Below are 41,798 nucleotides of genomic sequence, written 5' to 3'. Positions count from 1 at the left end.
GAAAAACGCCTTACTCAAAAGTCCTGTATTTACGCGTCAAGGAACTGCACGCGAAGTGGGCAGAGGGACATATCCAAAACTGGTCACTCGTCATGAACCAACTTCTTCTTTTGGATTCTCTTAAGAATCGTGTGTCGCATTACATTTCTATTTCTTAATTACACACTTTTCTTGACAAACCCCGCATCACAGAAAAAGATAATGATTCCTAACAAATTGTGGTTTTAAAACCAATAATATTTCTATTCTTTAAATAAACTTCTTTTATTCCTTCTAGAATTAGAAACAACAATATACTAAAGATAAGTAGGCAAGACCATGGCCATGGTCTTGCCTACTTATCTTTAGTATATCTTAAACTCGTTAGCATTGTTTAAAAATGATACCTGCAAGCAGATAGAAAAGTTCAAGGTAAAAAATCAACCCATGACATCTTTCTCTAGGAAAGATGTATAAACTAATCTATTCTATAATTACTGAAAAACAACAGCAGTCAATCTCGGCGAGTAGGTTAAATGCACATTGCTAGCTTGCCCTGTGACCCCAACTAATCCTACATAAGCTGATGTCCCTCCAAAGAACTGGTTTAAATCGTTAAGCCTATAACTAGATGTTACACCTCTATAAACATAACTCAATGTCTGCGTGGATGCAGTCCATCTAACGTGTAAATCAGAGTTTGTTCCAGTTCCTGGTGTGGTATTTACATAATTTTTGAAGTTACCATCATAAAAACTTACACTATTTCTAGGAGGAGAGTACCATGATTGATGTCTTAAACTAATGGCTAATGTTTGGCTCAAGCCAGATACCCCCAAACCATCGCCGGAACCACCGAATGAATTTGCTGATGGTGTGTTTTTTATAACAAAAGAAACACCATCCCCTTGGCCACTTCCTATTCCCAACGTTGTATCAAATACAAAATCATGTGTTAAATCTATTTTTTGAGAAGTCATAAGAGCACCTAAACTAAACTGCTGATTATTAGTTAATATGTTTGCTGTGGCTACTCCATAATTCTTATTCAATGATACATTAGTATATGCAGCTGCTTTTGTAATATTTATCTTTTTAGTATATTTTTGTGTCCCATCTTTGCTGTAAAAAACAATATCAGTGCTACCTACTCCATTAATTTTAAACCGAGCAATATTGTTATCGTAGTTCAAGTACTCAACAACATTCTTATTTTCTGAATGTACAGTCTCTGAGTTTACAAATTGTGCTCCATTTTTAAATTGAATATCAAACCAGGGAGAATTCCCACTGTTTCTATAATTAACGGGTAATGTTAGTGTTGAAATATCATCTAAATTGTTAATAGGGGAATAATCCGCTGGAAGCCAAGAGATATATCCGCCACTAAAATTCCCATATTCCGAAAAATTCCACCATTTCCCTAATTTGTCTAGGGCCTCTCCGCCCATCCTAGAAGCAATATTTTTATACTCAGCAGTGCCATCAGGATAAATAATGCCGATTCCACCTACATTTACTCCAACAATATAGTTTCTAGCATCATAAACTGGTGCTCCGCTTGACCCTCCCATGGTATCTAAGTCATCATAAACCAGTGTTTTCTCATTGTATTCTTTTATATGTCCGGTTTGAGTGCCCATTTTACCACCTAAATCCCCATGATAACCCGATATTGTAATTGGTAAATCGGTGAAAGAAGAAAAGCCAGCAATACCAGTTGCACCTACATTTAAGTTTCTATCTAACTTAACAATAGCATAATCATAATCAAAACTAGCTTCTTTTTGATATTCAGTAGGCAATACCATTGCTTTAGCTTTAGCTGAACCAAATGGCACAACTCCTGCATTAAAACCAGGATAAACAGTTATTGATGAAGCAAAACTTTTAGTCGCTGAATTATACACGACATGTGCCGCAGTTAGCACTGTATCAGGTGATATCAATACGCCGCTTCCAATCCCTCCTCCAGAAATCTCTATAAAGACCATACTGTTATAGGGGGCTTTTGTAGTATCACCAACGATAATTCTGTCATCAGATCCAATAATCCATCTAGGTGTCTTTTTCAACTCAGCCCCTTGAGTTGAAATTGGATAGCCTATACAGCTGCTTAATAAAGCAATCCCTAACAACAATTTTAACACATTTGATTTTTTCATTTTTCCCGTCTCCCTTTATGAATAATGATCTAGTACATATAACAGGTTTCCAATCTTAATTTATTACGATACTAAGGGCCCTAAAAACTATAAACACAGTGATTTCTCTCCATTCATTGGCATTTCTATGCCATAAGGTGCGCTCTAATAAATTGATTGAAGCATAAACTGTATGTCCTAGATACTATCTAGGTTACTATACAAAATAAAGAAGGGAAATCCGTTATTTTCAAAAAATACATATATATTGTGAACATTTCGCCACATTTTAATTATCTAAAGGAAATATAACCTTGATTGCATTGTATAATGCTTAGCATCCTCGATACTTTGCTATCAAATGATTTTCTTTCAAGTCATACGAAGGATACCTTCAGAAAAGGAAAATTGATGCCCAACGAAGCCTAGTTTGGAGAGAGTCAGTACGTTAATATTAAAAATATTTATACAGAAAATTCTGTTAACTTCCTATAATAAAGGTTATGTAAACTAGAAAAAATTTATGGTCTTCCCCTATTCTTGATAGCATGCTATAATTTAGACGAAGAATAAATTGGTGTGCTAGCCACCATAAAATGCTCTCAAGCTTGGAAATCGGTTTGGGGGCATTTTTTAGTCTTGCTTCTATTACTTGAAATGATCCATGTAAAGATAGTATGGAAAACTGAAGAAACAAAAAGGCCTTCCAAATCCCCGTTTAACTTAGCGAGAAGATTGGAAAGCTCTTTTTGTGATTAAGTTTGTCGTGCCGTGGCGTGGCACTGTGACAATATGTTTTTTCTATGTTTGGTTTAAATCCGGTCTTGCATGTGGCGTGCGGACTTGGTGTGATTTTGTTGAGTGGCGTAATCTTAGTTCTAGAGACTAAGGGACAAAATAAATCACGGTTGTTCAAGATGTTGAAATGGTTGAATTACGCTTTGACTATTGCAGTGTTTTTACTTGGATAATCTTCAGAGGGGGTGCTTAACGGCTCCCCTATTATTATACCCAAAATTAAGATATTTATTTGGATTTGGTATGCAGACTTAGACAATTTCGTATTACATATCGAGCAATAGTAGCTCAATCTCCCGGCTGCTATAGCGTTTGAGCTCGTACACCAGGTATTTGGTGGCTTTCCCTTTCGTATACTTATAAAAGGTCGGACGAGTGATATTATATTTGGCTGCGGCTTCTGTGCAGGAAATTAGCTCTTTTGGAAGCTTTCCTGCTGGTAGTAATGAGCCGTCATCAGTCTCGATAAAACTATGTTGTAGGAGATGCGTCTGCCAGGCTTTACGGTTAAAAATCTTCTTTTTGTATGTGTATAGGTGTTTGAAGTTTTTATCGCCGTATGTCGCTAGTGCGCGCCTTGCGACGCTGTTAATATATCGGTACTTAATCCCTTCATAAAGGTGTCGAGCAATCCAGCGATCAGTAACGCCTAAATAAGTAGCAATTTCTTCAGTGGATACGTCAAATCCATTTCTAAAGGCTTCATTGTAATCGCGTGCGATCTCTTCCAGGCTAGCAGAAGATGTGGCCTTTACGAATTCTGGACGTTCGTTTTGAATCATACGAACCCTCCTTTTCATTCTTCATAGTCATATTATACGCTATGACGTAATATATAACAATTAAAAATTACAACCATTGGTCAATAAGGAAAATCAATCTAACTCCCCTACTTAGCAATCAAGCAACTACATAGTTTCACCTTATAATTGAATTAATGTGTGTTTAAAAGGATAATTAAAGTAGCAGGCAATAATTTATAATTAAGGTAGTATCTATTAGATAGTGGTGAATCAAAAATATTAATTATGGTAGCAGATAAATATTCGAATCAATCAATAATTACCTACTACTTTAATTATTATCCTATTAGACATTAGAGTAGTAGGTAATTTCTTAATACAACAAGGTAGATATTATACTTTGGTGAAATTTTCAGATTCCATTTTATTTGTGCACTTCAACATAGTTATGTTGGCATCTTTTTTTTTCAAACTAGCATATAAAATTCCATGTAGCCAGTATTAATATGTTGATGTCGATACACGTAAATATGAACATATGGATCAACATGGACGTACATATAGCCATGAAAATTCTGCTCCCCTGCTCAGCAATCAGTCATATAATAAATTAATGATTACTCAATAATTAAAGTAGTAGGTAATCTATCAGTAATTACGGTAGTAACTAATAGATAGCTTTAACTAGTATGAGTTAGCATAAATAAAAATATTAATTAAGGTAACCTTTAATTATTGTCATTTTAACAATTAAGCTAGCTATTATGTTTATAATGATATTTATACACATCAACATATTCATGTACACCAACATATGGAGGCGCATGAATATGTTGTTTCCTTGGAATTCAATATGCTAGTTTGAAACCACATCGCTGCTAACATAGATATTAAGAGTCAATGGAAAAAAGCATGCTATGAATCTTTTAACGGAAGCAGAATGACTCCCCCATTCCAATCAGTCCTACTATGAATTTTCAAATTAAAAATTCCACTTAATTAAGGTAGTACATAATTATAAAATCATATAATTAAAGGATACCTTAATTATATTTCCTTTATTTAATTGAGGTAGTATGTTATAATATTAATTAAAGTAGTACATAAAAAGAAAAGGTGGGATTTTGATGAAAGCAAAAGTTTATGTAATTGGTAACTTCAAAGGCGGTGTAGGTAAAAGTACTGCAGCGCAAATGTTAGGTTTTGAATCAGCAGTAGCAAAAAATAGAAAGACACTAATTATAGACCTTGATATGCAAGGTAACACATCTGACGTTATGAATCTGACACAAATGAATTTTAGCAATGATGAAACACTTCTTGATTATGAGTACACGATTGCAGATGTTCTAATGGAAAATGTCCCTGCAAAAGACGCCGTATATCAAGTTGTAGAGAACCTTGATATTCTGCCAGCAGATATGTCCTTCGAAATGTATGATGATTGGGTAAAAAAAGAATATCCAGATTCAATAGATCAATTCAAATACATGGAATCACGCTTAGCCCCATTACTTGAGGAGTATGATATTATTTATTTAGATGTTCCCCCTTCCATATCTGTATACAGTAAGTCTGCTATGTATTTAGCAGACTGGGCAATAGTTATTCTACAAACTCAAATAAAATCAATGAGAAATGCCATGCAATATTTGGAATATATGGAGTTTTTCACAGAAGAATTTGGCACTAATTTAAGGATTGCTGGGGTAATACCATTTATGCTTGAAAGCGGCGATGCTGTAGACAAGGAAATGTATGAGTTAGCAAAAGAAACATATCAAGACCACCTGTTGAAAAATGTAGTTCTAAAAAATGCACGACTTAAACGCTACGACGGATCTGGCATAACCATGGAAAAAACTATGAAGGGCAAACTAAAACAATGGGATAAACGTTGCCACGAATTATTTATTTCCATCTTAGATGAGCTGGAAGAACACGAGACTTGGTATAACTAAAAGTGAGGAGGAGATTATTTTATGGCTGATATCAAGGATTTGAATATATTTGGCAACAGAAATAAAGGATTAGCACAAATAAAAAAGGCGGCACAACAAAAAAAGGCATCCGATAAGGAAAATGAAGTCAACTTGCCTGACACTGAAACAGTAGAAACAGAAACAAAGACTCAAGAAAACGAAGCCTCCTCCCCTACTCCAAGTCTCGAAAATATAGAAAGAGAAGAGACAAGTAAAGCTACAAAACGAATCTACAGATACCATTAGCAACACACAGCAAACAGTACAATCCGAAAACACCCCTGTGAATTCGAATGAAGAATCACCGAAGGTAGTACAAGTCAAACGTAAAAATAAAAAAAGGTGCAGGTGCACCAGTAAGAAATTTTGATCGTGTACATGTAGCATCGCAACCAGTAAAACTTTCAGCCATTCTGAATTCTACATCGAGAATACTCTCTGAAAAATATCTTGCGCAACATACTCGTGATGAGATTTTAAGAATTGCTTTAGATGATTATATTAAAGTCAACTTTACCAAAGAAGATAAGCGTGACCTTATTAACGATATCACGAAGGAATTAAGTCTATATAGAGAAAAAAATCCTACAATTCCTCAAACAGATGAGCACGGGAATATCATTCAATCTACAGAAGAAATAGAGGCCAAAACAATGAATGATCTAAGAACAAGCTGGGGATTACTCAATAATTAAAGTAGCAGATAATTAAAAGAAAACACTAATTAAGGTAGCTCTTAATTAGTGTTTTCTTTTAATTAAGGTAGTAGGTATTTTTAATTAATGTAGTAGATAATTATATAATTAAGGTAGTAACTAATAGCGAATTAATGTAGTAGATAATTATCTATTAATTACAGTAGTAGATAATATAGTATGTTAACTGGCACAACTTTAAGTAAATATGAATATTGATTAAGGTAGTAGATTAATCTATAAAACCTTTAATTATATGCTACTTTAATTGCTAACATTTTAATAATTAAGGTAGCTCTTAATTATTAATTAAAGTAGCGCATAATTATATAATTAGAGTAGTAACTAATATGGAATTAAGGTAGTCTATAATTATATTCTTTCAAATGTACTTAAAGAACAATCTCCTTATACACCCTGAAACACTACAGCAACAGCCTGTGTAATTATGAGTATTTATGGTAGTACTTAATTAAATAATACCCCCTTTTAGGGACTACCTTAATTAAATCTAGAGAGAAATAAGAGTAGTAGATAATTAATAATTAAGGTAGCTCTTAATTATTAATTAAAGTAGTATATAATTACAACTTAAAGATGATTAAGGTAGTACTTAATATCTGCGTGTAAAATAAACCTTTGCAAAAATATATTATCTCTGTTATCTTGGTGTTAAGTAAAAAAATAATCCGGTAATCGAATGTATTGGCGTACATTTGATACCGAATCATTAAAATATGTGATCCCAATCAGAATCCATTATGGCTTAATTTTTTGGCTTTTAAAAATTTCGTTTCGCAGCGGAATTTTATAAAAAAAATTATAGCACATTTCGGCTTATTTAGCAATGCTTTCTAACTGATTTCAAATGCTAATTCAGATCATTGGGACACATGGGTTTCTTTGATGTGAATTGCTATAGACAAACTATGAAAATAGTTGGCAATCTCACGTAGTTGCCAACTATTTTTTATTGTGATAAAAATTATTTTTTAGAAAGAAGGCTATTGAAATGGGTTTAGAAAGACTAAATAACTACCAAACATTCGAAACAGAGAAAGAGTTACGAGAAACAGTTGATACATATTTAGCTGACTATAGACTTAATACATCGACTCGCCTTGTATTAGAGTATATTACAGCATGTGCGATCCGTTATAACGGTGCATGCACGATATATCGCGAAACCATCGCAACTAAGATCAATATGACAGTGACAACAGTGTCCCGTGCACTCAGAACTTTGCGTGAGCTTGACATGATCGCTGTTATACCAAGTTACCGTAAATCCATCAATGGTGGGAGAGGTGCGTCTATTTTTCAAATTCTTGCTCCTGTCACACAACATGTTACTCAAGATGACACGCACCGACTTACTAAAAAAAGCATGGAAAAGCCTGTAGTGACAAGCGATGACACAACCGAAAAAAAAGACGTATCTTTATTCTCTAACTTATCCCTTACCAGTTCTAAACAGTTATCAAGGTTTTCAGATTCCCTAATTCATTCTGTGTTTATCGAATGCTCCAAAGAACCTGGCATGAATAAAGCGCTTTTCCAACGTGTTTTAGCTGAAGTTCAAGTTAAAGAAAGCTATACGTCCATTGCCAATCCATCCGCATACTTGCGTGCTGCTGTTACAAATGCGCTACATGCCGCACAAAAAGAAAAAAAGAACAAAACATTGCTGCAGTCCCTAAAGAAAAGTCGGCCCACCAAGCAGTCAAGATACCATTTGTTCGAAAAGAAGTCTTGCCAGATTGGTTTGACAAGTCTACTCCTGCCCCAGTGAACGCTGTACCGGAAAAAAGTAAAACGCAATTAAAGCTTGAAGTCGAAGCTATGCGACGTAAACTTCGAGGAGAATCTGTATGAAAAAAACGCAAACATTAGTCTGAGTAGGTATACCAAATATTAACTTTTTCTGACCAGAATCAAGCCTTTTGTCTATATTTCTATGAAATCATATCTGGATTGTTCAGTTACTTGACTTAATTCTCAGCAATTTAGAACAGAAATCTTATGATTTATCCTTGTAGGATCAAATTTTTAGTATTTGTTAGATAATTCACTTTGCTAGAAATAAGGAACATTTCTACTCCTACATGCATTGTAAAGTTATTATAATCTTAAGAGTATGGTCAGTGTGAATAGCTATTTTTACGTTCACGAACGAAATCGTTACGTTTACGAACAATATGGTTTATTAGATGCTTTTTATGATACGCTTGATTCATATAGATAATCTATGGATATTAAGTAAGGTGGGTATTTGCTGGCACACAATGATCCATTAGATTTCTATAATGGTGAGATAAAATGATCTCTGGAATTATTAGATTATTTTGTTTTATCATTTTATGACACAGCAGCAATAGATAGAATGCAAAAGGGGTGAAGGCGTATGTCGCCATGGGTGATTGGAGATTAATGTTGTACTAATTGGTTAATAAGCGAGATAAGGATACGAGGATGATTATGATAATCTTAAATTTGGACGAATGAAACCGCGATTTATGTGATTAACTGCGGCTTTCATTCGTTATTTTTTCCCAATCCTTTTTAAAATCTTGTAGTAATTTCCAACGTTCAAGAGCTTCTAAGGCAGCATACATTTTTTCTACAATCTCATTAGCTTCTTGTTTCTGATTTTTAGCCCAAAGTAACTCAGCATATTTCATTTTCGCTTGAATTAAATAGTCAGACTGCTTATACTTCCTTGCGTTTTCTAAGGCTCTCAATACATAGGGTTCAGTTTCTAATATTTTTCCACGTTTTGAAAGATAGAGACAATAGTTTAATAAAATTACAGTATCCAAATTCACGGAGTTTTTATAGCCTGCGTATTTTTTAATTTCTTTTAGCATTTTGGCGATGATAGTTACTACAGCATCTTCATCCAACACATAGTATATATTGGCCATAATCAGGATATCGTTGTAATACCAAACATCTTTTTTCTTCTAATTGCTTCCAAATAGGATCAGCGAGTTTCTTGGCATTGTCAAATTCTTGTTCTTTGTTGTAGAGTAAGAATGCTTCTAAAACGACCCGTAAATGACCTAAAAAAGATGTGTTATCTGTTGCGCCAGAAGCAATTAACTTATCTCTAAGATCAGTAATTCCTGTAGAATTTGTTGTGTCTTTTAAATTGACAAACTCATGTATGAACTTTTCCTTCTCAGACTCCTGATACCCGTTATGAATATAAATAAATTCATCAAAGGATAAATCGATTCTTTCCAGAACGATCGCCACTTTTTCAAAACTAGAATCTTGCTCTCCTTTTTCAAATCGTTGGGCATTCGATTTCGCCATTACACCTTCGTACACTTGGCTACGTGGCAAATTCAAGTTTTCTCGAATGAGTTTAAATGTTTTCCCGTATTTTTTTGCTTTCATGCAGCTCACTCCTTGAAATAATATTTTACAGAGGTACCTTTTTTCGGGTACTTTTAATTCAGCCCTATTTTTTGTGCTAGAATTGTTGTAGGAGGTGATTTTGAATGATTACATTGCTATTGGTAAATGCCGCAACAATCATAAGTGTGTTCAGTAATGGTGTTATTGGTGGATAGATACATATCCTACCGATAAATAAAAAAAGCAGCCTATCACAGCATAATAGGCTACCTTTAATCTAAACTAATATTAAGTTTAACATATTATTCTATTTTTTTATAGAAAAAAATTTCGATAGCAAAATCCATATGTAATCATGGTTTTAACCAAGTTTCTTGACAACGTTACCAAGCAAAAAATAACTTTTTCACAAAAAGTATTTGCAAAATTGTAAAGTTGATGCTACAGTTAAGGGGTTCAAGAAGCATGTTGCCGATTTAAATTAAACGAGAGGCCCAAAGATAACTTGACTTGGCGGAAAAGTTACCTAAGAGCCCGTGGCGAAAGCCACCAACCTACAGCACACACTGAAGGTCGTCTCAATAGAACATTCTATCAGATATAGATGCGTTTGGGAAGGAATGTCTGTTCTTAGTTATATACTTTATTTACTAGGGAGAGACTGTACTTTTTCAAATACGAATATCCACGGTATCTTTGTATACTTTTACGAGATACATCTATGTTTTGAATGATTCTAATGAAGCGCTCTATCACAAGCTGTGGTAGAGCGCTTTTTTTGTTTTAGTTTAATCGTCAGCATGCCGATTAGTTAGGTGAGGGGGAAATATATTTTGGATTTATTTACTTTGCAAGAAGAAAAAAAGGATCTACAAACTAAAATTAATTCCAATCCAGAGAATCCAGACGTGCCGGTTTTACGAGCTATGCTTGTCTCAACAAATATACAAATTGCTGCCACTAAAACCAGTGTTCGGAAGGAAATCATCACTAAGGGGAGCACAGTGAAAAAAACAACTTTCCCTTCCTATGCGAAGCTCGTTCATTCTAGTAACGGGAAACGTTATCGTCAACGTCGTATTGTCGCTCGAAAAAAAACGGACATAATCACCCCTCGTGATTTTCAGTTCGTCGATCGCGTATATGTAAAATTATTTAATCGTGAAGAGTGGATTGTTGATCTCGCATCGTTAGAACATCAATATGAAGATGTAATGGCAAGGCGTCTTGCGCCTTCTTGGAGTATTGTGCCTTTTGTTGATTTATATTACGAGGTTCGTAATATCCGGACCTTTAAAAATAAAGTTATTGCAAAACGCCAAAATCCGGGGCATGAACTCCGGTATCAGGAGGGCTTTTGCCCCGCAAGTCTTGGTTTATAAAAAGGTATCCACCGTGTATGTACGGAATCATCTCCTTGCACGAATAAGGAGCCAAAAGATTTCCGTAAATTATGTAAAATAGCTTGATTTATTGTTCATTGACAATTTTCCTAATAGGAATATAACAGTTGTAGCAGGGGACTTCGCCCCGATAGAAAGGGAATTAGAACCTGTTACCTAGCATGTCGATTGGTACTATATATGCTAGATAGAATCGTTTGGTGGGAGCTCGATAAACCACCGTACCCACAGGTTGACCGTAAAACGCCATAAACGGTAAAACAGTATCAGATGTTTCTAGCACGCTTTGCCATGATCCATCGTTGGATGGGGAGCAGGCTGCTATGATGGGGCATAGCTTGCTGATACAGGGTTAGAGCGTTCCGGTTGCCTTAAACGCTTTTGATTTAATGATTTTGTACATATGCGGTGGATACGCAAAACATGTGCTTTAAAAAATCAATTTTTATGCTGTTAACGAAGCAGGGTGTTTTTTCCGAGTTTACCCTTTTTCTCGTTTTTTTTCCCTGCTTCGTTAACAGCATAAATCAAATAAGGGGAGAGTATTGATGCGTAGGATTATTAATGATAATGGTAGCATAGACTATTATTTAGTTAAATTTGAAAATCTATCTTTTACTGAGAAAATAAAATACTATTATTGGAGCATAGAGAATGCTAATTTCACGCAGATATTTCTTTTGTTAGTCGTGATCGGTTTTCTGATTTGGGTTAGTGTTAAACTCATTAATCGCCTAGTAAATATATCAGATGAAAAAGCTAAGAATCAGGCCATACAAGCGAAATTTAACTGCAAGTCTAATGAATATACCATACTAGAACCAAAGGAAGAACGCCTACAAGATGAGTATGCTGTATTAGCATTAAGTTCTGGAGAGTATTATTTAATAGCATTCTCTGATTGGAAACCACGGAAGATTACAGTCAATGAGCCTTTGAAGTCATTTGATGAAAGATAGAAAAGTCAGTGATGTCTGTTATGTTGTTAGCGAAGCAGGAAACTTACAATGATTCCCCCTAAATCATTGTGGCTTATCCCATTCCTGTTTCGCTAACGGCATAACAAAATATATTTTTGAAAGGGTGATAGTATATGAATTTTGAATTTTTTTTAGGGAAGAAATTAACCACAGATGAAATCAATCGAAAGATTTACAAGAATAAACGTCTAATTACTATTTACTTTGCTCGGTATCACAAATAATACTTGGGTTTTACAGGATTATCCTGTAAAATGAAGATAGAAGGCGGGGAACAGATATGGTAGTAGCAGAAAAAGAATCAGGATCAACAAATCGAAAAAACAGAAAAATACGTGTTTGTTGAAAGTTTACACTTTTTACTGGGCATTGATCACCACGTATTAGAATGTTTACCGTATAATAAGCTAGAAAAATGGTATATTGATTTATTTGAAACACTACAAAAAGAGGGGATGATGGAAGATGCGGAAAAAGAAATTATGGATTGTTTTAACAAGCGTAGTGCTCGTCGTTGGAACGGGAACGGGGATTATTTACTCACAACAGGCTAAAGCACAAGAAGAATCTAGAATAGAAGCGCAAAAAGCTAAAAGAAGCAGCTGATATGCTCGAAAAGCAAACAGCTGAAAAAGGAACCAAAGCAAAAAATGCGGTAGCAGCGCTTTACTTTGATGACCAAAAAAGTATTACTAGCAGATGGTTATACACCAGCTAAGGCAACGGAAGCGAAACAGCTAGCTGAAGCATTGAAAAATAAAGAACTAAAAGAATCGCTCGTTAGTGAAATTACAAAAGCGAACGTTTTGTATGCTTCTATAGAAGGAACGCAAAAAGCGACGTTAGCATTGTTTAAGGATGCGAACCAGAAGGCGTTAGCTACTGGAGTGGATGCGGCCAAACTTGCAGCTGTAAAAAAAGCGATTGATAGTGTGCCACAAAATCTAGCCAAATCAAATTTGAATAAGAGTTGGACAGTTGCTACCAATTTGATGAAAGTAGAAGTGGCGGCGAAGCAAAAAGCAGAAGCGGATCGTGTAGCTAAAGAACAAGCGGTAGTTACTAGTAGTGAAAAAAGTAACGAAGTTGAGACGCAAGGTCCAACAGGCAGTTCTTCAAACACGCAAGGTAGTGGATCAAGCGCGAGTGCATCTGCGGGCGTATCAAATGATAATAACTCATCATATTCGTCATCTGGTTCAAAATCAAATAGTGATACTACCAGCAAGAATTATGCTAGCAATGAAAAACAACAATCAAGTGGTAGTGGTAATAGTGGAACGTCGAAGCAAACTCAATCTGAAAAAAATACTAGTGTCGAAAGTAAGCCTAAACCTAAACCCGATGGGAATGTAGCACCATCTACCCCGAAACCTAGCGCTGGTTCAAAAGAATGAAAATAAAAAAACAAATGAGCATGGTGAAACTTTATCTGACACAAAAGAAAATTCGAATGGTGGGGAAGATCATTATTGGGGATGGGATTAATCGAATAGAAGAGAATTAAGCATTCAAATTTGAATGCTTTTTCTTTTGCTTAAAAATAAGGAGGTCAAAATGGAAATACGTGCGCCAACATAACAAGTAAGAGGGAAATTAGATAAAAATATAAAATAATGGAGGAGTTTATAAATTGATTAATGTATTGAAACCGAATAAATTTGTCTTGTCACTACTAACTGTAGTGGCTCTTTTTTTACAAGTAATCTTATCACCCATTGCTTCAATAGTTGCGTCGGCAGCAGAAGCAGATAGCTTTGTAGTTGGTTCAACGGACAGCGGAAAAGTTATCACGAGTTCTGTTAATCCAAGAGGTGCAATGCTACGCTCCATAGGTAATTCTACAGGGAAAATGAGCGCTTGGTATGGTGGTTATGAAACGTCTACAGCTTATATCACTGTAGATGGAAAAGCGGCATTCTGTATAAATCCTGATTTGCCGTTTCCAATTAATAGGGAATACGCGGAAAGTATTTTTAATGATGAAGGTGTCTATAATATCATGTATTACGGATATCCCAACAATGGTACATCAGAAAAGAATTACGTTGATACGTATGTTGCGATAAATGTTTATTTAGGTTCATTTGACAGTCCTTCTATGAAGAGTGACGCTGGGGTTAAATACTTATTGGATAAGGCTGCGGCTAAAACTGCGCCGATGGGTAAATTTAGTATTGCCAATAAAGTACAGACAGCTAAATGGAATCCTGCTACTGGAAGACAAGAAACAGAATTTTACCCTGCCACATATCAAAGCGCAGGTGGAGATAATTTTTATTATGTTCCATTACAAGCTGGAATAACTGTTGTAGATTCTAGCGGTGTAAGCTATTCGGGAACAGCTTCTGCTAAAATTCCAGCTACACGCGATTTTAAATATACTGCAGGACCAAACTTCAGTGGAACTATTAATGCAGATATTTCGACAGATTTACGACCTAAAACAGGTTTAAAGTTTACTCCTAAAGAAGGAGGAGTACAAAATCTGTTAAGTGCAGGTAGCGTTAGTGATCCAATTTCAATAACGGGCGTGAAAGCTACTTTTGTTGCGCAATTGGGCGATTTGGAAATCGTCAAAAAAGGAAACGACACAACATCATTACTTCCAGGTGCAAAATACGAAGTACGTAACAGTGCAGGCACAGTTGTTGCAACACCAACGACTGGAGCAAATGGTAAAGTAACAGTTTCTGATCTATTGCAAGGAACGTACACTGTCAAAGAAATCACAGCACCAAACGGCTACTTAGTAGCAACAGCTTCGCAAAACATCACAGTGAAGGCAGCTGAAACAAGCCAAGTAACATTTACAAACACAGCTGTATTAGGTCAAGTAACTTTAAGTAAAGAAGACAGTGAAACTGGTGCAAAAGCACAAGGGGATGCAGTTCTAGACGGAGCTGAGTTTGATATCCTAAATGCTTCAGGCGCCATTGTGGATCATGTTGTCATTAAAAATGGCAAAGCAACATCGAAGAAATTACCATTAGGTAATTACACAGCTAAAGAAACAAAAGCGGGTGTGGGTTATAATCTACAAACGAAAACATTCCCATTCTCACTAACATATAAAGATCAAAACACAGCATTGGTTCTAACAGACAAAGTCGCAACAAATGACGTTATTAAAGGTAAAATTGAAATCAACAAATATTCGCATTCCAATGAAGGCGGATCAGGTTTCCTTGGAGGATTGGCTGGGGCTGAATTTACAGTTATCCATAAAGCGACAGGTAAAGAAGTAGCAAAAATTATGACGGATGCAAACGGCCATGCCATTACACCAGACCTACCATTTGGCCACTACATCGTGAAAGAATCGAAAACACCAGCAGGATTCATTAAAATTGGTGATTTTGACGTCGAAATCAAAGAAAATAATAAAACACTCACTTACAATGTGGTTGATGGTGATCTAAAAGGTCTTGTTAAAATCATCAAGAAAGACAAAGAGACAGGCAAAACAATCCCGTTAGCTGGTACAACATTCAAAGTGAAAGATCTTAAAACTGGCGAGTTTATCTCCCAAAAAGTTAACTATCCAAAACCAACAACGATTACAGAATTTGAAACAAATGACGAAGGTTACTTAGTGTTACCGACTGAATTAAAAGCCGGTAATTACGAGTTATATGAAGTTAAAGCACCAACTGGCTATGCTTTAGATAAAACACCAGTGAAATTTGCCGTGACAGATAGCACAGTCAAAGATGGTGTCATTACAGTAGATTTCTTCAACACAGCTCAAAAATCGATTGTAAAGCTATCTAAAACAGGTGAAGTATTAACAAGCGCCAACCAAAAAGCAAGTAAATATGGTGACGTAACAACTGGAGAATATACTCAAAAACCACTTGCTGGAGCTACATTTAAATTTGTAGCGAAAGAAGATATCGTTACAGAAGATGGCACGGTTCGCTATGCGAAAGGCACTGTAGTTGCGACTGGAACATCGGATGAAATTGGCCAAATTGCAACAGAAGCCGCCTTCTATACAGGAAAATACGAAGCAGTAGAAACGGCCGCACCAGCTGGTTACGTAATTGGCGAACCAGTCGCGTTCGAAGTTAAATACGCTGGCCAAGATATTGCGATCACTTCCACATCTGTAAAAGCTGAGAATGCGCTACAAGATGTTGCTGTGAAAGTATTTAAAGAAGAACAAACAGTTGCTGGCTGGATGAACGGAAAACCTGTTTATGGTCAACAAGCAGCCAATGATAAAGTTTTTGGTATTTACGCAAATCAAGATTATACGTACAACAACCAAGTCATTATTGCAAAAGGTGATCTTTTAGGCTATGCAACAGTGAAAGACGGCGTTGCAACAATCCGACAAAAACTAGCAAACGGTAACTATACACTTAAAGAATTGGATGCAGGAACAGCACACAACATCGATACAAACGCATACGATTTCACACTAGAAGCAAAAGATAATGCAAAAACATTCAACATCAGCATTACGAAGGACAAAGTCCTATACGGCGAAGAAGCCACTAAAGCAGTTAACGAAGTTTCCTTAGTAAACGAATTGGCAAAACAAGATGTAGAGTTAGTCAAAGTAGATACAGAAACAGAAGCGCATGAAACAGCATTAGCTGGTGTTTCTTTTGACTTAGAGCAACTAAAAGACGGACTATACGTTAAAGTAGCAAGCTACAAAACAGATAAAGACGGCAAAATTGCTTTGTCTGCGATTCCTACAGGGGAGTATCGCTTTGTAGAATCTAAAACACTTGCTGGCTATGTCCTAGATACAACACCAATCAACTTCAAAGTAAGTGCCGCAACAAACGGTGAAAAAATTAGCCTAAAAAAGGTAAACAAACGTATTCCAATTGAAATCGGTACAAAAGCAACTGGAATCAACGGCGAGAAAGCATTGCTTCCATTAGCGAATACAACCTTAGTCGATCAAATCGATTATAAATGGTTGATTCCAGGTAAAGAATACACGGTGGTTACTAAAGCAGTCAATCCAGCCAATCCTAGTGAAGTTTATGCATCAACGACAACTAAATTCACACCAACAGCATCGCATGGCACATACGAAGTGAAATTAACTGTGGACGGTAGAAAACTAGTTGGCAAAAATGTTGTATTCTATGAATATCTACAACGAAATGGAAAAGAAGTAGCCAAACACGAAAATCCTAGCGATAAAGGCCAAACTGTACGATTCACGAATCCGAAGCTAAGCACACAAGCAACTTTTGAAAATGGACAAAAAGCGACAGATCCAACAGGGCCGGTGAAAGTGAAAGACACCATGAAGTACACAGACATGGTTCCAGGTAAAACAGTCAAAGTGATTACGAAAGCAGTGAACGTGAAAACGGGTGAAGTGATTCAAAGTAAAACAACTGCCTTCACACCACAAACTGCGAACGGAAACTATGTAGTAGAAATGATCTTGGACGGCAAGAAATTAGCCGGACAAGATATCGTATTCTATGAGTATTTCTACACGCCAGATACGAACCAGCTGATCGCAAAACACGAAGACAGAAATGATAAAGGTCAGACGGTACACTTTAACGAACTTAAGCCAGTAAAATCAGGATTCTTACCTACAACAGGGGATTCAAGCACAGATATCATTATCCTTGCTGGAGTTCTTGCATTGTTGGCTGGCAGCACTTTGCTAATCCTAAATAGACGTAAGAAAGCAAACGAATAAAAAAGCGGAGACTGACAAGTAATTGTCAGTCTCTTTTTAGATGGAGATGATAAATATGTCAGATGGAGACCAAATCAATGATGCTCAAACTTTTGAATATAATGAGCTTCCTGAAAAAAGCAGTCATGCTTTTTTAGGTGTTACAGAAGAAAAGGCCCATCCAACAATACTGTTTGATTCCTTTTTTGAAATCAAACAGAAAAGGAACCTAACTTAGATTATTAAATTGATACCCATTTCCGTTTAAAAATGATAGTGGATGGAGCGCTTCGTCAGGCATTTGATCGTATTCTCGCATATTAGCTAGTCGGCACATTTCATTTTGAAATATGTAATAATATTTATCAAAGCGATTCACAAATAAATTGTTGTCAATAAGCGTTTGAGGATTGATAGTGAGAACAGGTATACGTTGAGATTTTTGATGGATGTAATAATTTAAGCGATGGTTTCCATCTATTACTACCTGGTTGTGTTTTCCTTCACCAATGAGCTCAGTTATGAGGATTGGAAAACCGGAGCTTAGGTTCTCGGTAAAGTTATCAGGAGCTGTCCAAAAAACAGTGCCGGAATCAGTAAATTCTTTGTAAGAAATATACTCCACGTGGTCTTGATAATTATTCGTTTTTAGAAGTTCTATCAACCTAGAAATTCTAAACTGGATAAGTATTGTACCAAATGCAAAGTGAAAGGGTTGCTGGAAAAGTTCTGGTTCATCAGTCAAGGCTTGTAGTATTATTTGTTTTATTTTTGGGTCTCGAAATTCTGAGATAGCGTCCTTGTCTGCTTCTGAAATATGCCTAATCCAGGCTGTTAAGTAATTCTTTTGTGTGTGAGGGTTAGAAAATATTTTTTGCTCATGAAAGAAATCATATAATGTATTGTAATTAATGGTGTATTCTTTTAGACTTATGAAATCTACTGGCATACTATACACTCCTTTTTATTTTAGTTGTCTATAAAATATTAGTGTACCATATAATTGTTTAATATGGAAAATAATGAATATGTGTTGTAAAAGAGTTTGGCTTTGCCAGTCTCTTTTTTTTGAAAAAATTATCGTGTAATAAAATTTACTTTACCAGGGGAGTAGTGACGATGGGGAAAATAAAAAGCAATCGATTATCACAGTTTATTTTAGGAGTTGTGGTAATTCTTTTACTTTGTACGATTAGCACAGCAAGCGTATCCGCAACGACGATATACTATACGACAGCTGATTTGACGGTTCGTACTGGACCAGGAACAAATTATAAAGCGGTCGGATGGTTAAAGAAGAACGCGAAAATAAGCAGCTTAGCGAAATCAGGAAAATGGCACCGGATCACATTCAATAAAAAGAATGCGTATGTATCTGGTAGCTACTTAACCACCAAAGCACCCAAGCCCGTCACACCAGCAAAACCCAAACCTAAACCAACTCCAGCAACAACAAAAGTGTTGTTAAATGTTCCACTAATTGCGCAGAGACCAGACCTACCAACGGGTTGTGAAATCGTATCGTTGACGATGGTCTTAAAATATAAAGGTGCCAAAGTGGATAAAGCAAAGCTGGCCAGAGAAATGCCACGTCATGCAAGTGATCCTAATCGTGGTTATGTAGGGAATCCGTATACTTCGAAAGGGTATACGATTTATCCCCCAGCACTCATGAATCTAACAAAGAAATATGCAGGTTCGGCCGTCAATATGACAGGAGCGTCTAATGCGACGCTAGAGGCGAAATTACGAGCAGGCAGACCAATTGTCACATGGGTCAAATTAGGTGGATTTAACGTCCACTGTGTGGCGCTTACAGGCTATGACAGTGGCAACTATTACTACAATGATCCATGGACAAATAAGAAGAACGTTAAAATTAGCAAAACAGCCTTTAATAAGGCATTTAGCGCGTTATCAAAGCGTGCATTGAGTTATTAATCTACGATAAAAATTTGAGGGAGTACACAATGACAAAACAACAAACTATCATCAAAAAAACAGGTCTAGCAGTCATGACTGCGATGACTGTATTATCATTAGCAGCATGCGGAAATGGTTCTCAAGGAGCTACAGAAGAAAAGCCGAAGGAACAAGAACAAGTAAAAAGTGATGTCACTGATGCAAAAGATAACAAAGACAAACTTTCATCGGAGAATTCCTTTTCTGATCCAGAAGTCGCCGCAAAAACATTTATGGATATTGTTTTTAAAGATAAAACAAGCCGTATCAAGGAACTAACACATCTAAGCCCGGAACAATTTAAAGAGACAGAGTTAGATTTGTTCCGTAAAAACGGTTCATTACACATTCCAGAAGATTGGATTCTACAAACGCCTTCTGGATCTACCTACACTTCCAATGAAATTCTAGAAGGCTACGCAAAAACAATGGTGGACATGTATCAAGATATTGAGGATTACACCACGATGAGCAGTGAGGTTACGGACGATGGTGCAGAAGTGAAAGTTTCTGTTCGAGGTCTGGCCGGAAAAGGCTTAGGCCAAGCATCACGTGAGATTACTGAAAAATATCTGGGGCCGGATGCATACAAGTATAACGGAACAGATAGTAAAGAGTTAAACACGGTGATGCAGCTGGTCAATTTCTGGAGTTTATCGCAATATTACGAACGTGGTGGAAGCACGCCAGTTGTGCAGGAACCAATGATTTTCACTATCTATTTCGAGAAAAATAAGAATGGGGACTATGCCCCGAATGAAGATACATTAAAAGAGCTTTATAAAGGTGCTTATGGAACGAATGATTATCAAGGTAGTGGATCATCAGAATCAAATGATGAGATAAGCAAAACGGAAGATTCCAATGACTATTAACAATGAATCAAAAAAGCCGGAGAACTGGGGCGGATTACTTCCAGCATTTTTATTGGATGGTGGCAGGTATGTGCATGTATACCGCATAAAAGTTGTACATGGCTTCCGGTGTAGTGAGTTGGAAGAAGTTATCTATGTTGCGCCAACAGCAAGGGATAAGTACGGCAATCAATTGTTAATCGGTTGCCAATAAGCGAGGAGAAGGAACGAAAGAGCATCCTACGGGTGCTCTTTTTGTGATTATGGAGGGTAAAATGATGGCAAAAATATTTGAGGTAGAAACAACAGAAGGCTCTTTTTATGTGAAGGCTAATAGCGAAGAACAGGCGGAAAAACATATTTTGGAGCATTATTTTGATGATAATGTTGACTCCGATGAAGTGTATGAGGTTAAACGAATTTCTTTAGCGGAAGCAATGTCAATTGACACCAGCGGAGAGCGAGGAGAAGACGTGTTGAGTTTGAAGGCTGTATTTGATGAAAGTCCTAGGAATCCAGATATTTTAACTTTACCTCGGGAATTAATTTCATAGGGAAGAGCAGTAACGGTGGTACTTCACCAAAAGCAATAACAAAATGGAAAGGAGGAGCAACTATTAACAGGAATCAGCAAAGCACACCGAAAAAAACGAAGCGGTTTTTAGTCCGGTGTGTACAAAAAAGTGGCAATAAAACCAAATCAATATATGCCATTATTGATTTTGAATCGGAAATTTATCCTGATCAAGCAGCACGAGCTTTGGATCGGTGGCATGAGAAAAAAGGTGATTATCAGGTATTGCTACAAAATGAGCAGAACGGCAGTATTACGGCGAAGCATCTCAACGCTTTTTTACGACTGGAGGTGCACACGCGTTACGCATCGGTAGACCGAATTTTTCGTTTTATTTTATCTGAAGATGAGCGGCTTGAGTTGAGCAATCTCATTAATGGTCGCTATTAACGAGAAAGATGTCCGGCGTTTTACTTGAAAATATTGATTCATCAGAAAGGCGGTATAAAACATGGGAAATAAGCAATTCAAGGCTGTACAAACGTTATGTTCAGAAGGGAAAGTTTTTAAGAGAGGTAGTGTGTATGAAGCGGTGTACACGAAAAACGGATACTACAAACTGTACGCTGAAAACGGCTATTTCATTTTCGCGCCTTACCTGATAGATCGGGTCATGGATATTTGGAAAAATCATTTAGTCGAGATTCCACATTCTAATTGATGCCATAATTCTTTCTTTGAAAGTAGCTTGAAATAGGCACTAAGCGGAATTAAAATTGACTGGTGAATTTGTATTCATCCAAACGGGTAACATAGGAGGATTTCGAATGAGTAAACTGAGCGGGAGCCAAAACCGATGCCTTGCCAATATGATTGAAGTGTATCAATACTTCAAAGAGCACAGTGTATACGAATATGAGAAAACGCATCCTTTTGAGACTACAATTTATAGCTTAGCAGGCATTGATTTTGAATCACCAGATGGAAGCGATGCTACAGCTGAAAAAATATTTTATGAATTTAGTGAGAAAGAGCAGATACAAGTGATACAAAAATTTGCCGATTGGGCGTTAGAACAGGAGGAAGCGGAATGAGTGGAGATACTGAAGAATTAAAGGCTGGCGATAGAGTAACGTATACTGAAATGGTCACAGTTCACATTGTAAGAGGCGATGATGTTCGTATTGAACTAGATTCGGGCGAAGAATATTGGACAACACGAGATAATTTAGAAAAGTGAAGGTGGTGTAAGTAAGAATCATGGCAATGAAAACATTCAGAATGTATGCGGATGGTATTCATATGAAAACGGGTAAAGTGTTTGAAAAAATGTATATTGGAAAATTTGATATTGATGAAGAAAGACCAATAGAAACAGATGATCCGCATTGTTTTTTGAAAATGGCATCAGATTGTATAGATAAATCAAAGGATATGTATGGATATATCGATGGAACTGAAATAAAACCTGGTCGCTTTTATTGGTTGCCAAGACCTGTTGTGGATTCTTCGGCAGAATTGCTCGCAGATAGAGGACGAAAACGAATCAAAGATTTTGAATGGGAGGAACAAGCATTTGACACAAATCATGTATGAAGGAACGGTATATGATGTCCTATCTCCAGATTCACTGAAAACAGGTAGTAAGGTAATACTGTTAGCCACATATACAGAGGAGGATGGATGGACGCCTTGTTTGGATGGGAAAGGATTACTTGTTGAAATCACAGGGTTCCCAAGCATTTCAAGGGCTCCATATCTTAAGGAAAATGAATTGAACTTTGACTTCTTTGAGTTGGATGTTGATTACTATGTCGTGGTGGAAGAAAAGAGAGTAAGATCATAGCGATATCTGATAGGGAGGATTGCCATGGGTACGAATTTATTTTATGAAGCTGAAAAAATAGTAAGTCGTGATCATGTAGCAACCCCAAGGTTCGTGGTCGAGAATATATACAGTCTCATTGATATACCAACATTTAAGAGTTTGTGGTTTCCGTTTAATCATTATGATAGCCAGTTTAAATTGATGGCGGATGAACTGAAATTGAAGTATCGTGCAACACACATTTTTGATGATCTAGGGAATGATTTTTTTACTACCGAACCGCCGCCCAATTGTGACCTTATGATTAGTAATCCACCTTTTTCTGAACAAAATCGGATTATTGAACGGAGTTTTGAGCTTATTAAGGAAAATAAAATCCAGTCCTTTGCTTTACTTTTACCGTTGGCGACTTTAGAAACTGAAAAACGTGCCAACTTATTTCAGCAGTTTGAGGATAAACTGGCTATTTTAATATTTAAGAAACGAATTAAATTTCTAGGTCATACAAGTAGTTTTAATCGTGGCTGTTGCTGGATATGTTATAACATACCTGCGTTGAAGGAACGGCCGATTCAATGGGTGTAGAAGCAATTTGTATCGAACAACGAGACATGGTGTAGGAATAAATCCTACGCTTTTTTTATTGTCTTTTTGAAGGAGGTGAGAACGATTGAGAACATTACTAGATTTTTTATCGGATAATCCAGTGACAAATCTTATGGACAGTATGCCGTTTTATGTGTGGTTTATTTTAGCCGTAGGATGTGGGTTTGGTGCTTATTTTTGGCATAAAATAAATAAAACGAAAGAAGGAGCAATGATACATGGCAACATTGAAAGCAAAGCGCGACATGGCAGCATTAGCAAAGAAAATTTGTGAGGCGCAAAATATGGATTATGAAGACTATTGTTACGCGCGTGATTTAGAATTGGTAACGAATAATATGAACTTGTTACATGTTGGGACCCAACCGACGAAACACAAAGCATCTACGAATACAGGGCATGGAACAGTACCAACACCTACCTCCAGTGGGGAGGTGACAAAACATGATTGAAACGGCAAAGTTCCACATCAATAACCTTATTTATAAGGCATTCGTTATGGGAAAAGCGCCAGAGGCAATCGCAAATGATATCTTCACAGATATCCTACGTATTTTACAAGCGGCGGTTGGAGCATATGCTGGAGTGCAGTTTGCGTTGGCGTGTATCTCTTACATGTCTAAGGATCAAAATAAGCAAAACCAGGCCAAGGATCACGCGGTACATGTACTTATTGGACTCGTTGGCGTATTTGTTGTACAAGGTGTCGTGACTTATTTCGAAAGCAAAGCCAAAGGCTGGGGTTAACAGAAAGGGGCTGTAAATCATGGGAATGACGATTCAAATTACAGATATAAGTCCTTCTCTGCCGTCGTCTGTGTTCAAATGCAATCATCCCTATTCAATCTTTGAAGGGGCGCAACGACTAACCGTCCTAGAAGAGAGGGCCCAAGAAACGCAAACGGCAGGGAAGGTAACAATACAGATCTTTGAAGATAATGAGACGGATGCGACATATCATGATGATATGAGCATCGGGGAAGACAATGGCTATGCATTAATCAGTTTCGTGGAAGAACGCTTGAAGGCGCTCTATCCTGAAAACGATGATGACATAGCTATTTTTATTGAAAAATTAACCGATGCCTACACATACGATACAAGGCAAGTGGAAGTCAGCGAACCAACAGAGCAGGAACAAGAAGAGACGACAGTGGTTGCAATTCCAACGGAAACAGTGCCGGACGAAGCTCAGAAACAAATAGAAGTGGAGCCGAAGATAGAAAAAACGCATAGAATCAAACGACCTTCGCTACGTGTTCCATGGAAGAGAATAAGTATTATTGCAGGGGTAGCCCTAGGCGTTTTAACGATTACGATCGGTATTATCTTCAGTGTGGCAGCATATCAAAGTAAATCCCTTGCTGAAGAGGAGCCTAAGCGTGAAGTGATTCAACAGAAATACGCTGCGCTCATTCGAGATAAAAAATATACGGAGGCGGCCGATATTTCACCAGAGCAAGTGTTGGACATTGAAAACTTGATTGTTGAACAAGGTGATATTGATGCCTTACGAAAATTTCAAGAGTCTTATCCAACAACGGAAGGGGCTTTTGATTTGGCCTGCTTGGAGAAACATTGGGATCAGGTAATTACTTACCAAAAAGCAAAGCAAACAAAAGAACGACAGTACATGTTGGCCTTTAGTTACCTGAAGGTTGGTAATGTGGGGGAAGCGGAGAAGAGAAATGCTACCCTGAAGAGTAGTACCCTGAAAAAGCTTATTTCGGATTATCGCATTTTGACGAATAACATCGCGATAAGTGAGAGTAATTTAAAGAAGGCCGGTCTTTCAGCGGGAGAAAAGCAATCGTTTACTTCCAATTTGAAGGAGTATAAGGCACAACTTGAAACGTTAGGAGAAGAATAAAATGAGTGAAGAAACAAAAGAAAGAAAACCATTATGGAAAACGAAAACATTTCTCGGTAGCTGCGTAGCATGTGGCATTTTAGCTGCTAGTGTAGGTGGTTATGCGATTTTTCAGCAAGATGATACAACACCAAAGAGCATTGTCACAAAAGATAAGCAAAAAAGTGTGAACGATGGCAAGCGCACGAAACAGCCAGTGACCATCGCTGAAGGCAATGAAGATCCTTCGACACAAGCGTTAGCACGGTATGGTTTGGCGCCTGAAGAAAGCGTTCCTGGTCTTCAGGAGCATATGAAAATGGCAGCTGCCACAGCCATTCTGACGACGCCGATTGTTTCGTCAGCTGAGAAAGAGCCAATTGTGTTGGCTGATAGCGGCAACGTACCAGTTGTCGTTATTCCATCAACGGCACCTACTGTTTTACCAGTAGGACCATCTATTAATCCACCAACTGTGCCTACCATTCCGACGTCTCCAACAGAACCAGTCATTCCGTCCATCCCTGAACCGCCTATCATAAGGGAAGCACCAGTGTTGCATGCATCGAATCAGGTGATATCTCTTGGTTCGGACTTCCACCCGCTGGCAGCTGTTTCTGCATCAGACGCGCAGGAAGGGGATTTGAGCCAGCAAATAGAGGTCATGACGAATCAGGTGAACACAGACGAAAACGGAGTGTATGAAGTCTCCTATCGCGTTTCCAATAGCGCGGGCTTGACGACCACACAAACGATTCAAGTAGTGGTTAACAGCAAACCGACACTTACTTTAACAAAGAACGAGATTACACTAGATGTCAATACACCTTTTTATCCAAGTAGCTATGCTTCAGCAACGCATTGGCAAGACGGAAATATTACAAGTAATATTGTAGCGGTTGGTGGGATTATCAATACAGCGCAAGAGGGCGACTATCAGGTTATCTACACTGTTATGGACCGTTACGGTTATGAGAGTCAAGCTACGCTGATTGTACATGTTACGAATGAAGCGCCAGTCATCTATGCAGCCAATAAAGAAATTGCTATCGATAGTGTATTCGATCCATTGGAAGGTGTTACAGCTACAGATAAGGAGTCGGGAGACTTAACGCACCAAGTACAAGTGATTGAGAATACAGTCGATACGAGGGTTGAAGGAACCTATCATGTGACGTACGAAGTAAGTGATGGGAATGGTAAAACTACACGTGTAACGATTGATATCGTTGTTCAAAACGATGCACCAGAAATTCAAGCAGCGGATCGCACAGTTTCGATAGGCACTGTTTTTGATCCATTAGAGAATGTGACAGCTTCCGATAAACAAGACGGTGATTTAACAAGTAGTATTCAAGTGACAGAAAATACAGTAAATACAGAAATAGAAGGAGAATACGTGGTTAACTATCAAGTGGCAGATAGTCACGGTAAACAAACAACAAAAAGCATTCTTGTCCGTGTCATCAACGAAGCGCCTGAGATTCAAGCAACGGATTTAGTGCTTCCTTTAGGCACCAATTTTGATCCATTGGAAGGTGTCCTAGCCAATGATAAAGAAGATGGTGATATTTCAACTAGCCTTGAAGTGCTAGAAAACACAGTGGATACAAGTGCAGTAGGCGTGTATTCCGTAACGTATTCCGTCACAGACAGCCGAGGGAAAAATACGCAGAAAACCATTTCGATAACCATAGAATAATAAGATGGCAGCTCTCTTTTTGAAAGGGAGCTGTCTATTTATACATAAGTCAGCAAAGAGACGGCATGATTTTAAGGGAAAGGAGGTTTGAATATGAAACTAAATCAAAAACGGATTCGTGCTTTTTATTGGTCTATATTACTGCTGTATGCATGCACTTTATTACTTTTCCTACTTGGTCAACCTTATTGGGGGAATGTAGGCATACCGGCGTTAGGAATATCGCTACTAATCCTAATGGAAAAACGATCCCATTCACAAAGCGAACAAAAATTTCGTAGACGGTTTGGCATAAAAGAAACAGCAAAGGATACTGGCATCGCGGCGCTCTCCCATTTAAGTAAGACTAGCTTGCAACAATTAGACGATATTGTCCAGATCGAATTACAGCGTGCCTGGCTAGGAAAAAGGAGAAGAAGGCGGTTCGTACAGCTGGCCACAGATATTGATGAACTGCTGTTGCTTTATAAACAACAGGAAATAAATGCGCAAACGTTGGAACGGATGCGCATTAGTGTTATGACGGAGCATTTTCTATCGATGGCGAAGAAAATAGACGAAGTATATCGTACCAATGATTCTAATGTTTATGCAGTCATTGCTGACTTTGTCCGTTACCAAGTAGAATTTGAAGGGACTGCTATCAAAGTTTGTATGCCAATTATTAAGACTATTTAGCAGAGGGAAAAATAGAAGGGTGGAAATTATGACAGAAAAGAAGCAGGGATTAACAAAGAAAATAGAAGTAATGCAACAAAAATTCAAAACGTTTCTGGATTCAGCCAAGGGTCATCTGAAGCAAAAAGAAGTACATCAGATATTGCGCTATAGTACCTTATTTGGCGCCCGAAAATGTTTGGTATGGATATGCAATGTAGGGCTATTCCTACTATGCTATTTAGCGGTATTACAGTTTTTGAAATTAGTGCCAGGTATATTGGTAGAACATATGGAACTTTCGCAAAAGCAAGCGCAACAAGTGGCAGATGTGGCAGGAGTGCTTCAAAATTTCTATCTGACACTTGTCATGAGTGGGTGGGCACTATATTGGATTGTTCGTTTTCTTAAGTGGACAGAAGGCGCAGGATCTGTGTGGACTAACGCCAAAACGCATGAATCAATGCTTTTTGGGACGATGATGCCTTATTTCACAGGCGCCATCTTATTCATTATGGGAACTCCGGTCTTGAAGATATATTCCGATTATCTCATCGGATGGATGGCACTTGCGATTCTATGCATCGTGCTTAAATGGATTGAAAGATGGTATGTATCGCGGATACAGCGTAGCATTTTCCAAGATAAACAGAAGGAAAGAACACTCTATACGGATAGTTGGCAACACCTTTTGGAACAAGAAAAGGTGTTTTTAAGTGTATCGAGCTCGTGGCAACCCTATATTGAGGAAATCTCTAGTTCTTTAACGAAACACAAGGTATGCAAGGCAGCTTCAAATATTCAGGCATCTTTTATAAAACATAAGCCGAAGGATCAACCAGCGTCGGAATGGATGGCTGACATTAGGGTTAAGGGGACATGGATACATTGCTACAAATACCAGACGGTGGAGTACTTGCCATCCGGTAAATCAGGAAGTCCAGAATTGCCAAAACTGAAAATATACGCCAATACATTTGAAATGGAAGGGAAGGAAGTTCATTGGTTAGGGGAGCATCTTTTTTATGTCGAGAAGGAGCTAGAGCCAGCTTTCACTGTACAGCTGAAGGAATGGTGGAAAAAGCGAAAGCGATTAGGGGCGCATAATTGACAGTTATGATACATCAAGGAAAGGATGTGATAACTGCTATTGAATGGATTACTGAAGGTAAGAAAATTTTAGGAGAGTGATTTTTATGGCGGATGGAAAATCAAATGTAAATCTGGACTCGACGTTAGATGATTATCTAAGTGGAGAAACACATACTTTATCTGAATCTCTAGCGGAGCAACAAGCTAGAGTAAACCAAGAAAGAGCTGCTACTTTTGACAAAACCTTTTATGCAAAATGGAATTATCCTGATTTTCCAACGTTTTATAGAGCGTTGGGAAAAAGTGTTGCTGATCCAAACTTCCATTTGACTCCACAGGAAGGTGGGTATCATGTGAATGGAAATGGGGATGTTTCAGAACTAGGTGCCATTCTTTACCCGACAATCAATAATTATGACTTATATCGTTTAAAGCAGGCTGCGAAGGATATAACGGCAAATGTGGAGCAAATGACGCTTGATGTTGCATTTGCCAATTACAACGAGTCTTTGAGTACGAAAGCGGAAATGATTGAAAATGCATTGCGAGAAATTGAACGCAATCCGGTGGATGGTGATCAGACGGTATGGACTGCTGATATTCAGAAACTAAAAGATCGGAGGCAGGATATTCAGTTACAGGAAGTACACATTTTAGAAGATGCACAGCAAGACTATGAAACCATGCAAGAAGAGGTGCGAATAGTAAGGTCAGAAATAGATCAGCAGCTGGACAGCCCCTTGTTTACAGAGCCGTTGTGGAGTTATCATCCTGAAACGGATGCAAGAACACTCACTATCAACTCGCTTCGAGATCTAATTCCTTATGCCAAATATGAACGAGAATCAAGAGAAAATGTAGCCTATCGTTCTTATGATGATAGCCTTATATCACATCGAATGGCAAACGGAAAGCAGGAAGACGAACAAGTATACAAGGATCAGCATTTGAAAGAATTGGATGCCATTGCGAAAGAGTACGACACGTTCAATCAGGCATTACTTGCAAGTCCAGCTGGTATGGAACAGATAAAAGCCTTTTATGAATATACCAAAACGGGTATCTATGCCAATAGTTCAGATGGAGAAGAGCCAACATGGTTAACGATTCAAGATATCGAAAAATACTGTGTATCAGATACAGCAAGAGAACAGCAACCTGAATTGGACCAAAAGCAAGCACAAGGAATGCTAAGCAACCTCGACGGAGCTGAAAAGGTAAATAAACCGACTCCTGAAGAAGTCCAACAAGATATCGAACGGGAAAGAAGCGAAGAAAATCAACTGCAGCAAGCTACGGAGGAATATGCCACTTATATCCGAGATGCGATGGCACATGGAAAAGTAGCATCGGATAAACACCTTTTACTTGATAAAACACTGACAACTGCAGAAGCTTTATCCATGCGTCAAGAAGCAATAGCGGCGGAGAAAGTGTTTGGCAATCACAAAGGACTGGAGAAAGCCTTTTTAGAACAATGGAGCGATAAAATCGCATCTGTAGAACGCCATAGTACATCTATTCAACAGAAAGCCTTTTTAAACAAAGAATCACTGGCTTTAAAGGACATGTTGGCTCCAATTTATAATGACATGCAGGCCGAGAAATATGGTATTCAAAATGATAAAGCCTTCTCAAAGAATGATATTGAGAAGGTTTTTTCTAATGGAGACAAGACGTCTAAGGAAATCTATGCAAGTATTCAAGCACATCGAAATGAGGCTGTTCTTGATTGGGGGTACACAGGGTCTAAATCAGAACCCGAAATAATGTCCTATGTAAGGGATACAAATGACATCCTCACAGATCAGTTGAGCAAAGAGGAATCCTACTTTTTAGATACAACAGGAAAAGAAGTAATTGCGAAGCAACTAGAAGACGGCGGTTACGAGGTGTCCACGATTAATGGGGACAGCTATTCATTAGAAATAATGAGTGAAAAGGAAGCGGGCGCTTATCTTATTCGTGAAAACATGATCGCCGTCGATAAAGATTCTCTAGAATATGCCAACAAGGCACTTGCGCCAAAGAATACAAATATAGAGCAGACACTCACGAAGCAACAGGAAAAAAGTGTAGCGCGTTCACTTTAATTGAAATCAGAGAGGAAGTAAAACATATGGCAATTCCATCATTAGGCTTATTGACTGAAGTCAGCAAGCCTATTTTAACGGTGATAAACACCAAAGAAGAGAAAGTATCGTTGCAGATGAAAGATGCGTCGGATGAAGTGTGGCAAACCTTAGAAGCTATGGAAAGGTTAGGTGAACCTGTATTCATCCCATACAATCGTCATACCAACGAAGTAGATTGGTCGGAGGTGAGCGCATTTGGTCAGTAAGAAAAGTAAAGAAAAGACACCTGAAGAAAAGAAGGCTGCGCTTGATTCTATTGTTCAAAGTATGAATCAAGCAATTGATCAAGTGACTAACTCGGATGAAGAAATACGAGAGTACCTCCAGTTCATGGGACGATTTTATCAATACTCCATGCGAAACTCTGCTTTGATTCATTCTCAATTTCCATATGCAAAGGCAGTAGGATCGTTTGCTTTCTTTAAGAAAGCAGGTTTCTTTGTAAAAAAAGGAGAGAAAGGTATTGCGATATTGTCTCCTGTACAAGTTCCTAGCAGGTTTACGGCGGAGGATGGAAGTGCGAAACGAGTTGATAAGGCCACGAAGAGTGAGCTTGAGGCCATCAAACAGGGACGCCTAAAGCTCTTGAATAAAGAGTACACTTCCTACAAACCAGGTTATGTATTTGATATTTCCCAAACAACGGCCACACTAGATGATTTGCCTAAGTTGTTCCCGCAAAGGTGGGCAGAAGGGGACGTGCCGGATTATCCAATCATGATAGAAGCGCTAGAAGGGTACATGAAAACGATTGGTGTGACATATGGTCAATGGAGTAATGAGGAGCTAGGGGCGGTTAAGGGAGGCTATAGCCCAAGTAGTAAGGAAATTTATACGAATCCACGAAATCCCCCCTTACAGCATGTAAAAACACTAATACATGAGCTGACGCATGCAACGCTTCATAATGAAACGGAATTATCGCCAGCTGAAAAGGAATTTCAGGCCGAGCTGGTAGCTGTGAGTGTGTGCTCCTACTTTGGTCTAGATACGACCGATTACTCGCTACAGTACTTGCATAATTGGAGTCAAAATTTAGAAGCAGAGCAGAAAATGGGGCTGCTACAGGACGTATATAAGACTGGAAGAGTTTTTATTGAAACCATTGAGCCGGCCTTAGTAATGGCAAGAGATTCTTACCAAGATAAGGCATTAGAACAGGGGTTTGCTAGAGTTAATGCTTATTTAGAGCAAGCGGAAGAAGCTACATCTTACCAATATTTAAATAGCCTACCCGTTATTTTTGATTACGATCAAAACTTGAAACCAAGCATTGCCCCGGTAAGTGATTTGTTTGAAGGGAAAGGCCTCAAAAGTGGCCGAGAGTATTTAGAGGAAAAAGTGACGGAATGGCAGGACGAACGTCTGGAAGATCAGACGTTAGATGAGTGGCTTGCTTATGGAGCTCTCCATAAAGGGCTTCCGTTGCAACTAGAAGATATCCAATTAGATGCATTGTATATCGAGGACTACCAATTCGATGAGTTAAGCGATCCTATTCCGTCTATTGAAGAAGCAAGGCAGTTGATTTTGGCAGGTATCCGCGAAATAAATACAGAAGCCGTGTTCGTGGATTCTGTGGAGGTAGATGCTACACAAGGCTTACTATTCGATGATGTAAAAAATCTATACCGGACAAGGGCCCAAGGAACACCATTTTATAATGGCCATCAAGAAGAGGCTAGACAAGTAAATCCTAAGTCGTACTTTGAAAGTATGTTGCGACATTATAACGATGCATTTCCTTTGATTACAACTTGGAAAGAAACGGGCGTTGATGATTCTTCAGAGCAACGCACGAGTTTTGTCATACATGGCGATACCAAGATAGAATACGCGCCATCAGATAACATGATCCGAATCGGCCATGCCTTCGATACGGGTCAGTATTTGATGACGGAAGAGTTGGACATCAATGTAGTTAACCCTGAAGAAATAGAATCTCGTGTTATGGCGGAGATTCAGGAAGGATTGGATGTCAAAGAAGCGTTGAAAAAATCGAGGTCGTACGTGGTGAAGAAAAAACTTGAATATGGCTTAGGGCTTGATATTGCCTTTGAGGAGAAGGATTTGGAGAAGCTCTTTGATGGGCAAAAATCGGAAAAAGAAATCTATGCAGCGATACAATCCCATCGAAACGAAATGATTGTGGATTGGGCCTTTAATGAAACTAAACCTGCAGAAGTGATTGAATTATATGAGCAGGAAACCATGTACCATCTTCGGTCCCAAGTTTTAAATGGCCATCGATTCTATCAAGTGGGTGAAGAAATGGAGCTCCTGCTATCTGTGAGCGATAAATCGCCAAAAGAGTACGCTTTAACAACATTCAATCAGACGGGACCAATCACGGATATTCAGATGGGATCTTTGGAGGAAGCGGCTAAGATTATTACAGAAAAGCAAGCAATACCTGTGAAAAAGGAAGCGATGCAGTTCATGCAACAAGAAGCTGAAAAACAACGCGGGAGACAGCTGCAATTAACGCTACAACAAAATCGTGTCATGGAAAAAACGTATCAAAAAGAAACCGGAAGAAAAATGTGAGGGAGAGTTGAGGATGAGTTTTAACCTTAAAAATCAAACAACATTGACAGGGCATATTTCGACAGATATTTATTTCAAAGAAGTAGGGGATAAGAAAATCCCCTACGCTTTTTTTGTAATTGCTGTGAAACAGAACTATAAAACAAACGGCGCGTATGAAACGGATTTTATTCCGATTGTGGCATGGCGTCAGCAAGCGACGTTTCTCCAAGATAACGCGATGAAGGGGCAACTAGTAACGCTGCAGTGTTCAGTCACAACAAAATCTATGAATGTTGGCCAAAAACGAAAAACAGAGATTGGCCTTAAGCTAGAAAATTTTAGTCTGCTAGAGCATAAACAAGCTGTCATCATTCGCCAAACGAATAAGAACATGCAGGTGTATCCAGAGGATGCGTTTCCACCAGAGGATGTTATGTCCCAATTTGACCAGGCGTATGGCGTTGAAGGGATGGATCAAAGCGGATTCCCTAACGGAGGCTTTGCGTGATGGATACCTTTGCGTCGCTGCGTAAGTGGCTGCCAAAGAAAAATATTAGAAACGCGATTTTTATTATCTTCTTCTGTATCGCAACGATTATAGGAAATGTTGTCTCTTCAGGGATTTTACAGTTTGACCTTTTGTTTTCTGGCAAATGGGAAAGCGGAGGGGTACCGTGGTGGACGTATATAAGCTTCCATATGGTATCTTTTTGGTTTCTCTACCTTTTTCTTTACATTGCTTTCTTTATCGGCTCCTGCGTCTTCTGGCTGCAACTGAAGAGCAGTTATGAGTCTTTAGAAGAGGGGAAGAAGGGAACAGCGCGTTTTACGTATTTAGAAGAGCTACTGGAACAGTATAAAGCGGTACCCATGAAATCTAAAAATGATGAAACGTATCCCGGCCTAAGTGGAACGCTAGTTTCACGGTATAAGAATAAAGCGCTCATTGATGACGGCCCTGCCCATAACTTAATTATTGGTCGATCCCGTTCGGGGAAGGACCAAACGAAGGTGTTGCCTGATATTGATTTGTACTCTAGGTCAGAAGAAAAGCCATCTATGGTTATCGCCAGTACCAAATATGAGAATTTAGCTGGTGCCAAAAAAGTACTTGAAAGACGTGGTTATGATGTATCTGCACTGAATTTGATTCATCTGGATTATTCCATGATGTACAATTGTCTGGAGCTTGTGAAGGATGCGTATAAAGAAGGGGATGTTGACGAAGCGATTGAGTTATGTAAAACCTTCTCTTATCCCCTTTACCACAATAAGAATGCTAAGGAGCCAGTGTGGGAAGACACCGCAATGGCTCTTGTGAATGCAATCATTTTGGCTTTATGTTACGAGTTTATCGAAAAAAGCGATGACGTTTCCAAAACCGAAAAATATGTGTCCATGTTTGCTGTAGCAAACATGCTTGTAGAGTTGGCGGACCCTGATGAAAAAGGGGAAACGCTCCTGGAGAAATATTTTGCTAGCTTGCCAGCTGGAAACCCAGCTAAAATTCAGTATTCAACAGTTCGTTTGGCAGAGGGGCAGATGCAAGCGAGTATTTTTGCATCCACTCAGGCTAAGTTACAAAAATTTGTTGCCCCTAAAGTTGCAAAAATGATGGCTAAATCAAGCTTTAAATTTGAAGACTTGTCTTATTGTGAAAGACCACAGGCAGTCTTTTTAGTATTGCCTGATTACGTAGAAACGAACTACATTATTGCATCTACATGGGTGCAACAAGCTTATTATGTCCTTTCTAAAAAAGCGAGTGAGGAGCCAGGCGATAAATTACCTCGTCGTGTACGAATGGTATTGAATGAATTTGGTAACCTTCCCGCTTTTACGAACATGGGAAGTATGCTTTCTGTTGGTGCTGGACGGGGGATTTTATTTGATTTTTACATTCAGGATTACAGTCAACTGAAAATACTCTATGAAGATTATGTAGCGAAGCTTATCAGTAGCCAATCGATGAATCGTTTTTTTATTCTGTCTGGAGATTCGGACACACGAGAGGACTTTTCAAAGATTCTTGGACCAAAAGAAGTCACCGTGAAGAGCAGGAGTGGCCCTGTCTTTTCGATTCATAAGCAAATAACGGAATCAGTAGATACGCGTGCACTCTTACTGCCAGATGAACTTGGGCGATTAAGAGAAGGCGAGAACGTCATCGAACGATCTGTGAAACGGCAAGACCTGAAGGGAAACCCTATCACGCCGTATCCGATATTCAACCAAGGAGCAACACGCTTCAGTTACGCTTATGAATATTTAATGGACCAATTTGATTCCAACATAAAATATACCGAATTAGGTCTACCAAAGGTGGTTTCATTGCCACTTGATAAATATAGTCAAGAATTTATTAGGCGGATTAAACAGCCACTCATGGATGACATAGAAAGACAAAATGCATTACTTGAAAATGAAGGAGGCGTGGAAGCATTGGCAAATGATCCAAACGCAGGAATTGATCATATCTATACGGATTATGATGCAGAAAAAGTACCCGTTGATTTAAGTGAGCAAGAGGTTGTGAAACTTGCTGAAGAGAAAACACCACTCGATAAAAAATACACACCGATGGAGCAAATGGTGATCTACACCATGGCATTAGAAATGTACCCAGATGAAGAAGATACCCTAAATGAGTTTGAGTATGTGGAAGACTATCTTGAATTTATTCAGATGCCAGAACATCATGTACTGAAGCAAAAATATGAAGATAATAACTACTTTGTGAAGTGAGAATGAAAAAAAATAGGAGAGAGGAGGCAAGGAATCGTTGGACGAAATCACCAAACTGCTCATAAAATTTAATGATTTTTTACATGTCAGTGGCCCTATTTGGCATGGCATACGTTACATGACTTGGGGATTTATCATTGCATTGTGCGCACTGGTTGATGGTTTAGAGGGTGTTTTAAATGCTGTCTATGATTTTGGAGGTTTTTTTAACACCAAAGCAATTCAAGAATTTCAAAGGCAGTGGTCGCCCGTATTTTGGGCAATAGGTGCCGTTTGTTTAGCTTGGTTCTTCATACGTTATATGAAGAATGATGGTGCGAGTTTAAAAAAAGGGGTTTGATAACTTCTTGTTTGGACTTGGAACCATCGTGTTACTAGGCACACTAATGACGACTTTAAGTGACATTACCTTTGACATGGCCAAGGCGGTGAAGCGAACAGATTCTACGGCAGCCTATTCGATTGTACGAAATAACGTGACGGATATCATGTTGTTTGACGAGGACGGATGGAAAACAACAGAGTTAAAGGAACCGAACCATTTCTCAGACAAAAACATCCGTTACTTAGATATTGTGGAAACAGTAGATCCATCTGCCAAGTTTCATGACCCAAGATCCATGCAACTTATGAAAAATAAAATCAATATGGAGTCAAGCGGAAAGCTTAGTATGAAGGCGCTCGAAAAAGGTTGGATGACATGGGATGAACACTATTATCGTTATATTTGGCATCCCTTCCTGATAATCATTGAACTGTGCGTCATGGCCTTGGTTCTATTTTTCACCTCATTCAAAACGGCGAGGCTCATTTTTGAATTAGGTTATAACCGTATTATTGCCTATTTCTATGCATTTACAGACATAGAAGATGGACAACGAATCAAGAAAATCGTTAAAAATATTTTTAATCTGTTTATCACGATAGTCCTTGTAGCGCTCATAATAAGGTGTTATTTCTTCTTCACAGAAGCCTTAGCGCTAGCAGATATTGGACCATTACCGCGGATTGTTTTGTTAATTGCGGCTGGTTGGGCCGTCATGGATGGTCCGTGGATTATTCAGGCCTTAACGGGTGTGGACGGCGGACTAAATTCCGTTGGCCAAAACATCATGGGTATGTACGCTGCAGCGAAAGGCGCGAAAAGCCTAGGTGATGGCGTTAAAAAAGCTGGGAAGAAAATGACGGAATCGGGCAAAGAATTTGGCCGAGACCTAGGCGATGCATTGATGCAATTTGGCGGTGTTACGGCTGGAGCAGCTGCTGGTCTGAAGGGTGGGCTGAGTCCGAAGGGGCTGGATGCCGAGATGGATGCCCGTAGTGAAAAAGATGGGGAAAAATCAGCATCTCTCGAAGATGAAATGGCTAATACTCCAGTTAATGTATTGGCTGATCCGAAACCAATCGGAAAACAACAAGAGGACGATATACATGCGGAAAATCCAGTACCTGCAGCAAATGATGGACAGCAACCAATTGATCAAGAAATGAATGGCCTAACTCCTCCACCGGAAGAACCAGGAGGCTGGGAAGCGATGCCGGAACCACACCATCAAGATATGGGCATGCCACCTTCCAATGATCCTGGTTTAGTCATGGATGATCCAGGGCCTTCGACGATTAGTAATCAGCCACCGATGGATTACGACATGCAAGGGTTGGAGCCACCAGCTCCACCGCACGAGGATATCTCGATGGGGATGCCGCCAGATGGCGCTATGTCTGTACCGATGGAACATCACGATGTACACGCATCGAGCGGCGCATTGAATGGCAATATGCCACAAGCGTCGAGTGGAAGCGTCATTACGAAACAACCGTCGCTATCTTCCGAAATGCATCAAAAAGCACAGGCTGTGATGAATAGTCAACAACAGCCACTATCGCAAGCGATGCGTCAAGTAAATAACGCGAAGCAAGGTATCGATGTTCAAAACCCAGGGATGAAACTTCCGAATCACGAACAACTTGGTCGTATGATGCCAGGGCAAATTCAACAAAGTCCGGGCAAAATTGATTTGATGGCCACGCAACAAAAGTCTGCTTTACCACCGCGTAATCGACATAATCGATCGATTTCGCAGAACTTGAAGGCTGGTGTGGACAGCAAGATTGGGGAAGTTGGGTTGAAATATTCTGAAAAGGTCAATCAGATTCAAGAAAGTGATGCTATGAAACGCGCGCTATCTAAGAGTGATGCAACCCATAATACAGTGAAGAGAGCAACGCAAAAAGTAGTGAACAAAATAACGAAAGAGAAGGAGTGATCACATGGCGCGGTATAACATTCCCACAGAAGTACAAACGGAATTAAAAATGGGAAAGCATTTTATGTTATTCGATGTCATTATTCTAGCTTCTCTTGGTAGTATCGCATGGTTGACGAAGGGGTTCGTATACGAGCCCCTTCAATATGTTTACGTTGTCTACGCCATATTGGTAGGGTTTTGGGTGACACGAAAGCCATCATCCAATCCAGGGAAACGGAATTACCAAGTGATGCTGATTGCATTGCGCTTTAATCGTACGGTGTACCATTCAATCGATATCAATGCGCTGGAGGATGAAGAAATATGAAATTTAATGTGAAAGAGAAGGAAGAGAGCCTTCATAAAGTAGAAGTGAAGGCGGGTTTGGAAGAAGATACGACACAGTACGAAGAAAAAGCTACGAAGAAAAAAACATTCTTGTTTTGGGGGAAGAAAAAGAAAAAGGAAGAAGCAGATGGATATGTCTCGCTAGATCAAGAAATGGCGACCGTTACCAAGGTACGTAAGGTAAGAAGGAAAAAAAATAAAAAATACCACGAAAAAAACAACAGAGGTGTCACCGCTACTTGGTTGGGGTGGAACTCCAGAGCAATCTTTTGTGCGCTATAAGACAGGTTATTTCGAAATACTTCAGATACGCGGATATAACCTTTTTGGCATGTCCGTGGATGATGTCTATCGATTGATTGATTCCTTTACGAATTTTTCCAGATTGTATGTGAAGCCTTTTAAAATCATGTTGATGCACTTCCCTGTACCAACGACGAGGCAACAGGATTATTACAAGAAGGTGATACAACAAACGAAGGTTGTGAACCATCAGAAGATACTCCAACGGAAACTTGCTGAACATCAACACATTGCAAACCATCGATACAATAAGGAGTTTTTTCTGGTTCTTTATGCACCAACAGTGGATCAGCTCCAAGAAGAAATTATGTCGATTGAGCAGTTCAGTGGTTACTTAGAAATCAATCCAATCAAAAAGCAGAAGAAGGTTCATATTGTTTACAAATTAAATAATATGAACTCAAGAATTTTAGTGAATGACTAGCTCAGAAACGCATGAAGCACGGAAAAAGAGTATTTATCAAAAGAAGGAGAGGATCATGTGGTTAGTACTGCTACATTAGAAAAACGAGGCTATGATGTGCCTTTCTTTGGCGAAACGCAGCCACAAGGCGGGATTTATTTTACGGAATCTGCCATACGTACAGGTGACGGTTGGTCTGCCAGTTTGTACGTGGCAAGATATCCACGAGAACCACAAGAGTTTTGGATGAACCATTTCATGAAGGATAAGGATGTTATCGTGACGATGGATGTGGGGACGCAGAACTCAGAAAAGATATTGGAACTGCTGAACAAGGGAATGCGAGAACAGAAGGATCGGTATCGGGAAGAGAACGATGAAAGCGCCAAGGACGATGCGTCAGACAAGTACCATGAACTAAAAGAGCTGTCCAACGCGATTCGTCGTGATGGCGAGGTACTGAAAATGGTGATGTCGCGTATCTTCGTACAAGCGTATACACAGAACGAGTTAGAAAAACGAATCATGGAAATAAGGAAGCGATTAGAGAATGACGAGTTCGGTTGTACGTGCTTGCTCATGGAACAAAAAGAAGAATGGCAATCCTTATTCACAGATTACGATACGCAAAAATTTATGCCTAATAGACGCGTAGGGAAAGAAGTGCCAAGTGAAGCTTTTGGTGCTGGCTTTCCTTTTAACTATGTTTCTTTAGATGATGAGCGTGGCCAGTATTTGGGCACGTCAAGCAGTGGTGGGAATATATTATTTGATCCGTATCATTTGGATAATCTCTATCGTAATTTTTACAACACTGTTATTCTCGGCCAAACAGGTTTTGGTAAGTCTACGTTACTGAAGAAAATTATGATGGACATAGCAGCTAAGGGATACTATATACGAGGCTTTGATAAGTCGGGTGAGTTTACGGATTTAATTAAGTTATTGGGTGGGACCATCATTAAGTTGGATGGGTCGGAAGGTCGTATTAATGTGCTGGAAATACTGGCAACTATCATTGATGAAGACACTGGAGAAATCGACGAGGCGGGCTGTTTTTCGCAGCATTTATCGAAAACGGCAGTTTGGTATCAAATATTAAAACCAACAGCGCAGGACGATGAACTAGACGAATTTGAGCTGCTGGTATGGAGTCTGTATGAGAAATGGGGATTTGTTGATGAGGACAATGGTGTTATCAACAAAGTGACCGGTCTTGCTCCTAATAGATATCCCATCCTAAGTGATTTGATTGCGTTGATAGAAAGCGAGCAACGGAAAGAAAATACGGCGGATCGTGCGAAACGATTAGAGAAAATTACACTAACGATTCGCAAGCTGTGCCGCGTACACAAACGAATCTTTGATGGGCATTCGACCATTCCAGATGTGACATCTCAACAAATCGTATTTTTCAATATTGATGGCCTGTCATCGATGGATAAGAAGATTGTTGACGCGCAAATGTTTAACGCGATCAACTTGTTTTGGGGCGCGCTCCTTCGTAATGGGAAGAAGCAAAAAGAGCTGTACGAGAGTGGTCAAATTGATTTTGATTTTGTCTTGCGAAATGCACTCATCATTGATGAGTGTCATAACATTATCAAGCCACAAAATCCACGTATGATTGAATATATCTCCGATATTCAACGCGAAGGCCGTAAGATTTATCTTGGCGTATTTATGGCCACACAGAGCTTACGTGCTTTAGTTCCTGAGAATGCTTCGCCTGAAATTTTAGATAAGCTAAAGGAAGTATTTGAGTTTACACAGTACAAATTTTATCTTCACTTTGATTCAAATGTTCTTCCACTGCTGAAGGAAGTGTCCGGAGAACAGCTTACAGAAAGTGAAATTGCACGGATAGGAAAATATAAAATGGGCGACACGCTACTATCTATTTCTGGTGGAGAAAATTACGAATTCCACGTAGATGCATCGAAAGAAGAGCGGAAACTATTTAAAGGTGGTGGACGAGATGACGAAGCAAACCAAAAGGAAGTTGCCTAAAAAGGGCATCATCGGTTTTTTCTTGATTTTGCTGATACCTGGTGCCTTAATTTTCTATCAATGGATACAACCAGATGTTCCTAAATCATCTAAGACAAAAGAAACGGTTGTGGAAGTTGGCGGTGGAAAAGAGGCGACGGATAAGCAGGAAAAAGAGGAACCATATAAATATCATTATAAAAAAAGATGTCGATGCTGCCAAAGTAAATGCAGAATCTTTTGCGCGTGCGTATACCGCATTTAACGGCGCGAGGCCCGAC

Annotated in this window: 44 protein-coding genes and 1 pseudogene; 40 read left to right on the top strand and 5 right to left on the bottom strand. The window is 38.7% G+C overall.

Annotated features, from left to right (window positions below; translation table 11 throughout):
• Positions 1-158 (top strand): annotated as a pseudogene (locus tag PRIP_RS18305) (IS256 family transposase); the annotation flags it as partial.
• 315 nt (positions 159-473) lie between these two features.
• Here the strand turns inward: PRIP_RS18305 and PRIP_RS16450 are convergent.
• Positions 474-2,144: a trypsin-like peptidase domain-containing protein gene (locus PRIP_RS16450; RefSeq protein WP_052008945.1), complete on the bottom strand. Its 1,671-nt coding sequence runs from the start codon at positions 2,142-2,144 to the stop codon at positions 474-476.
• Between the two features lie 1,043 nt (positions 2,145-3,187).
• Complete coding sequence (locus tag PRIP_RS13890; protein WP_036101809.1) at positions 3,188-3,703, bottom strand: hypothetical protein; 516 nt, start codon at positions 3,701-3,703, stop codon at positions 3,188-3,190.
• Between the two features lie 1,088 nt (positions 3,704-4,791).
• Between PRIP_RS13890 and PRIP_RS13885 the strand changes: the two genes are divergently transcribed.
• The 3 genes from PRIP_RS13885 (at position 4,792) to PRIP_RS13875 (ending at position 8,133) form a co-directional block, all read left to right on the top strand.
• Positions 4,792-5,625 carry a ParA family protein gene (locus PRIP_RS13885; RefSeq protein WP_036101807.1) on the top strand — a complete coding sequence of 278 codons (834 nt, stop codon included), beginning with the start codon at positions 4,792-4,794 and terminating at the stop codon, positions 5,623-5,625.
• A gap of 21 nt (positions 5,626-5,646) precedes the next feature.
• Positions 5,647-5,892: a hypothetical protein gene (locus tag PRIP_RS13880; protein ID WP_036101805.1), complete on the top strand. Its 246-nt coding sequence runs from the start codon at positions 5,647-5,649 to the stop codon at positions 5,890-5,892.
• A 1,461-nt stretch (positions 5,893-7,353) separates the two neighbouring features.
• The gene (locus PRIP_RS13875; RefSeq protein WP_036101803.1) at positions 7,354-8,133 is read left to right on the top strand and encodes a helix-turn-helix domain-containing protein; all 780 of its coding nucleotides are present in this window, start codon (positions 7,354-7,356) and stop codon (positions 8,131-8,133) included.
• Positions 8,134-8,863: 730 nt separating this feature from the next.
• Here the strand turns inward: PRIP_RS13875 and PRIP_RS13870 are convergent.
• Positions 8,864-9,265 carry an Rgg family transcriptional regulator gene (locus tag PRIP_RS13870; protein WP_036101802.1) on the bottom strand — a complete coding sequence of 134 codons (402 nt, stop codon included), beginning with the start codon at positions 9,263-9,265 and terminating at the stop codon, positions 8,864-8,866.
• Positions 9,237-9,743 (bottom strand): transcriptional regulator, encoded by a 507-nt coding sequence (locus tag PRIP_RS13865; protein WP_036101800.1) that lies wholly within the window; start codon positions 9,741-9,743, stop codon positions 9,237-9,239. The genes PRIP_RS13870 and PRIP_RS13865 overlap by 29 nt, the downstream gene beginning before the upstream one ends.
• A gap of 794 nt (positions 9,744-10,537) precedes the next feature.
• Between PRIP_RS13865 and PRIP_RS13860 the strand changes: the two genes are divergently transcribed.
• The 6 genes from PRIP_RS13860 to PRIP_RS17215 all read left to right on the top strand — a co-directional run bounded on the left by PRIP_RS13860 (position 10,538) and on the right by PRIP_RS17215 (position 17,990).
• Positions 10,538-11,086, top strand: a complete 549-nt coding sequence (locus PRIP_RS13860) for a hypothetical protein (protein WP_036101799.1) — start codon at positions 10,538-10,540, stop codon at positions 11,084-11,086.
• A 569-nt stretch (positions 11,087-11,655) separates the two neighbouring features.
• Positions 11,656-12,066, top strand: coding sequence for a hypothetical protein (locus PRIP_RS13855; RefSeq protein ID WP_036101796.1), 411 nt, complete (start codon positions 11,656-11,658; stop codon positions 12,064-12,066).
• Between the two features lie 356 nt (positions 12,067-12,422).
• Positions 12,423-12,641 (top strand): hypothetical protein, encoded by a 219-nt coding sequence (locus PRIP_RS17025; protein WP_149023837.1) that lies wholly within the window; start codon positions 12,423-12,425, stop codon positions 12,639-12,641.
• 120 nt (positions 12,642-12,761) lie between these two features.
• Positions 12,762-13,484 carry a hypothetical protein gene (locus PRIP_RS13850; protein ID WP_036101794.1) on the top strand — a complete coding sequence of 241 codons (723 nt, stop codon included), beginning with the start codon at positions 12,762-12,764 and terminating at the stop codon, positions 13,482-13,484.
• A gap of 236 nt (positions 13,485-13,720) precedes the next feature.
• Positions 13,721-17,773, top strand: coding sequence for a SpaA isopeptide-forming pilin-related protein (locus PRIP_RS13845; RefSeq protein WP_052008944.1), 4,053 nt, complete (start codon positions 13,721-13,723; stop codon positions 17,771-17,773).
• A gap of 55 nt (positions 17,774-17,828) precedes the next feature.
• Positions 17,829-17,990: a hypothetical protein gene (locus PRIP_RS17215; RefSeq protein ID WP_159101555.1), complete on the top strand. Its 162-nt coding sequence runs from the start codon at positions 17,829-17,831 to the stop codon at positions 17,988-17,990.
• Here the strand turns inward: PRIP_RS17215 and PRIP_RS13840 are convergent.
• On the bottom strand, positions 17,982-18,701 hold the full coding sequence (locus PRIP_RS13840) for a hypothetical protein (protein WP_036101793.1): 720 nt from the start codon (positions 18,699-18,701) through the stop codon (positions 17,982-17,984). The two genes, PRIP_RS17215 and PRIP_RS13840, sit on opposite strands and share 9 nt — an antisense overlap.
• A gap of 170 nt (positions 18,702-18,871) precedes the next feature.
• On the opposite strand from PRIP_RS13840, the gene PRIP_RS13835 reads away from it, so the two are divergent.
• The 30 genes from PRIP_RS13835 (at position 18,872) to PRIP_RS13700 (ending at position 41,782) form a co-directional block, all read left to right on the top strand.
• Positions 18,872-19,693: a C39 family peptidase gene (locus tag PRIP_RS13835; RefSeq protein WP_036101791.1), complete on the top strand. Its 822-nt coding sequence runs from the start codon at positions 18,872-18,874 to the stop codon at positions 19,691-19,693.
• A gap of 29 nt (positions 19,694-19,722) precedes the next feature.
• Complete coding sequence (locus PRIP_RS13830) at positions 19,723-20,589, top strand: hypothetical protein (protein WP_036101789.1); 867 nt, start codon at positions 19,723-19,725, stop codon at positions 20,587-20,589.
• Positions 20,579-20,782, top strand: coding sequence for a hypothetical protein (locus tag PRIP_RS13825; protein ID WP_036101787.1), 204 nt, complete (start codon positions 20,579-20,581; stop codon positions 20,780-20,782). Before PRIP_RS13830 ends, PRIP_RS13825 begins: the two co-directional genes overlap by 11 nt.
• A 61-nt stretch (positions 20,783-20,843) precedes the next feature.
• Positions 20,844-21,122, top strand: a complete 279-nt coding sequence (locus tag PRIP_RS13820; RefSeq protein WP_149023836.1) for a hypothetical protein — start codon at positions 20,844-20,846, stop codon at positions 21,120-21,122.
• Between the two features lie 206 nt (positions 21,123-21,328).
• Positions 21,329-21,532: a hypothetical protein gene (locus PRIP_RS13815; protein WP_036101783.1), complete on the top strand. Its 204-nt coding sequence runs from the start codon at positions 21,329-21,331 to the stop codon at positions 21,530-21,532.
• Between the two features lie 61 nt (positions 21,533-21,593).
• Complete coding sequence (locus tag PRIP_RS13810) at positions 21,594-21,803, top strand: DUF7244 family protein (protein WP_036101781.1); 210 nt, start codon at positions 21,594-21,596, stop codon at positions 21,801-21,803.
• Positions 21,804-21,909: 106 nt separating this feature from the next.
• Entirely contained in the window at positions 21,910-22,176 is a 267-nt protein-coding gene (locus PRIP_RS13805) for a hypothetical protein (RefSeq protein ID WP_036101780.1), read from the top strand.
• Positions 22,173-22,322 carry a hypothetical protein gene (locus PRIP_RS17210; protein WP_159101554.1) on the top strand — a complete coding sequence of 50 codons (150 nt, stop codon included), beginning with the start codon at positions 22,173-22,175 and terminating at the stop codon, positions 22,320-22,322. Before PRIP_RS13805 ends, PRIP_RS17210 begins: the two co-directional genes overlap by 4 nt.
• A gap of 20 nt (positions 22,323-22,342) precedes the next feature.
• On the top strand, positions 22,343-22,678 hold the full coding sequence (locus PRIP_RS13800) for a hypothetical protein (RefSeq protein WP_036101778.1): 336 nt from the start codon (positions 22,343-22,345) through the stop codon (positions 22,676-22,678).
• Positions 22,659-22,928 (top strand): hypothetical protein, encoded by a 270-nt coding sequence (locus tag PRIP_RS13795; protein ID WP_036101776.1) that lies wholly within the window; start codon positions 22,659-22,661, stop codon positions 22,926-22,928. Before PRIP_RS13800 ends, PRIP_RS13795 begins: the two co-directional genes overlap by 20 nt.
• A 24-nt stretch (positions 22,929-22,952) precedes the next feature.
• Entirely contained in the window at positions 22,953-23,495 is a 543-nt protein-coding gene (locus PRIP_RS13790; protein WP_052008943.1) for a hypothetical protein, read from the top strand.
• Between the two features lie 85 nt (positions 23,496-23,580).
• The gene (locus PRIP_RS17205; protein WP_159101553.1) at positions 23,581-23,790 is read left to right on the top strand and encodes a hypothetical protein; all 210 of its coding nucleotides are present in this window, start codon (positions 23,581-23,583) and stop codon (positions 23,788-23,790) included.
• A complete protein-coding gene (locus tag PRIP_RS13785) occupies positions 23,735-23,968 on the top strand; it encodes a hypothetical protein (RefSeq protein ID WP_036101773.1) in 234 nt (77 codons plus the stop codon). Before PRIP_RS17205 ends, PRIP_RS13785 begins: the two co-directional genes overlap by 56 nt.
• Positions 23,961-24,263, top strand: coding sequence for a hypothetical protein (locus PRIP_RS13780; RefSeq protein ID WP_052008942.1), 303 nt, complete (start codon positions 23,961-23,963; stop codon positions 24,261-24,263). The genes PRIP_RS13785 and PRIP_RS13780 overlap by 8 nt, the downstream gene beginning before the upstream one ends.
• 19 nt (positions 24,264-24,282) lie before the next feature.
• Positions 24,283-25,386, top strand: coding sequence for a hypothetical protein (locus tag PRIP_RS13775; RefSeq protein ID WP_036101772.1), 1,104 nt, complete (start codon positions 24,283-24,285; stop codon positions 25,384-25,386).
• A 1-nt stretch (position 25,387) separates the two neighbouring features.
• Positions 25,388-27,067 (top strand): immunoglobulin-like domain-containing protein, encoded by a 1,680-nt coding sequence (locus PRIP_RS13770; protein WP_036101770.1) that lies wholly within the window; start codon positions 25,388-25,390, stop codon positions 27,065-27,067.
• Between the two features lie 93 nt (positions 27,068-27,160).
• Positions 27,161-27,745 carry a hypothetical protein gene (locus tag PRIP_RS13765; protein WP_036101769.1) on the top strand — a complete coding sequence of 195 codons (585 nt, stop codon included), beginning with the start codon at positions 27,161-27,163 and terminating at the stop codon, positions 27,743-27,745.
• Positions 27,746-27,773: 28 nt separating this feature from the next.
• Positions 27,774-28,835, top strand: a complete 1,062-nt coding sequence (locus PRIP_RS13760) for a hypothetical protein (protein WP_036101768.1) — start codon at positions 27,774-27,776, stop codon at positions 28,833-28,835.
• A gap of 85 nt (positions 28,836-28,920) precedes the next feature.
• Entirely contained in the window at positions 28,921-30,909 is a 1,989-nt protein-coding gene (locus tag PRIP_RS13755; protein ID WP_036101767.1) for a hypothetical protein, read from the top strand.
• A gap of 26 nt (positions 30,910-30,935) precedes the next feature.
• Entirely contained in the window at positions 30,936-31,157 is a 222-nt protein-coding gene (locus PRIP_RS13750; RefSeq protein ID WP_036101764.1) for a hypothetical protein, read from the top strand.
• Positions 31,147-33,498, top strand: coding sequence for an ArdC-like ssDNA-binding domain-containing protein (locus tag PRIP_RS16445; protein WP_052008941.1), 2,352 nt, complete (start codon positions 31,147-31,149; stop codon positions 33,496-33,498). Before PRIP_RS13750 ends, PRIP_RS16445 begins: the two co-directional genes overlap by 11 nt.
• A gap of 13 nt (positions 33,499-33,511) precedes the next feature.
• Positions 33,512-33,988 carry a single-stranded DNA-binding protein gene (locus PRIP_RS16440; RefSeq protein ID WP_052008940.1) on the top strand — a complete coding sequence of 159 codons (477 nt, stop codon included), beginning with the start codon at positions 33,512-33,514 and terminating at the stop codon, positions 33,986-33,988.
• Entirely contained in the window at positions 33,988-36,225 is a 2,238-nt protein-coding gene (locus PRIP_RS13735) for a VirD4-like conjugal transfer protein, CD1115 family (protein ID WP_052008939.1), read from the top strand. Before PRIP_RS16440 ends, PRIP_RS13735 begins: the two co-directional genes overlap by 1 nt.
• A 37-nt stretch (positions 36,226-36,262) precedes the next feature.
• Entirely contained in the window at positions 36,263-36,565 is a 303-nt protein-coding gene (locus tag PRIP_RS13730; protein ID WP_036101763.1) for a DUF8208 domain-containing protein, read from the top strand.
• Between the two features lie 7 nt (positions 36,566-36,572).
• Positions 36,573-38,492, top strand: coding sequence for a pLS20_p028 family conjugation system transmembrane protein (locus tag PRIP_RS13725; protein ID WP_036101760.1), 1,920 nt, complete (start codon positions 36,573-36,575; stop codon positions 38,490-38,492).
• Between the two features lie 4 nt (positions 38,493-38,496).
• Positions 38,497-38,802 (top strand): DUF5592 family protein, encoded by a 306-nt coding sequence (locus PRIP_RS13720; protein WP_036101758.1) that lies wholly within the window; start codon positions 38,497-38,499, stop codon positions 38,800-38,802.
• A complete protein-coding gene (locus tag PRIP_RS13715) occupies positions 38,799-39,104 on the top strand; it encodes a hypothetical protein (protein ID WP_036101756.1) in 306 nt (101 codons plus the stop codon). Before PRIP_RS13720 ends, PRIP_RS13715 begins: the two co-directional genes overlap by 4 nt.
• Complete coding sequence (locus PRIP_RS13710) at positions 39,094-39,549, top strand: hypothetical protein (RefSeq protein ID WP_036101754.1); 456 nt, start codon at positions 39,094-39,096, stop codon at positions 39,547-39,549. The genes PRIP_RS13715 and PRIP_RS13710 overlap by 11 nt, the downstream gene beginning before the upstream one ends.
• A 57-nt stretch (positions 39,550-39,606) precedes the next feature.
• Positions 39,607-41,538, top strand: coding sequence for a VirB4 family type IV secretion system protein (locus PRIP_RS13705; RefSeq protein ID WP_052008938.1), 1,932 nt, complete (start codon positions 39,607-39,609; stop codon positions 41,536-41,538).
• Positions 41,507-41,782 carry a hypothetical protein gene (locus PRIP_RS13700; protein WP_036101752.1) on the top strand — a complete coding sequence of 92 codons (276 nt, stop codon included), beginning with the start codon at positions 41,507-41,509 and terminating at the stop codon, positions 41,780-41,782. The genes PRIP_RS13705 and PRIP_RS13700 overlap by 32 nt, the downstream gene beginning before the upstream one ends.
• Positions 41,783-41,798 lie beyond the last annotated feature (16 nt).

The sequence above is a fragment of the Paenilisteria riparia FSL S10-1204 genome (genome assembly GCF_000525995.1).
Lineage (GTDB): Bacteria > Bacillota > Bacilli > Lactobacillales > Listeriaceae > Listeria_A > Listeria_A riparia.
Note: the sequence above shows the minus strand (reverse complement) of the source record. Positions and strands in the feature narration are given on the sequence as shown.

Bases quoted from the DNA above. Each gene is read 5' to 3' on its own strand.
- PRIP_RS13830 (WP_036101789.1), top strand. From the start codon at position 19,723: ATGACAAAACAACAAACTATCATCAAAAAAACAGGTCTAGCAGTCATG.
- PRIP_RS13760 (WP_036101768.1), top strand. From the start codon at position 27,774: ATGACAGAAAAGAAGCAGGGATTAACAAAGAAAATAGAAGTAATGCAA.
- PRIP_RS16440 (WP_052008940.1), top strand. From the start codon at position 33,512: ATGAGTTTTAACCTTAAAAATCAAACAACATTGACAGGGCATATTTCG.
- PRIP_RS16450 (WP_052008945.1), bottom strand. From the start codon at position 2,144: ATGAAAAAATCAAATGTGTTAAAATTGTTGTTAGGGATTGCTTTATTA.
- PRIP_RS13765 (WP_036101769.1), top strand. From the start codon at position 27,161: ATGAAACTAAATCAAAAACGGATTCGTGCTTTTTATTGGTCTATATTA.
- PRIP_RS17215 (WP_159101555.1), top strand. From the start codon at position 17,829: ATGTCAGATGGAGACCAAATCAATGATGCTCAAACTTTTGAATATAAT.
- PRIP_RS13880 (WP_036101805.1), top strand. From the start codon at position 5,647: ATGGCTGATATCAAGGATTTGAATATATTTGGCAACAGAAATAAAGGA.
- PRIP_RS13875 (WP_036101803.1), top strand. From the start codon at position 7,354: ATGGGTTTAGAAAGACTAAATAACTACCAAACATTCGAAACAGAGAAA.
- PRIP_RS13700 (WP_036101752.1), top strand. From the start codon at position 41,507: ATGACGAAGCAAACCAAAAGGAAGTTGCCTAAAAAGGGCATCATCGGT.
- PRIP_RS13865 (WP_036101800.1), bottom strand. From the start codon at position 9,743: ATGAAAGCAAAAAAATACGGGAAAACATTTAAACTCATTCGAGAAAAC.
- PRIP_RS13715 (WP_036101756.1), top strand. From the start codon at position 38,799: ATGAAATTTAATGTGAAAGAGAAGGAAGAGAGCCTTCATAAAGTAGAA.
- PRIP_RS17210 (WP_159101554.1), top strand. From the start codon at position 22,173: ATGAGTGGAGATACTGAAGAATTAAAGGCTGGCGATAGAGTAACGTAT.
- PRIP_RS13850 (WP_036101794.1), top strand. From the start codon at position 12,762: ATGACCAAAAAAGTATTACTAGCAGATGGTTATACACCAGCTAAGGCA.
- PRIP_RS13855 (WP_036101796.1), top strand. From the start codon at position 11,656: ATGCGTAGGATTATTAATGATAATGGTAGCATAGACTATTATTTAGTT.
- PRIP_RS13720 (WP_036101758.1), top strand. From the start codon at position 38,497: ATGGCGCGGTATAACATTCCCACAGAAGTACAAACGGAATTAAAAATG.
- PRIP_RS13785 (WP_036101773.1), top strand. From the start codon at position 23,735: ATGGCAACATTGAAAGCAAAGCGCGACATGGCAGCATTAGCAAAGAAA.
- PRIP_RS13805 (WP_036101780.1), top strand. From the start codon at position 21,910: ATGAGTAAACTGAGCGGGAGCCAAAACCGATGCCTTGCCAATATGATT.
- PRIP_RS13825 (WP_036101787.1), top strand. From the start codon at position 20,579: ATGACTATTAACAATGAATCAAAAAAGCCGGAGAACTGGGGCGGATTA.
- PRIP_RS13780 (WP_052008942.1), top strand. From the start codon at position 23,961: ATGATTGAAACGGCAAAGTTCCACATCAATAACCTTATTTATAAGGCA.
- PRIP_RS13810 (WP_036101781.1), top strand. From the start codon at position 21,594: ATGGGAAATAAGCAATTCAAGGCTGTACAAACGTTATGTTCAGAAGGG.
- PRIP_RS13820 (WP_149023836.1), top strand. From the start codon at position 20,844: ATGATGGCAAAAATATTTGAGGTAGAAACAACAGAAGGCTCTTTTTAT.
- PRIP_RS13735 (WP_052008939.1), top strand. From the start codon at position 33,988: ATGGATACCTTTGCGTCGCTGCGTAAGTGGCTGCCAAAGAAAAATATT.
- PRIP_RS13800 (WP_036101778.1), top strand. From the start codon at position 22,343: ATGGCAATGAAAACATTCAGAATGTATGCGGATGGTATTCATATGAAA.
- PRIP_RS13775 (WP_036101772.1), top strand. From the start codon at position 24,283: ATGGGAATGACGATTCAAATTACAGATATAAGTCCTTCTCTGCCGTCG.
- PRIP_RS13840 (WP_036101793.1), bottom strand. From the start codon at position 18,701: ATGCCAGTAGATTTCATAAGTCTAAAAGAATACACCATTAATTACAAT.
- PRIP_RS13885 (WP_036101807.1), top strand. From the start codon at position 4,792: ATGAAAGCAAAAGTTTATGTAATTGGTAACTTCAAAGGCGGTGTAGGT.
- PRIP_RS13750 (WP_036101764.1), top strand. From the start codon at position 30,936: ATGGCAATTCCATCATTAGGCTTATTGACTGAAGTCAGCAAGCCTATT.
- PRIP_RS13755 (WP_036101767.1), top strand. From the start codon at position 28,921: ATGGCGGATGGAAAATCAAATGTAAATCTGGACTCGACGTTAGATGAT.
- PRIP_RS13870 (WP_036101802.1), bottom strand. From the start codon at position 9,265: ATGGCCAATATATACTATGTGTTGGATGAAGATGCTGTAGTAACTATC.
- PRIP_RS13790 (WP_052008943.1), top strand. From the start codon at position 22,953: ATGGGTACGAATTTATTTTATGAAGCTGAAAAAATAGTAAGTCGTGAT.
- PRIP_RS13835 (WP_036101791.1), top strand. From the start codon at position 18,872: ATGGGGAAAATAAAAAGCAATCGATTATCACAGTTTATTTTAGGAGTT.
- PRIP_RS13770 (WP_036101770.1), top strand. From the start codon at position 25,388: ATGAGTGAAGAAACAAAAGAAAGAAAACCATTATGGAAAACGAAAACA.
- PRIP_RS13890 (WP_036101809.1), bottom strand. From the start codon at position 3,703: ATGATTCAAAACGAACGTCCAGAATTCGTAAAGGCCACATCTTCTGCT.